We start from the raw sequence: 48448 nt of genomic DNA on the forward strand, positions 1-48448 counted from the left end.
ACCTCCGTCATTCCGCAATCTTTTGCATATATTTTCCGCTTAATTCCACTGCTGCTTCATAGCCGCCATTTTGATAGGCTTTGTTCAAGTCACTGCCGATCCCGATTGCTACCGCACCTGCATTCAGCCAGTCTTTCATGTTATCCAAATTAATTCCGCCGGTTGGCATGATTCTTACATTAGGCAATGGACCATTAACCGACTTGATGAAAGAAGGTTCAAAAAGGTTTGCCGGAAATAACTTCAAAACATCACAACCTGCTTCCATTGCCGTAGCCATTTCTTTGATTGTCATGCAACCAGGCATATAGGGAATGCCGTATCGATTACAAAGTTCGGCTACTCCATTGACAAAATACGGACTGACGATAAAATTGGCACCAGCTAAAATCGCATGTCGAGCCGTTTCAGAATCAAGTACCGATCCTGCTCCTAAGAGTGCATCCGTATTCTGCAGTTCATTGAAAGCTTCTTCAATTCCCGGTGTTGTATAAGTCAATTCTATTGCCCGAACACCGCCTTCCACAGCTGCTTTAGACAGTTGTGCCGCTTCCTTTGCATCCTGGCCCCGGATAACAGCTACAACTTTCGTTTCCTTTATTCGATGAATGATTGAATGTTTCTCCATAAATCCTGCCCCCCTTTAATTAAAAACGATGATCGCTTTTCGTACTTGTTCGGGATGATTTTCCACAAAATTAAATGCTTCCTGGATATCATCCAGCGAAAATGTATGGGTAATTAAACCTTCTTGTCTGAGTTTTCCTTCGTTTAAAAGTTTAACTACTTTTGGGAACTGATTGGTTTGCAACCTAGATCCTTTAACCGAGACTTCCTTTTTAGTGATTGGCAGTTGGGAAACTGATGCAGGCCGTTCATCAAAACCGAGTACGACAATCCGGCCCGCCGTTGATACGACATCAAAGGACAATTCAAATGTCATCGGCAAGCATACTGCATCAATGACGACGTTGGCACCTTCTCCATTCGTCCATTCTTCCACTCGTTTTTGAACATCTTCTTTTCCCGCATGGACAATGATATCAGCGCCGCTTTCTTTAGCGAATTCCAAACGTTCCTCACTTAAATCCGTGATCATCACTGATGCTCCTTGAAGCTTTGCCATCTTTAATATGCAAATCCCAATAGGCCCAGCTCCCTGGATAAGCACTGTTTCCCCTTCCTCCACTTCACCTCTCCAAACGGCCTGTGCTCCGATTGTATATGGCTCAGCCAATACTATTTCTTCCCAAGCCAACGCGGAATCCACAACATGTAATTGTTTCTCGGGAAGGACGAACCATTCTCTCATACCACCATCTTCATGTACGCCAAAAACGGACAGTTTTTCACAAACATTTTGGCGGCCTTTGCGGCAGGCGTAACACTTCCCGCAGTAACTGATGGGCTCAATAACAACATGGTCCCCAACTTTTATGCCCACGACGCCTTGTCCAATCTCCACAACTTCTCCCGCTACTTCATGCCCGACGACTCGCGGCAGCGTAGCAAGAGGATTCGTACCATGGTAAATATGCATATCCGAACCACAAATCCCGACTCTTTTTACTTTTACAAGGACATCCGTCGAGTTCGAAATCCGTGGTTTTTCCACTTCTTGTATGATAAGTTCATGAGCTTTCCGTACTTGAACCGCTTTCATTTCTCCCACCTACTTTGTAAGAAATTCATAAACACTTGATGCTATCGTAATACCATGTTTCAGGTTTTTTTCTTCATTGATCTGTTCAATCTCACCCGGTACATATACGCGATCGAACCCTGGAGCAGGTTCAACCTGTTTCAGCTCTTCAATCATTTGATCCATTTGCTCTAAAAATATATCAGTATCAGTAAAGAATGAAGGATTAATTACACAAAAATAATGCCCCAGCTTCCGTTTCTTATCAAGATCTTCATACATTTTCCCAATGTGCGGGCCAAATGCCGCACCGGCCAATAATCCAGAAAACACATCTACAATTAACGATAGACCATAGCCTTTCGGGCCTCCGAAAGTGGAAAGGGAAACGACTTTATTCGGATCCGTGACTGCAGCTCCATTTTCATCGACACCCCATCCTTCAGGGATTTCCTTTCCTTCTTCGCGTGCCTGGAGTATTTTCCCCCATGCAACATTGGATGTAGCCATATCAAGAATATAGGGTTTCTTCTTTTTGGCAGGAACTCCGTAAGCGATTGGGTTGGTACCAAGAAATGATGTTTTTCCCCCGAACGGGACCACAATTTTATCGGTATGTGACATCGCGATGCCAATCAACTTTGCATCAGCGGCTTTTTGAACAAAATAACTTAGTGCTCCGCAATGGCTGCTATTAAAAACAGTCACCATGCCCACGCCACTTTCTCTCGCCATATCGATTGCATGGTCCATGGCTACGTCGCTGATCACATGCCCAAATCCATCATCTCCATCAACTACACCGGTAACGGGCCCTGTCTTTTGGAAGGAAATCTGGGCTTCGGGATTTATACCCCCTGCCTGTAAACGGTTCACATAATGCTCTGTTCGCAAAACACCATGGGAATTGACATTTCTGAGATCAGCATGAACCAATACTTCCGCAATTTTCCCGGCAGTTTCTTCATTCAAACCCACTTTGGTCAGCTGCTTTATAACTAATCGTTTTGCTTCCTCGGCTTGTATCGTTACTGTTGCCATTTTCTCTCCCCATTTCTTTCAGCCTACTATCTTTCTATTACAATCTCATTCTGTATGAAAGGCATTACTTCATCCAAATATGGTAATCCTTCATTGTCCCCTGCAACAGTGGTGACAAGTGCTCCTACACCATTTGCGAATGCCAATCTTTCATCAATTGATAAACCATTAAGGTATCCGTAAATATAACCGGCATCATAACCATCTCCCGCACCAACTGTATCTACAGGTATTACAGGGAAAGCTTCTTTTTCATGCCATTCACTTTTGGTATATAGTTTTGACCCTTGTTTCCCGTCCTTAATGACAAGCTGATCAATAGCATTCACCTTCGCGAATTCACCCAAAGATTCTTTTGAGTCAGTACCGATGATCAACCTTATTTCATCTAAACCTGTAAGCAAAATATCAACATATGGAAAAATATCATAGTAAACTGATCTTGCTTCCTCGATGGACCATAGCTTTAAGCGGATATTCGGATCAAAAGAAACAGGTATATTTTTTTGTTTTGCAATTTCCATTACCCTCTTGGCAATGTTGACATTTTTCGGATCTATAGCCAAAAATACTCCAGTAAGGTGGACTATATCAATCCCTTCAAACATCTTCTCTGTTATATCTCCAGGCTTTAAAGTTAAAATGGGAGATTGATAGCGGTAATAAAATGTCTTTCCGGAACCATCTTCCCGAATTTCTTTAAAGTTAAGAGATGTTGGATATCCATTTACATAGGCCACATCACTCATGTCCACGCCTTCCCCACGAGCGAAATTATAAATAACTTTACCGAACTCATCCTTGCCTAAACGGCTTATCCATTTTGACCGCAAGCCTAGCCTTGCACAGCCAATCGCAAAATTCAGTTCAGCGCCTCCTACTTTTCGCTCAAAACGGTTAACGAATCTTAAAGGTCCTGTCTCTTCCGGATTTAGCGTTATCATGGCGTCGCCCAGCGTTAAAACACCATATTTTGATGACAATACAGTACCTCCTTCTTGCGAACATTCACAAATGGAAACAAAAACATTTGATCATATCACTTTCATTATGCTTATTTGCTAAATCGATTTAGTTATTTACTAAACCGGTTTGGTAAATCATAAGGAAATTGTAAATGAAAACCCTATCAAAAACAATAGAAAAGTTTGATAATTTGTAATTTTATTTTTATTCCATACTATTTCATATGATATTTCAGCTAAATTTACGATAAAAAACCATATTATGGAAAACGAACAAGAACTGTTTCATCTTTAAATGATTGACAGTTTCAGATTTTTTTCGATCAAATTTACTCTTTGCTATTAATTTGGGAGAAAGTTGTATAATATATCAATTGTTAAATAAGTTTGAAAGGTTGTTTGGAATGAGTTTTTTGAAAATATACATCTTACTTACCGGAATAATGATTACATGGGGGTTAAATGTCTCAGTTATTAAAATTTTAGTTGCGCATACGCAGCCCGTAACGATAACATCTTTGAGAATTTTTACTGCTTCTCTTATCGTCATTATTATCCTTTTCTTCTTTGGACTAATACGCCTTCCTAAAAAAAGTGAACTTTTTTACGTTTTTGGAGGAGCACTTTTGAGTGTCGTTTTTCATCATTATTTTTTAGCTGAGGGATTGACGAAGACTTCCGCCTCGAATGCTGGATTGATTTTGGGCATGGGGCCAATATTGACTGTCATTTTGACCATGATTTTCTTTCGAAAAAAACCTACGTTAATCAAGCTGCTCGGCTTTATATGCGGTTCCCTGGGTGTGAGTTTTACCGTCATGGCAGGAAGCGGAGGACTTCATTCTATTAATCTTGGGGATGTGGATATTTTGCTTTCCATTCTTTCACAGGCATTGAGTTTCATCCTCATTAATAAAGCCTCAAAAACAATGGATCCACGATTATTAACCGGCTACATGATGCTGATCGGGTCTTTTATTCTTTTTGCCATCAGCTTATGGAAGGAACCAGAGGGCTTATCTTCCCTGGCAACCGCACCGCCATCCATCTGGGGAGCTTTCTTTTTCTCCGCTATTTTTGCCACCGCCCTCGGGCACATGAGCTATAATTATGCCATTGGTAAGGTAGGCGCAGCCGAATCATCCATATTTCTTAACTTAAACACCTTATTCTCTTTGTTAGGGGCAGCATTTTTCCTTAATGAATCCCTTGTGCCTGCACATTTCATCGGACTTATCTTCATTGTTTCAGGAGTATTGCTTGGCTCTGGTGCAATTGAAATATGGATTCTCCAAAGGAAAAATAAACGTTTATCTGCCTAGCAGCCGGAGCAGAACCTAGATTTCGTGACTTTCTATGTAACATGATAACAGATCCTACGACACTGCCATTCTTATAAAAATGGCAGTGTCATGGGGTCTTATTTTTATTGTCCATCCCTTCTTTCAACTACAAATAACTACAGAATAATAATTAGGGATTCATATCTGTTACAATATACCCAGAAATTTGCTTGAACATGTCCATTGAAGTGTTCCTGTAAAGACAAGCTTATTGTCGGTTGTAGCCTTTTCTTTCTGAGGAATCAAGCTTGGTTTGATGAACTTATATAATAAAAAAGACTGACTATTCGTTTTAGACAGTCAAATATCATGCTTATAAAATAAATCAACTAGCCCAGAGCGCAAACAAGCCTTCTGTTACACCCAATTTGTATATATAATAAATTCCGAATGCAAAACTTATAGCTCCCGCCATTTTGATGAAGATTCGGTTTAAAACGATGTCCTTCCCATTCAAAGCAAACGGTATGCCTAGAATGGTAGTAAAGCACAGCATGCCAATAATTGTCCCTGCGCCAAATATAATGATATAGATAGATCCCTCGCCAATACCGGTTACGGTCGACATCGTTAAAATGACCATTGCGGCACTGCCCGCGAGACCATGGACGAAACCAATTAAAGCAGACACCAAATAAGGACGAAATCTATCTTTCTCGTTCTTAATATCAGGGCGTGCTTTAAATAAACTTCTCGCCCCTAGCATAACAAGCATAATGCCAACGCCGAATTCCAGTGTCATGCTTAACGACTCTGGAATTTCCCCCTTCATCCAAATGAATAGCACACCTAAAAGAAACAGCGTACTTGTATGGCCTATCCCCCAATACACCCCCGTTAGAGTGGAACGGGATAATTTTTTCGTGTTTCCTGCCGTCGTTGCTACGGCAATAACATGATCCGGTTCTAACGAATGCTTTATCCCCAATAGGAATCCTAATGTAAGAATCGACACCAAACTCATTTCTCTTTGACCTCCCCCAGACACTTCCAAACTTCTTCATACACCCTTTTTAGAGGTATATTGTTCTGTAAGGCAATTTTATGGCAATCTTCATATTCAGGTGCCTGCTGTATGGGTAAGCCCTCATGGAACCCTCTCTTTATCGTCACTTTTCCCCATTGTGTATGTACATGTAAAAATGATCGTTCGAGCCTGTGCACGGTAAGTGGATAGTAGCGTATCCCGAGAGTCGTCGTTTCAGCAAATAATATCTTCTTCATTTTCGAAATCACCTGCTGTGAACAAAGAAGCTGCAATAACACCCCCGGTCGATTTTTTTTCATATAGATTGGCGTATAAAATACATCATTTGCTCCTGATTCAAACAACAAATCCATTACATGCCCAAGCCATTCACCAGAAATATCATCTAGATTCACTTCCATTTTCACCATTTGTTCATCAAGATGCTCATGATCAGGCGGGCGGTTCATTGAGTCTCCCCTATGATAACTCGAAGGACGTTCGGATGATTTTCGAATGTTTTTGTTCCCGCACCATAGCCAATCGATTCGACAGTCATGGGTGGAAGCGAGCCGAAATTTCCAGCTAAAACCGCAGCGATGGCAGCACCGGTCGGCGTTGCTAATTCAGAACGAATATCGTTTGAGGCAATGGGTACCCCCTTTAATATTTCAAGGGTGGCAGGTGCAGGAACAGGATATATGCCGTGATCAATATGTATATGTCCAGATCCCGTTGGAATGGCTGATGACTGAACTGATTCAATACCTAGCTGATCGATTAAAATTGCAGCTCCGATTATATCTATTATTGAATCTACCGCCCCTACTTCATGAAAGTGTACTTTTTCCAGTGGAAGCCCGTGTATATGCCCTTCCGCTTCACCAATCTTCTTAAAAATGGCGAGTGACATGTTAGCTACCGATTCATTAAAGTTCGCCTCATTGATAGCTTCTACAATTTGTTTGTAGGTACGGCTGCCGGGATGGCTGTGAGGTACATGGCTATGGTTGTGTTCATGTCCAAGACTGTGCTCGTGTACATGACTGTGACTGTGTCCATGTCTGTGGTCTTGTCCATGACTGTGCTCGTGTTCATGACTGTGACTGTGTCCATGACTGTGTTCTAGTTCATGGCTGTGGCTATCTTCATGTGTTTGGTCTGATTTACTGGTAAGAATGACATCAAATTTAGTACTTGTAATGCCATTTTTGACGACCTTCCCCCATGACAGATTATATTCTTCATCCATGTTCAACTTTTTTAACTCTTCTTCCATTTGTACAGGGTCTGCACCTGCATCAATCAACGCACCAATAACCATATCTCCGCTTATGCCGGAAAAGCAGTCAAAATATAAAGTCCTCATCACAATTGACCTCCTTTTTATGTACAAGTTTGTATATAATCGCTGCATTGTAGGCTGCACCAAATCCATTATCGATGTTCACCACACTTACACCAGATGCGCATGAATTGAGCATTGATAAAAGGGCCGATAAACCGTTAAAATTAGCACCGTAACCAATACTTGTCGGCACAGCAATAATTGGATTCGTGACAAGGCCTCCTAACACACTTGGTAGTGCCCCTTCCATTCCCGCGACACAAACTGATACGGTAGCACCCCTTATTTCGTCTATATTATCAAGGAGCCGATGAAGCCCAGCAACGCCAACATCGTATATACGCCTGACAGGAATACCAAGAGTTTCGGCCGTCACGGCTGCTTCTTCAGCAACAGACAAATCTGATGTCCCGGCGCATACAATTGCAATATATGAATCAACGGATTTCGGCTTTTCTCTAACCCAAGCAAGTGTCCGTGCAATCTCGTTATACTCAAAATCACTACATTCTTTTTGTACAAATACCGCTTTTTCCCGAGAAATTCGAGTCACAAGCACAGAATCATTCCTTGTCCGCAACGATTGGACAATCGTTAAAATTTGTTCAGCTGTTTTCCCTTCCCCAAACACGATTTCGGGAAAGCCTTGTCTCCTTTTACGATGATGATCGATTTTTACAAACCCTAAATTTTCATAGGATGCAAGTTTTCCCTTCGCTTCCGCAACTGTCAATGAACCCTTTTGAACTTGCTCCAAAATAGCGTCAATCATAACATTTCTTCCTTTTTAAGCGCCATATTCATACTTCCGCTTGTATAGCCCGTGAGATCCATTGATACATACTTATAACCAAATTGCTTCAGCCGTTTCGTGATCGCCGCATGGTATTGAAGCACACGCGGCATATCATCGGGTTCAACTTCAATTCGGGCAGTATCCTCATGCGTCCTGACTCTTACCTGATGAATATCCAGTGATTTTATGTAAGCCTCTGATTTATCAACTTTGGTCAATTTTTCCTTCGTAATGATATCGCCATATGCTATTCGAGAGGATAGGCAAGCAAATGACGGTTTATCCCAGGTTGGCAAACCGGCTTGCTTGGACAATACTCTTATTTCTTCTTTGAATAAATCGGCTTCTAGAAGTGGTCCCCTGATTCCTTTTTCTTTAGCTGCTTTCATTCCTGGACGAAATTCGTTAGCATCATCAGCGATAACTCCATAAATAATATTATTAAATTCATATTCTTCAAGAATAGGAAGCAGGTGGTCAAATAAACTACTTTTACAAAAGTAACAGCGATTCTGATTGTTTTCTTTATATCCAGGAATGGCCAACTCCGAAGTTTGAATGACACGATGGTTGGCACCAATCCATTTTGAAAGCATAATGGCTTCTTTCAACTCACTCGATGGATAGGTTTCCGAATCCGCTGTAATGGCTAACACATTATCATAACCCAGAGTATCAATAGCGACTTTTAGCAAAAACGTGCTGTCCACCCCTCCTGAAAAAGCGACCACAACCGACTCCATTTTTTGAAGAATATCCTGCAGAGTTCTGTACTTTTCTAGTAACATATCACTTTTCCCCTTTCTGATTTATCTGAATTTACCCACTGCACACCAGCATTATCACACCCTTGATGAACTACAAAAAAATTGAAAAGGATGAAATAAAGCAGTCGTACTTTCATTCCCAGCGCTTATTGAAATGATATTCATATAAGCGCTGGACGGCTTTAGCTTTTTTGTACGATAGCCGAGAATTTTTTTGCCGTTTCTGTCAGCCTGGTGTAATCTTCACCTGTAATCAATTTCGCAGGATTGATCAATGAACCGCCTACTCCCGCCGCGATGGCCCCTGCCTTAAAAAATGACGCGAGGTTGTCAAGGTTGACACCGCCAGTTGGCATAAGGGGAATATGAGGAAGCGGTCCTTTAAGATTTTTAAAGTAGCTAACACCCAATGCATCTGCCGGGAAAACTTTGATAATGTCAGCTCCATGCTCATAAGCAGTCAATATTTCGGTTGGTGTGAGCGCACCTGGGATGCTAATAACGCCATAGCGCTTCGCCAGTTTAATCGTTTTGACATTGACAGTTGGAGAAAAGATAAATTCAGCCCCTGCCATGATGACCGCACGGGCCGTTTCAGGATCCAATACTGTACCGGCACCCGCTATGATATCATCACCGAACTCCTCTTTCACTCTTTCAATCAAATGGCACACTTTGGGAGTTTCCACTGTTATTTCTAGCGTTCGGATGCCGCCCTCTTTCAGGGCCCGGGCGATTGGTATAATTTGATTGGGGCGTGCACCGCGGATGACGCCGACCAGCTTCCCATGTTTAAGCTCTTCAAGTTTAGTCATTTTTTCCACCTTTCTACCTCTTCACATCATCAGCGCCGCCACTCATGAACAAAGCAAGGTCGGCACGGTCCGGCAAACCCTCCACATCGCCATTTACCATCGTTGCCATTGCTCCCATGGCATTTCCACGCCTTGCAGCTTCATCTAGCGGCAGTCCATCAAGCAGTCCGGAAAGTACACCGGATGCAAAAGCATCCCCAGCACCGATCGGATCAACGACCCGTTCCACATAAAATCCAGGAACGTATGTTTTCGGTACAGACGGGGCGGAAATTAAAGAGCCTTCTTTGCCCAATTTCAGCAAAACTGTTTCGACTCCGAGTTCATGAAAATGATCGGCAAATTTCTCCGGAGTATGGGAACCGAATAAAAATTCGGCTTCGGCCACCCCAGGCATGACGATGTCACTTTCCGAGGCGTACTTCGTTATGAAGTGACGTGCTTCATTTTCATCACCCCATATTTTCAAGCGAATATTCGGATCAAAGACGATTTTTGTTTCGGTTTTTTTAGCAATGCGGATCGCTTTATCCAAGAGCGACTGACACGAATTCCCTAGTGCAGGAGTAATCCCGGTAATATGGAGATAAGCGGCGTCTTGGATGGCAAGATCAGATAGTAATTCAGCCGTCATTTTACTAGCTGCCGAATCTTTCCGGTAATAATAAACTCGAGTATCATTCAGCCGTCTGAATTCTTTAAAAAAGACTCCGGTAGGCGCATCAGGGTCTCTCGTTACATAAGAGACATCAACGCCTTCTCCGCGAATGAACAATTGCATGGCATCGCCAAATTCATCCTCACCGAGACGGCTAATCCAGCGTGAGCTATGACCGAGTCGGCTTAACCCGATCGCGACATTGGATTCAGCACCGCCAAACTTCATCGAAAAAGATCTGGCGTGGCGAAGCGGTCCTTCTTCATTCGGGGTAAACACTGTCATCGTTTCTCCGATGGTTACAACATCCATGTCATCATCTTCTTTCTCTTGTCATGCTATTACGTGATTAGAAAGCGTACCGATCTTCTCAATGCTGACGTTCATCCGGTCACCGTTTTTCAACCAGATTTTCGGATTCCTTCCCATTCCAACGCCTGGTGGCGTGCCAGTTGCAATCAAATCACCTGGCATTAGTGTCATGGACTGTGATAAAAATGAAACGATTTTCGGAACCGTAAAAATTAGGTTGCTTGTATTTGAATCCTGCATAATTTCACCGTTTAATTCAAGCGAAATCGCTAGATTGTGGGGGTCACCCACTTCATCTTTTGTCACGACAACAGGACCAAATGGAGCAAATGTGTCCGCCGATTTGCCTCTTGACCACTGCCCGTCCTGAAATTGCAAATTTCGGGCGCTGATATCATTCATAATCGTGTAGCCAAAGACGTATTCATCCGCCTCTTCTTCTGACACACGTTTCGCTTCTTTTCCAATGACAAAAGCAAGCTCTGCTTCAAAGTCGACCTCGGTTGAATTAATCGGGATTTCAATCGCATCATTATGTCCGGCAATGGCATTAGCATATTTTGAAAAAATGACCGGTGATTCAGGAGGCTCCATCCCGGTTTCCTTGCAATGATCAAAATAGTTAAGTCCTACGCAAATGATTTTATCCGGCTTTGCGATTGGCGGCAGGATCTTCACTTCTGACGTTTTGAATATTGCATCCTCATTTATCCGTTGCTCGATTAAGTGTTCAGCACGTGTGCGCAACTCGCTGCCTCGTTCTATAAATTTTTTCATGCAAGCAGGAAATTCTTCTGGACCGAGAGCCGTTAAGCTAATAATTTGATCATCTTGAACTAGACCGATGTGCCGTTCGGATTGCACGGAAAAAGTCGCTATTTTCATTTTTTTCCCCTTTCTTAGGTTAATGCGTATGGTGTTTTTTCCCCTTTTAAGACCTGAACGATATTTCTTGCTGCTTTTTGACGAAGTTCAACCATCGCTTCCTCAGAATACCAGGCGCTGTGAGGAGTAATGATGACATTGTCCATTGTGAGTAGCGGGCTATCGATGCTGACCGGCTCATTTTCTGTCACATCAAGTGCAGCACCTGCAATGATCCCTTTTTCAAGTGCATTGGAAAGTGCTTTTTCATCGATTATCGGTCCGCGTGCCGTGTTAATGATGACCGCGTTACTCTTCATCTGTTTAAGGCGCTCCTCATTGATCAGGTGGTATGTATCATCAATTAAGGGCACATGGATCGACAAATAATCGGCTTCGCCTATAATTTCGTCGAGATCCATTTTTTGAACCCCGACAGCAGCCATGTCTGCAGCCGATACGAAAGGATCGTAAGCAGCGGTTTTAAAGCCGAGCGGTTTCACCTTTTCAATGAAACGGCGCGGAATCCGTCCAAAGCCAAGAACCCCAACAGTTTGCTTGTCAAAGCGATGAATCGGGACACACACTTTAAAGTCCCAGTTACCTTTTTTCACTTCCTTGTTTAACAGAGTCACTTTCCGCGCCGAAGAAAGTAAAAGTGCCAATGCATGATTCGATACTTCTTCCATGCCATAATCCGGTACATTGGCGACAGTAATCCCCTTTTCCTTAGCGGCATCGAGATCAATTGTATTGACGCCAACACCATAGCGGGAAATGATTTTCGTGTTTTCGAGCGACTCGATGACTCGTCTTGAGATAGGAGCATATTGATTTAAAATTGCATCCACTTCTTTTGCATGCTCCATTACTTCCTCTTCAGTTTTGCATTGCGCTTTGATGAAATTGATATCCAGACCGCTTTCTTGAAAAATCTCTTCTTCATATTTCAAATGTTCAAATTCGTAATCCGTTAATAATATTTTAAAGGTCATTCGGGCTCCACTCCTTTATAGTAAGACCAGACATCTATTTCGCTGCTGCCTTTTCAATTTTTGCAATACCGAGCCCTTCTGCACCAAGTTTCGATGTTTTTGCTTCAGGATAGTATCGTTCGATCATTTGAATACCAATTGCAGCACGGCGTACACGTTCTTGAGCAAGTGAGATGTTCGTATTTTCCCATTGCTTCCCTGAAGGGTATACATCAGGGTGATTACGCAGACCAAATTTAATGTATACAGGCGCCAATACACGGATAATTTCCGGTATTTCATAATAGCGAAGAAAGCCTCCAAAAGTATCAGGAACTTCAACATATAAATCAATGGGAATGTTTATTGATTGTCGGATCGCTGCAAGTTTGGACAGCGTTAATGCAGGTGGCACGTTGTAGGTATCCGCTCCGATGTCTTCCATTAATTTAACGGATACTGGATTGGCTGAACCCATTTGAACCGATACTTTAACAACAAAGTCTTCCGGAAGCTGTCCGTATTTTTTCATTTCTTTCGTTAAAAGTAGGAGTCCTTCATCCGCAACTAACGCACCGCGAAGACCAAGTGCAGCTCCTCTTTTCAAGTCTTCCATGGCATAAACAAGCTGGTCCGATCCTTCATGGCGGATTCCCTGAGATTTACCTCCTGGCGTAAGCGGTCCCGCACTGACATCCCAAGAACCCCTGGGACCGACAAACAAACTGAGCTCCATGCCGCGCTCTGCTGTCATTTCACACATTTCTTTAATTTCTTCATCCGTTTGAAGCATGATGCCGCTGCCCTGGGATATCCGGTGAATAGTCAAACCGAGTCGGTCAATTTCTTTCAATGTTTCTTTTAGGGCCGCTGGACCTTCTACACTTGGCAGTTCAATGCGGTATTGAGCACCGTCCGGAAATGTTTTCGTTGATGTTGGAAGTTCTTTAAGATCAGTTGATGGGTAGCCTAACGTTTCGAGTAAGTCGCGTGATTCTTTCATTTTTGGACGCCTTCTTTCATATCAATATTTTTTAAGAGAGCAGCTACTTTGTCACTTAAATCAGCAGGGTATACATCGCATGGGGCACGGTGACCAGCAGCAACGTCAAACCAGCGCTGATGAACAGCTTCCTTCATAGCTGTAAAAAATGTCGGACCGTAATTGTACACATCCATCAGTGTTGAAATCACTTGATGATTTTTCTGTGCTCTTTCAAAATCTCCTTTATGAAATGATTGATATAAATCAACGGAAATTTCCGGTGCAAAGACAGCGCTTCCATTTATGCTTCCATCTGCACCAATCATTTGGGCCGGAAGCAAATGCTCGTCAAAAGCGGAGAAGACTTTGAAATCACTGCGAACTTTCTTCACTTCCGCCAGCACTTGACGAAGGTGGCCGAAATCACTGACCGTCTCTTTAATACCTGCTATGTTTGATTGATCTTCGGCTAATTTTTTAATCAGCTCGATGGATAAGTTTTGACCTGTCAAGAGCGGGATATTATAAATGAAAACTTGCAGATTAGTATGGTTCGCCACGCTGGAAAAATGTCGGTATAATTGCTCGTCAGACAGCTTCCAGTAATATGGATTGACTACGAGAATGCCGTTCGCTCCATGCTCTTCTGCATATGAAGTCAGTTCTTGCACCTCTTTTAATGCGGTATGCCCGACTCCGACCATAACAGGCACTCTTCCGTTAATGTACTTTAACATTTCGCGTACATATAATTTCCTTTCTTCAGTCGTAAGTGAGGAGAACTCACCTGAACTGCCCATCAACAAAATACCGTCAATATTCCGTGAGATTAATAGGTCGATATACCTTCTGTTCAACTCCAAATCCAAGTTCCCCGTTTCATCAAATAAGGTGACTACCGGTGGAATGATGCCATGAAAGTTCATTGTTTTCCCTCCTTTTATTACCATTCAGCGATACTCCCGTCTTCATTACGCCAAATTGGGTTTTTCCAATCATGTCCGGTCTCTGCTGCCTGCATCACTTTTTCCTCATCGATTTCCACACCAAGGCCCGGTTTATCCGGAATGTTCACATAACCATCTTCATAGTCGAATAATTCTGGATTTTTCATATAATCGAGAATGTCCATGCCTTCGTTGTAATGAATACCAAGGCTTTGCTCTTGAATAATGAAATTCGGCGTCGTTGCGTCCAAATGAATGGATGAAGCGAGTGTCATCGGACCGAGCGGGCAGTGCGGCGCAATGGCTACATCATACGCTTCTGCCATGGCAGCAATTTTTTTCCCTTCTAAAATACCACCTGTATGAGATAGATCTGGCTGAATTATATCGACATAACCATCTTGAAGTAGCTGCTTAAAGCCCCACCGCGTATACATCCTTTCTCCCGTCGCAATCGGACATGTGGTATGCCAGGCAATCTCACGAAGTGCTTCATTGTTTTCCGGGAGCACCGGTTCTTCAATGAACATGGGACGGTAAGGTTCTAGTTCTTTTACAATTGCTTTTGCCATCGTTTTATGAATCCTCCCATGAAAATCCACACCGATGCCAAAGTCTTTGCCAACCGCTTCCCTGATTGAAGCAACCCGTTCGATGACCGCTTCTACTTTTGAAAAGCTATCTATATAATTCATTTCTTCTGATGCGTTCATTTTGACTGCAAGGAAGCCTTCTTTCTGTTTTCCTAGTGCGGCAGCTACTACATCCACCGGTCTATCTCCTCCGACCCATGAGTAAACTTTAATTTTTTGACGTGCTTTGCCGCCGAGCATTTGGTATACAGGAATATCGAAGTATTTTCCTTTTATATCCCATAGTGCCTGCTCAATTCCGGAAATGGCGCTCATTAAAATGGGGCCCCCTCGGTAAAATCCACCTCTATAAAGCGTTTGCCAGATATCTTCAATGTCGTTCGGATTTCTCCCGATCAAATAATCAGTCAGTTCGTTAACTGCTGCTTTAACAGTTTCAGCACGGCCTTCCACGACAGGCTCTCCCCATCCGGAAATGCCTTCATCCGTATCGATTTTTAAAAACAGCCAGCGGGGCGGAACTTTGTATAAAGAAATTTTTATGATTTTCATCAAGCACCTCGCAATGTTTTTTTGAAGAAAGAGAGTTTTTCAAAAATGGAAACCTCCCTTGAATTGTTAAGAACCTTTAATAAAAACCGTTTTTATGGCTGTATAAAATTCTTTCGCCGCTTCACCTTGCTCTCGCGAACCCGTGCTTGATGCCTTCATGCCTCCGAACGGGGCTTGCAGCTCTACGCCCGCGCTTTCTGCGTTAATGCGGACAAGACCTGCTTCAATTTCATCGATGAATTCCAAAATTGAACTAATATTTGATGTGAAGATTGATGCACTCAATCCGTACTTCGTATTATTTGCCAAGTCAATCGCTTCGACCAAATCGGTTGCTTTCATAAGCGCGATAACTGGTCCAAAAATTTCTGCCTGTGCAATCTCCATTTCGGACGTCACGTCTTCAAAAATCGCTGGTGTGATGAAAAAGCCCCTATCATAGTCTCCGCCAGTTAATATCTCCCCGCCATGTATGAGTTTTGCTCCCTCCTGCTTGCCTTTTTCAATGTACTCTGTCACCGTTTTGAACTGGCTTTCACTTGCACATGGGCCCATCCAAATACCCTCTTGAAGACCGTTGCCCACTGTAATTTTCGCTGCTGCCTTTACCAGTTTTTGTTTGAATTCATCATAGACTGACGATTCAACGACAACACGGCTTGAAGCTGTGCATTTTTGGCCGGAAGAACGAAATCCACCGCTGATGACCGCCTCGACAGCTTGGTCGATGTTTGCATCTTTCGTTACGATGACTGGATTCTTGCCACCCATTTCAAGCTGATATTTTATGCCGCGGGCGGAAGCTGATTTTGCGACGCTCTGACCGACACATTCAGAACCGGTAAATGTGATCGCATTTAAAAGCGGATGATCGATGAGTCCTTGACCGATGATCGACCCCTTACCGGTAATGAAGTTCATTACGCCCTCCGGGAAGCCTGCTTTTGTGAAGCATTCCATGACTTTCGCTGCAGTAACGGCTCCCTCCGTAGCCGGTTTCCATACGATTGAGTTGCCATATACAAGAGCAGGAGCCATTTTCCAGATGGGAATTGCTACCGGGAAGTTCCATGGCGTGATTATCCCGACAACACCTAGTGGGCTGCGTTTCGTGAACATTAGGGCATCTTTATCGGATGATGGTATTACATCGCCGTCTTTCCGCATTCCTTCCCCAGCATAGTAACGCAGGATTGCAACACCCCGTGCCGTTTCACCCCTTGCTTCAGGTAACGTTTTACCCATTTCGCGAGTCATGGTTTCGGCAATTTCATCTAGATTTTCTTCCAATATATTGGCCGTTTTGAAAAGGATTTGCCCACGTGCAGATTGCCCGAGCCTGCGCCAATCCCTTTTTGCCTTATGCGCTGCGGCTACAGCTTTATTCAAGTCTTCTTCGGTTGAGCTTTGTACGTAGCCAACCGGCTCTTTGTCTGCAGGATTAATACTTTGGATTGTATTTCCAGAAGATGCATTCACCCACTCATTATTAATGAAATTTTTATATGTTTTCGTTACAAATGTAGTTGATATCATAGTCTTTAGCTCCTTTTACGTTTTAGAATGTCGGTCCAATTCTCCAAATACCAAAGTCATGCTGCTTTAATATCTCCGCTTTTGTTAGTTTCCCGTTAGAAACATGTTGAATTTCTTCCATGATGCGCCTGCCCACTTCATCAACGGTTTCTAAACCATCAACGATCGTACCAGCATTTAAATCCATATTTTCATTCATCCTGTCAAACATTGGTGTATTAGTCGAGATTTTTATGACGGGTGAAATAGGAGAACCAGTCGGCGTGCCTCTTCCACTTGTAAAGAGAACGATTTGGGCACCGCCTGCGACCATTCCCGTCAATTGCTCAATGTCATGGCCAGGCGTATCCATCCATACAAGTCCTTTTTTTGTGGGTACCTGGGCATAATCAATGACTTCTTCCAATCTGGTTGTACCTGATTTTGTCGCTGCCCCCAGGGATTTTTCTTCTAGTGAGCTGAGACCTCCCTCAATGTTTCCCGGACTTGGATTTCCGGTGCGGATGTCTACGCCCATTTGAATCGAGCGGTCTTCCATCATTTTAATAACCGCATACGCTTTTTTTGCTACCTGGTCATTTGCCGCCCTGTTTGCGATCAAATGCTCTGCACCGATGAGTTCAGTCGTTTCCGCTAATATTGCGGTTCCCCCTTGCTGAACTACCAAATCGCTAGTACGTCCGACTGCCGGGTTCGCCGATAAGCCGGAGCATGCATCCGACCCACCGCATTCTGTGCCGACAATCAGCTCGCTAAAATCACATAATTCCCGTTGCACCATCGAGGCATCCTGGACCATTTTGACTGCGATTTTAGATACTTCGGCAATGGTTTGAAGAGTGCCTCCATGATCCTGGATCGATACAGTTTTCACTGGTTTACCGCATTTGGCAATTTCATCCCCAATACGGTGCGCCTGATGTGTTTCACAGCCAAGTCCGAGTACTATGACACCATATACATTTGGATTCATGCCCATTCCCGCATAGGTTCGGGCCGTTTGATCATAATCAGTGCCCACTTGCGCACAGCCATGCTGATGAATGAATGTGACGGTCCCACTCACCAATTCTGTGACGCGCTGAGCTGTTTGAGTTGCACATGTTATCGTTGGCAAAATCAGTACATGATTCCGTACACCGACGCGGCCATCCGGACGGCGGTAGCCCCAAAACTGCATTTTTTCATTCAGCAATTTTGTCACCCCTTCCTCTTTTGCCTTCTAAATTGTGTACATGAACATGTGCACCAGCGGGAATAGAAGCTGAGGCTGCACCTATGACTTCCCCATATTTAATTATGTCTTCTCCTTGGTTGATGGCCTTGACTGCGAACTTATGTCCAAAACGGATCGGTTCAAGAATGGGTACGACAAGTTCTTCAAGGTCTGACTTCACAACTACTGATGTGTTTGCAGGGATTTCGGATAAAGCGACAGCTACACTATCTTCCCTACTTAAGTAAAGTGTTTTATACTCGCTCATTTTGTCACCCCTTAAATGGTTTGAACTGCTTTACTTTGGATAACCGGGTTGTTTAATACCCCTATCCCTGGTATTTCGATTTCAATCCGGTCATCGCCTTTCAATGTAAATTCATTTGGCGGAACCACGCAAGTACCTGTAAGTAAAACGGATCCGTCAAATACAGTATTATCTAAGACTAAATAGTCGACGAGCTCTTCCAATTTTCGTTTCAGTTGGTTTACTTTCGCTTCACCTTCAAATACTTTTTCTTCATTTCGAAAAATCCGGCACATGATTTTAAGCTCGTATGGATCTGGAACAGCCTCTTTTAACAAGATGGCCGGTCCAATGGAACAAGAGTTTTTCCATACTTTTGCCTGTGGGAGATAAAGCGGGTTTTCACCTTCAATATCACGGCAGCTCATGTCATTACCTGCGATATATCCGAGCACCGTTCCCTTTTTATCGATGACAAGACCAAGCTCCGGCTCCGGAATTTGCCATTTTGAATCTGAACGCAAATATACCGGGTCATTCGGTCCTACAGTTCTTGCTGCAGTTGATTTAAAGAAAATCTCAGGACGCTCTGCATCATAAACTTTGTCATAGTAAGTTTGGCGGTCCAGCTTTCCTTGCGTAGCTTCGTAGTTGCGTGCTTCCTTGCTTTTTTTATACGTAACGCCAGATGCCCATACTTCCGGTGCGTCGATAGGCGTTGTTAATTGAAGACCTTCCAATGGCAGTTTTTTCCCTTCAGCGACAATTTGTTTTACAATATCAAACGGCGTTCTGTTTTCATGGCGTGCCGTTGTAATCAACGACATAAAATCAGTAAATGGAAGGTCCACCACATTGTTTTCGTTTGTCACGGCAGCAAGTTGTTTTTTGTTTTCATGTACATAGCGAATAATTCTCATTTGCTAGTTCCTCCTTAGGGCAAACCTTTTTTTATATTTTTTGATATTCATAACCGAGCTCCTGCGAAATTTTACTGCTGCATTCCTTTAAGAGACGTACATAATACTCATGTGTTTCTTCGTTTACTTTCGAAGCAGGCATCGATACACTCATTGCAGCGATTACCTTTCCTGAATAATCTCTTATCGGTACGGCAAGACAGAAAATGCCCGGTTCATTTTCTTCATTATCCATTGAATAACCATTAATGCGTGCTTTTTCGATTTCGGCTAAAAACTGTTCCTTGGATCTAATCGATTTTTCTGTCGGTCCCGTATAATCATAGCCGTCCAAGAGCAAATCCAGTTCACTATCCGTTTTGGTTGCAACAAGAGATTTGCCAACTGCACTTGTATGAATCGGAACACGACGGCCAATACGGGAATACAGGACCGTTACCCCAGTACCTTCAACTTTATCGACATAGACACCTTCCTGCCCGTCCAATATGACAAGGTGCAGCGTCAAATTCGTTGTTGCTGAAAGCCCTTCAAGATGTTTTCTTGCTACATTGCGCAAATCGAGATGGGTCACAACAACGCTTCCCCTCTCCAATAGCTTTAATCCTAGCGAGTATTTTCCATTTTCTTCGCCTTGTGAAATATAGTGATGCTCCTGTAAGGTTTTTAATAGTGAATGAACCGTACTTTTATGTAAATTCATTCTCTTACTTATCTCTGTGATAGTTAGTTCACGCTCACGCTCATCAAATAAATCCAATATTTTCAAGGCACGCTCCACCGATTGGATGATAGGCATCGTTCCTCACTCCTTTTCATTCTGTCTACCTTTATCTTATCGGATTTATGACGAGCATACCTCACTTTATTTCTACTTTTTTTTCATGGATTATAATATCTTGTTCATAATCAAGTACCGCATCCTCAATGACAGCGATTGGAACAACACCATTTGCTGCATCTGTATGCCCAAACATCCTGTTGCTTGCCGCAACCATTTTCTGTCTAACTTTCATCCGCTGCTTGCGTTCAGCTGCCAATGATTGTCTTTCTTCTTTAAAATGATCCGCAAAATCATGAATAACCTTTCCAGAATGAAGTTTAGTAGAATCTACAAAATCAATTCGTCGATCACGAAGCTGAAGGTGAATTACATCCCCTGATTTAAGTAAACCTATGCCGCCACCTTCATACGCTTCCGGTGTCATATGCCCTATGGCAGCTCCATATGTGACTCCTGAATAGCGGCCGTCGCTAATGATTGTAGCGATTTTTTTCATAACACGATTTGCATTGATGTGTTGCATTGGTGTAAACATTTCCGGCATTCCGAATGCCACTGGCCCCTGCCCTGAGATAATAACCGCAATTTTCAATGTGCCGGCTTCAACCATCCTGTCAAATAATTCCCCATAGGTAGCGGTTTTTAGAAGAGACCATTCCGACTCATTGTTGTATTTAAGAGATTCTAGCAATAGATTATGTTCGAAAAGCTTTTGCTCTTTTATTTTTGAAAGCAGATTTGAATCGAGCAGGCTTTTATTTGCATCATCTTCATTTTCGTAATAAAGGACAAATGCAAGCTTATCGTCGAATTGGTCAAGCTGTGGTGTCGGCATTCCGCTGATTTTTACAACGGCGCTTTCAAAGAAGTTTCCTTTTAATACATCAACACCGCTGAATCCACGTCGTGGATTGGATAAAATGACCTGATTTTTCTTAACATTAACTGCTTTTAGGCTATTTGTGATCGAAAGACGTTCTTTCCAAGTTTTTGCTGCGACAGTCGGCGCATCCTGATCCATTGGTACACCATTCTCAATAAGTTCATGAAAAAGTGTTTCCATTCCTCTGCTTTTCCCGCTGCAACACTGCATCGCAAGTGAATAAATGTCCCTTCCTTCTGTCAAACTGTAATCAAATAAGTCAGGAATTGGATGTGAATGATGAATGCGGTCAAGGTCCCATAAACTGAATTTGAATCCTGCATAAAGCATGCCTGCGACAATATGCATCATTAAGTTAGTAGAACCACCCGATGCGCTGTGTATACGGATTGCATTTTTTATGTTCGCAGCGACAATGTTGGCCACGCCGTAGCGCTCTTCGTTTATCATGCCGGCAAAGCTATCAAGCACCGAGTTAATCTGGCGTTGTGTTGGTGGATCGGTCAACAGCTCCACTGCTGGATGTACGAGACCCATGCCTGCCACTAAATGACGTGAACTATTCCCCGTACCATTAAAGGCACATACACCTCCCTGCCCGTCACATGTTGCGACAGCAAGTCTCATTTCAAAGTATTTATGCTGTTCCTTCGTCAATATTCCTCGTTCATAGGCCCGTTCAAACACGCCCTGGAAAGCAGTATTCGATGAACATTGCAATATATATGCCATCGTATCTCGTAAATCTACGGCTACATCGGCTACTCCTTTGCTTTCCGCATTTTTCGCCAGAGTTTCCAATTCTTCAATTACGTCAGCTGGAATCGAACCGCCTTCCAATACGTGAGCAGGTGCGAATGTTGCGAAAAAGGGTGCTTCACCACGGTTTCGGCGAACACGATCAACATGGGCGAGTGCACTTACAACACCAAGAGGCTGCTTATCACACCCTTGAATGACGAATGCACCATGATAACTGTGAGCTTCCAGTTGGTTGACAACCATTTGTGCAACCGCGTTTCGGCTCTGGAGAGAGTAACTCATTCCTTGATTGTTTTGTGCAGTGCCATCACACATTACCGGTGTCGAGAAATGAAACGGCACGCCGCCGTTTTGCCAAATGCGGATTGCTGCTCGTGCTGACGTTTGGTAATCCATTATATGGGCCGGATGATCGGACGAACCACCGATTATTGCGATACGCGGGGCATTCCTCTCGAGCCGCATAAAAATTTCTTCAAGCGTCCAATCAGGCTTCCCCCCTTCATATGTGGTGCCTAGCGTCAGCTTCGAACGGTCCAACAGACCTGCAACCGTAATAGGTTCATTTGCTTTTCCCTGTACATTATCGCGGTAAGGGTTTATTTCGTTATCAATTAGTGGATATAGCTGTGTCATTTCAGCACTCCTTTTCTGAGTTCAAATCAATTCTTTCGTTCTATGAAAATAGTAAAGAAGATTTTTAGTCCAGTGCCAAGTCTTCTGGGTCTGACAAGATCTCTATATCTTCATTCTTTAAAGCTTCTTCCATCATGCTTTCAGAAATCCAAATTTCACCGATTTCAAGCGTGTTTTTAATTCTTACGATTCTCACTTTATTCAAATCGAAGGCATTGCATGTTTTGATGGCAGCTTTTACAGCCAATTCCTGCGTATCCAAAAACATCGGGAGCTTTACTACATCTGTGACTGTGCTGGTGAGTGCATTGGCATACCCTTTTTCCCATTTTATTTCATTCATGACGGCTTTTGTCGTCATATCTGCCATGCCAATGCCATTCGCATTACCGTGAGTTTTTTCAGTAAGTCCAAGTACAACGGTCCGTTTAACGTCTGGCCCCCCGGTAGCATATGGTGTGGCGAAATTACCCGTTATGTTCGGGTCCATTCCATCCCCCGAAATGTCCTTTCCGAGTTCATTTACAATAAGTACATCCATCGAATCGAAATGTATTTTCGGCATCAATGATTTTGCTTCAAGCAACAGTCCCGGTTCCACTACCTCCAGATCCTCCGCTGGGACTGCGACGATTTTCGCCGGTTTATCATAAGCGTTTTCAATCGACGCAAGACCAAATATGATAGGAGCTTTTGACAAGGAAACCTTAGCCATTTCAGGGACATGTTCCGCCATATACTTAAAGCTGTATGCATGTGCAGCTTCGGCTCCCTTTTGCTTTCCTAAACCGATAGTTATCATTTTCATAAGTCCGCTTTCAACCGGTCCGCGAAATGCTGTATGTGGTTTTATCCGATTAATGACTATGATTTTATCGGATTCGTAAGCAAGTTTATCAATATAGACAGGGAGGCCATTTGGCAACTCATCCAGTTTAATAACTTCCATCGATGACCTGATAGGCGCTCCAACCGCTTCTTCTGAAATACCCAGCTGAAGCAACACATCGATTTGCCCTTCCGCCGTGGCACCACCATGGCTTCCCATTGCAGGTACGATGAAAGGATTACCTCCCGCCTCCTTAACGGCAGCCACCGTTTCTCTTACTAGTGTAGGAAGGTCCGCTACCCCTCTGCTTCCTACTGCAATTGCCACCCTGTCTTCTTCATTTATTCTTGATAAGACACCTGCTTCTTTTATCGCCTTCTTCACCTCACCAGCTACATCAGCGATTTGAGTTGTACGAAATTTCTGCCTCACTTGTACCATTTTCGGTAATTGGATTTCACGTAAAAGTTCAGAGATAATATCCATTTTCTTTCCTCCAAACAATTTTGGATTATTTACCGCGTACTTTTTCAACTTCGCTCATCATTTCCTCTACAAGATCTGGTCCGAATTTCTTGGCATATTCGTCCGTCACTGGTTGGATGGCCTTCTTCATTTTTTCCATTTCTTCCGGTTCTACTTCATTGATTTTCATTCCTTCTTCTTTTAGATAATTAAGTGCCTTTTCATTTTCTTTTTGGTTAACTTCCCGTTGATACTTTCCAGCCTCTTGTGCGGCCTCACTCATGATTTCTTGTTCTTGTTCTGATAGGTCATCCCAGAACTTTTTACTTACAAGGAATACAAATGGTGTATAAACATGATTTGTAAGACTTAAGTATTCTTGCACTTCATTATATTTTTGCGTTTGAATTGTTGCTAGTGGATTCTCCTGACCATCAACAGTGCCTGTTTCCAGTGCAGTAAATACTTCTGAGAAAGCCATCGGCGATGGATTCGCCCCTAACTTTGAAAATGCATCTAAATGCACTTCATTTTGCATGGTACGAAGTTTAAGCCCTTTGAAATCTTCAGCCGTTTTAACAGGGTGTTTGCTGTTGGTTAAGTTTCGGAAACCATTTTCCCAGTATCCCAAACCTACTAAATCATGTTCCGGTAATTTATCCAAAAGTTTTTTTCCTACTGCACCATCAAGTACTGTATAAGCTTCTTCTTCATTATTAAAGACAAATGGGAAGTCATAAATTCCAAATTCCTTAATCATGCCAACAAGTGGTGAGGTTGAAGGAACAGTTACTTCCTGTAAGCCGCCTTGAAGAGCTTCTGTCATTTTCTGATCATCTCCGAGAGTGGCATCAAAAAAGTTTTGGACTTTCATTTTCCCCCCGCTTTTTTCTTTAACCAGTTCTTTAAATTTCTCCATTCCTTTTCCTTGTGGATGCATTTTACTATTTCCGATCCCTGCTTTGATTGTTCTTTTCTGAATACCGTCAGCTGAAGCGCTTTCATTTTGTCCGCTTCCGCAAGCGCTTAATAGTAGTAATGATGGCAGTAAAACTCCAAGCGCCAAACGTTTGAAAAACTTATTCATTTTCATTTTCCTCCTATAAAATAAGATGAATACCAGCATACACACCCAAATACTTGTTTAATTCCGTTAGGAGGTAAACCATTCTAGAGGAACCAGCACTAAGGAAGGAAACAAAATCAACAAGATCAATACAATTACTTCCACGAGCAAGAAAGGCCAAATCCCCTTCATGATATCTTCCATACTGATCTTACTTATGCCGCACATGACATTTAACACGGTTCCGACTGGTGGTGTAAGTAAACCGATGGCGTTATTCAGGATAAACAGGACACCGAAGTAAACTGGGTCAATACCTGCAGCGACCACCAACGGCATCAATACAGGTGTTAGAATAAGGATTGTCGGCGTCATATCCATAGCAGTTCCAACTACGATGACCAATAGGTTTATCATTATTAATAGAAGGAATGGATGATCCATAAATGGCTCCAGCAATCCAATCACCTGACCAGGTAAATCCGCTACAGTTATCAGCCAGGAGGATACGAGAGCTGCAGCGACCAGAAACATGACAACGCTCGTCATTTTTCCTGCATGTACAAAGACCTCATACAAATCTTTCACTTTCATTTCACGATAGATTACAAGACCGACAAATATTGCATAAACTGCAGCCACCACTGCCGCTTCAGTCGGTGTAAATAAACCGAATTTCAATCCACCAATGATGATGACGGGCAGGAATAGAGCCCAAACGCCTTGACGAAGAGAAGTAAGAATTTCTTTTGTTGAAGCTCGAGGGTTAACGGCGACTTTATCTTTTCGTGCAACAATGGCCCAGGTAACCGTTAGTCCAACCGCTAGTAATATACCAGGAACTATTCCTGCCATAAACAGCTTTGTAATGGACACTCCACTTGCGACACCGAAAATGATAAAGCCAATACTTGGCGGAATGATCGGGGCAATGATACCACCGGATGCAATTAGCCCACTTGACCGGTTCACATCATACCCTGACTTCACCATCATTGGAATTAATATAGCCCCAAGCGCTGCTGTATCGGCAACAGCAGATCCTGATAAACTTGCAAACAACACACTCGCAATGATCGCAACATAGCCAAGCCCTCCCTTGATATGACCAACCAGGTTCATTGCCATCTCAACGATACGCCGTGATAATCCACCCCTATTCATCGCCTCTCCTGCCAGCATAAAGAACGGTATGGCCATTAGAGGGAAGTTATCAGCGCCACTGATTAAATTTTGTGCGATTATTTGACTATCAAAAATGCCAAGGAAATACATTAACACTACACTACTCACAAGTAAGGCAAAGGCAATAGGTATTCCTAGTCCCATGGCTCCCAGTAAAGATCCGACAAATACACCTATCATCCCTGTTTCTCCTCCTTGACAATTCTAATATCTGAAGCAAATTCATCAGTATGGAGAGAAATTAGCTCTTCTGACTCACTTATCATCACCAATTCTTCGTCTTTAATTTTATTGAAGAAAATCCGATACAAATTGAAGATGATCATGCTGCCCATTGACACACTCACAAGAATACCTGTCCCATACACAAATGCCAGTGGCATGCCAGTGGCCGGTGCAGTACTGTCAATGTTTATCAATGTCATTTTCCAGCTGCCATCCAAGATCAGGATAAGAACGAATAACATCATCAAATCACTAATAACTAGCACCACTTTTTTCAACTTATTCGGGAGCCTTTTGATGACCATGTCGACACCTAAGTGTTCTTTGTTTTTGAATGCTCCGATGGCGCCAAGGAACGTCAACCAAATAAAGAGATACCTTGACATTTCTTCTGACCAGGTAATACCTGAATTAAAGAAATATCGAAGAACTACATTACCAAACACGAGTACGACCATTATTGCCAAAGCAATTGCCATAATAATGTTTAACGAATTTTCCAAGATTCTTGATATTTTATTCACCTATACATCTCCCCCTTCCTATCTAGAGCGCCTGCTTCATTCTGCTTGTATTTTCCCGGCAAGCTCCTTCGCCCAGTCATTTTTCTCAAAGACTTCATCATAAACAGGTTGAGATGCTTTTAACATTTTTTGTGAAAAGTCTTCGTCAGGCTTTGTGAATTTGATTCCATTATCCATAAGATATGCTTTGTCATCTTCATAACTTTTTTCCATCAAATCAAACTCATATGCTGCCGACTCCTTTGCTGCTTTTTGAATGATTTTTTGTTGCTCTTTTGTTAGCCCTTTATAGAATTTGCTATTGATAATGTAAATATTGGGGCTGAACATATGCTTGGATTCTAGTACATCACTTTGTACTTCATTCCACCCCGAGGATCTCAGTGTGGCTATGGGATTATCCTGAGCATCTACAACTTTTTGTTCAAGTGCGGTAAAAACTTCTGAAATAGGCAATGGGCTAACGTTTGCCCCCAATGATTCACCTAATTTTATGTAATTCGGGATGTTCGGCATTCTAAGTCGAAGTCCATCAAAATCTTTCATACTCTTAATTGGACGATTACTCGAAAACATCCTAAAACCGTTAGCACTCCATGCGAGCGGTGTCACCCCATGCTTTGGATCAAGATCTTCTGTCAATTCCTCTCCAATAGGTCCATTCAATACCTTCTTCACATGATCGTAATCCCTGAATAGGAAGGGCCATTCCGGAACACCCATTTTAGGAATGTCCGACTGCATAATTAGCCCTGGAACGCCCATTTCGATCGTTCCGTTTCTAACGCCGTCATAAAATTCTTTTTCTGCACCTAATGTACTGTTCGCATAAATCCGAACCTCTAGTTCACCATTACTCTCCTTTTCAACCAATTTTTTAAACTTTTCTTTCAAAGCAATGTTTTGAGGATGATTTTCAGCAAAATAATGTGCCACTTTTATAGTTTTCTTTTCAACTCCAGATCCACTGGTTTTTTCTCCCTCACCTCCACCACATCCTGATAAAAGGAATGTCATTGCAAGAGTTAAGCTTGTGGAAAATACAAATAGCTTATTTTTTTTCAATAAAAACCCTCCCCGTTTTTTTGTAAGCGTTATCATTTAAGGCTGATCTTTAAAACTTCTACTCACCCTTGTATAAGCAAAAATCAAATCGTTTTATAATATAAAACTTGGTTTTTGTTTTATTCGGAGTGAGGAAAAAACACTTCACTTCTCATTACGTTTCACAAGTTGATTCACTTTTTAAGCCATTACCTTAATAAAATTAATGATTAATTTGTTCTATAATATAAAACTCAGTTTTCGAATTTTACATCTTACGTTGATTATAAGCTCCCATTTTTATTAATGTCAAACCATTTTTTTGAATTTTATAACAATTTAACAATTTAACAAATTCTCCATTTCTCTAATTAATATTTACAGTTGAGATTTTTAGAAACAAAACGGGAAAGATAAAAGTCGTTTTTTTCTATATTAGAATATTTATAGGATGGAAAATCAATATGAACCCCTCTTACAACAGATTGAAATCTGAAGGATAAAAACTCCACCCGAGGGTTTTAAAAAGGACTCATTAAATAAATTTAATTATTACCGATATATAAAACATGGTAAATATATAACACCGGGAAGGAATAAACAAAGATGAATAAACTCAGTACGAAAATAGGTTTTGTTCTTTTAACAGGCATGATCATTACATTAATTGGAAGTTTATTATTAATGTATAAAAGTACAAATGATACGGTTGAGAAAACAATCGCTATGAGCAGCTTAGACATAGCAAGCAACATCTCTCAAGGAATAAATCCAACATCTTATGCTGATTTTTTAAGTAATCAATCCGAAACCTCTACATATTGGGAGATACGCGAGCAGTTAGACGATTATAGACAAAAAACTGGAGCATTATATGTATATACATTGGGAATTGACGAAAATAGCGAAAAAGTCCATATTCTTATAGACGGAATGGGTAAGGAAAATAATAAAGCATCTCCCATTTTAACACCCACAACTGCAACTTCATTTCAGGATGTAGAAAGCGTCATGAAGGGAAAGGCTTCAACTACTTCCATCGTTCATGATCCTGAATATGGTGACTATTTATCCGTTTTCGTTCCAATAAAGAATGGTAACGAGGTCATTGGAATTCTAGGGGTGGATATCGATGCCAGCAAAGTCGATGCTACGGCCAGCAAGGTTCTGGGTGGCATCCTGCCCCTGATGATAATAATCTTGTAATCTTAATGGCGATCGTGGTGGGTGCACTAATATGGTTCTTGACTAAAAAGTTAAGCCCGCTTCTCAAGGTCAGCTTGGCTGCAAAGGAAATCTCAAATGGGGATTTATTAACAGCCAATAAACTGATTAGCAACACAAGGGTTAAGGGAAACGACGAAATCAAGGTTTTAGTGAAATCCTTTGAAGAAATGATCACCAATACAACTATGATCGTCAATTCCATGAAAAGCTCATCATTCCAGCTAATGGAATCATCAAGTGATATCGAGCATAAAATCAAAGAAATGGATACTTCCACACAATATATCGTTAATGGGATTCAGCAAGTTGCAGGAGCTGCGGAAGTACAATTGCACAGAAGTGAAGAATCATCGAGGGTCATCGAGGAAATGACTATTGGTATACAAAGAATTGCCGAAGCTTCTTCTGAAGTCAGCGAACAGACAAATCATGTTTCAACTAGGATGTCCAATGGAAATAAGGATATAAATGAACTCTCAAATCAAATTCTGCAAGTAAAAGATGTGATGCTGCAAACAAGTTCAAGAATAAAGAATTTGGACGATCAAGCAAATGAGATTGTGAATATTGTACATGTAATTACAGGAATTGCCGACCAAACAAACCTGCTATCACTAAATGCGGCAATTGAAGCTGCTAGAGCCGGTGAACAAGGTAAAGGTTTTGCGGTGGTATCGAACGAGGTACGGAAATTGGCAGTGGGCACGAAGGAATCTGCAATCCATATTCAAGAGTCCCTGCTTCATTTTAAATCCATCATAAATGAATCAGTGAAAATGATGGAAACTGGAACTAATGAGGTAGAAGAAGGGACAAAATTTGTGCTGAATACAAAGAAACTTTTAAACAGACTATAAAATCTTTTGAGCATGTTAGTGATCAGATTCAAGAAATATCAGCCATTACAGAGCAGCTGGCAGCAAGTTCTCAGGAAATCAATGCTTCGATAGAAGATTTTGCAGGGTTGACAAGGGAAACGGCAGCGGCTTCAAAGCAAGTGGCACAATCAACCGATCAACAAGCCAAATCCATGGAGGACATTTCCTTCTCCACCTCCTCAATGGTTAAGCTCGCTAATGACCTGGAAACATCTGTTGAACGGTTTAACGCTTAAACATCTCTAATCACCACTCTATTACTATATCAAGAAAGGGATTTTGCTATTCATGCAAAATCCCTTTCTTACTATTTTACTTAGTTGATTTTAGTTTCAAATCACCTTCATAAGGTATATGTTCCACTGTTATCGTTATATCTTTTCCCTCTTTATCTTTACCGATTCGTTTATAAGTGAATTTATTTTCATTAAGCTCTGTAATTTCAAGAACTGCGCCATATTTACTTTCCCCTAGTGAAACATGTGCTCTTATCTTATTTCCGTGAACAACATCGTAATAGCCGTAATCACCACGGCTTTCACCGGTTTTAGCATCAAAAAATTCATACTTATTTGTTTTATCATCATATTTTGCAAGACCTAAATAATTCGAGTTATAGCTTGATACATCATTTCCCTTTTCATCCAATGCCACTGTTCCTTGCCATGGGGTGCTTGATAAAATTTTATCTCCATCAACATCTGTTTCTACGTCCCCTGTGTAAGTTTCCAAATTTTTGTCTGGATCTGTAAATGAAAGTTCTGTTTCCGTATAAGGAATATGATCAACAAACACCTCTACGTCATTACCATTAGCATCTTTACCCATTCTTTTATAAGTAAACATATCCTTATTCAGTTCTGTTATTTCAACAACGGCCTGGTAACCCATCGATTCTGAAATTAGCACTCGCATCTTCCCATTGGTAATAAAGAAAGTTCCCTTATCCCCACGACTTTCTTTTGTATTTTTATCAAAAAATTCATATCTGGATGTTTCATCGTTATATTTTGCGAGACCAATAAAGTTAGCATTTTCCTTTGTTAAGTCATTATTATTCTTATCATAAACTTTTGTACCTTGCCAATTCGTGCCACTAAGAATTTTAGTCAATTCCTGGCCTGCTGTTAACTTATTTTCTTGTTTACTTTCTTTGGCAGTTTGTTCCTGCTTCTGTGCATTATGACTGTCTTGTGCGTTTGTGTTACATCCTGTTAGGGCCAATGTTAATCCAAGTAGTATAGATGATGAAATTTTTGCTTTTTTGTTCATTTTTTCGTCTCCTCATATCTTATTGTGATTTTAATTATGTAGCGGTGCAATTGACATTACAAAATGAAAGTATCGCAATCTGGTTATTTTGCTCCTGCTGTTAATAAAATTTGTTCAATCTCTTTAAATCCTTTTTCGCGGGCATGTTGTAAAGGGGTTACATTATTATTATCAGGAATGTTGACACCTGCACCATGATCTATTAACAATTGCACTGTTCGCTGCTGTTTTCCATCACCATCATTCAAAATGATAGCTTCTAGCAAAGCTGTCCAACCGAGATCATTTACATGATTCACATCCATATCAGTTTTAGTTAGGAGTTCTTTAATAACCTCTACATATCCATGTTCCGAAGCAGGGATTAAAGCCGTTCCTCCATAACGGTTTGTTATGGATGGGTCGGCACCTGCTTCAATCGTAAGTTTAACTAAATCAAGATAACCATCAGCACCGGCATACAAGAAGGGGCTATTTTTCATTTCATCCTGAATGTTGACGTCTGCACCCGCTTCAATAAGGATTTTTGCAGACTCTGCATCGTTGTTATAAGTCGCAATCATAGTGGCGGTTCGCCCTGCCGAGTCCTGTGTATTAATATCTGCACCTTCCTCAATCAAACTCCTTATTCTTTCTGTTTCTTTTCGTTCTACTGCTTGAATCAGTAATTCATTCATTCCCTTTCCTGACTCCTTTTGCTGTTTATTTGGCTCTCTTTCGCTATCTAAGGCACACCGTTGAAGGATGAATAGGCATCCGATGACAATCGTTAGCCGTCTCCACATGAAACACACCATCCTTTCATCCGCCCAAATGGATTTTCCGTCATCTTGATGCACCCAAAATGACTTGTGCTATAAATGTGTTTGAGGTTGCTTGATTATTTTTCTCCCTTTTATTTTTAGTTCTTTTCTCAATCCGTCTCCATTATATTAGGGCTTAATCTTAAACTCCCTCTAAACAATTTCTTAAAAAATGATTAACTTATTCATAAAGTTTCTTAAGGTTTTATAAAAAAATCCCGTCACCTTCGTGACGGGTCATAAAATATACTATTTAAACATTAAAGCGATACCCCGCTCCCCAAACAGTTTCCAAAAATTTAGGATGTGCAGGATTTCTTTCAATTTTTTCACGTAGTTTCCTGATATGGACAGTGACAGTCGAAACATCCGCAGCCGATTCCAATCCCCAAATATTTTCATAGAGCTGCTCTTTACTTAATACTTGATTAGGATGCATGACAAAAAACACTAAAGTATCGAATTCCTTTGTTGTAAACGGGACCACCTCCCCGTTTATGTGAACCCTGCGTGCTGACTTATCTATTGAAATTCCATGAACATAGATTGAATTAGATTTGGGGTGACTTCCTGATAAACGTTCATAACGCGCTAAGTGCGCTTTCACTCTTGCAACTAGTTCACTTGGACTAAAGGGCTTTGTAATATAATCATCCGCTCCTAGTCCAAGCCCCCGAATTTTATCAATATCTTCCTTTTTCGCAGATACAAGCAAAATTGGGATATTTTTTACAGCACGTATTTGTTTGCATATCTCAAAGCCATTTAACCCCGGAAGCATGATGTCCAAAATGATTAAATGATAATTTCCTTGAAGGGCCTGTTGGAGACCTGCATCACCAGTATGTTGAATATCGACACTAAAATCACTAATTTCCAAATAGTCCCTTTGTAGTTCTGCAATACTGACTTCGTCTTCAATAAGTAATATCTTTTTCACATTTCCTCACCTTTCTTTATGGAAAAGAAAACACTTGTACCTTTTCCTATCTCACTGGTAGCCCAGATATCTCCTCCATGCTCGTCGATAATTTTTTTTGCGATCGCAAGCCCTAAACCACTTCCACCTGTCAGGGAATTCCTAGATTGCTCAGCCCGATAAAAGCGGTTAAAAATATAAGGTAAAGCGGAAGATTCTATTCCATAACCATTATCTGTTACTTGTACAACTACATCATATAGTCCTTCATGCAGAGAAATGGAAATGTGTTTTTCATCTTTATTCATATACTTTACACAATTGCTGATCAGGTTGGCCAATACGCGTTTCAGTTTCTCTCTATCCGCTGACACGTATATCGGTTTATACAGCTGTTGAAGTTCAATTTGGATTCCTTGTTGAAGTAAATCCAGTTGAAGCTCTTCTACGTAGTCTTTCAAATATTTATCCATTCTGACTGTTTCAAAAGTGAATAGTTCCTTTTTTAAATCCAACTTTGAAAATAAAAACAATTCATCTATCAATGAATCCATATCCCTTGCTTTCAGGTATACCGTCGATAAATACTTATCCATTTTCTGCGGGGTGTTTGCTACCCCGTCTTTTATCCCCTCAACATAACCCATAATCGAAGTGATGGGTGTCTTCAAATCATGAGAAATATTGGAAAGAAGTTCTTTGCGATTTTCCTCATACTGAAGCTGGAGGTTTATGGACTCTTTTAACTTTTTTCTCATTTCCTCAAATTCCCTATTCATTTGTCCGATTTCATCATTCGAAGTCGCTTTGATTTCAAAGTTTAAATCTCCTGATTTTATCCGCTCCGCTCCCTCTTTAAGTATTGAGATAGGTTTGATGATGCTTCTTGAAACTAAATAATTTAAAAGTCCAATAATCATTACAAACAGTAATAACAATAGGGCGAATAAAATGGGAAATGACTCCCGAATCAGCTCGGCATAGGAACTTGCCTTTCTCATGACAAAAATGGTTCCTTCACTTTTATCCGAAAAATAAAAATCAAACTTCACATAAGTGAAAAAAGAGTCTTTCATTTTGATTGTGTCCCGTGTATTGATGTTCGTTTCTTCGAACATGGGAAGTGATTGAACCAAGCCTAGCTTATCAAGTGCGGGGGACGCATACTCAATGTCATTAACTTTTCTAACGACAATCTCAATATCTCCATGTTCAAGCTTCTTCAGCTGCTCTTCGTTCAGAAGCTGTTCAGGGTTATTTTTTGCCAAGAGCTTTAAATCGAGAAACACACTTTCTTCTGCTGCAGTCAAAGGTTTTTGGAGATAAGAGTTTTTATATAGATGCTCTATTGATTTTACATCACCTGTTATTGCAAAAATAAGTAAAAATCCAGCTGCTAAAAATAAAGTGATGGAAATAAGAATTACGCCAACATAGGACAACAGAAACCTCATTTTAATTGACAAATATTTTTCACCCCGTATCGATCTCTCGTTTTCTCTTTTAGAAGAGTTCACCGTTTATCTGCTGTTCCTGCATTTCCATGAATAATTTTCTTAGAACTTAAAAAAAGATATCACACAAATCTTAAAATTTTCTAAAATACTTGGAAAAAATCCTATTCTATTTTAGATCTGTATTTTTTTATTTGAAAAACTAAATGCTAAAATCCGCCTTCCTTACCGCCTACTGTCTGTCAAACCTCCCCGCCGCTAACATCTATCGGGGTATCGAATAGCCAATTATTAGGCAGGGGTGACCCATATTTCTTCAATCCATTGGGTTTTCAGTATTAAACAATTAAAAATCATGCTGTATAACCAAGTCTTTATTTAGTTTACCTGTGGTTTTTTAATTTATGAAAGTTTCAGATGATTTCCGAAATCAGCGCCTTTTCGCCGACTGTTTATCAAGCTTCCCCGCCGCAAGCATCTAGCGGGGGCCCGGCTAAGCTTGTTTTTTGTTTTAAAATTTTTTTAACACCTTTTATAATAATGATATTATTTATAAATTATCCAAGAATTATATATAGATGCACTTCAGTATTTTCATTAAAAATACGAAATTAATTAGGCGAAACCTTTATCAAGCACACGGAAAAGATCATGAGGGTTTATGAGTTTACTATTTGTCCCGAGTTTGTAAGACATAGAAAAAAGCGAACTTCCCCTTAAGGAAAGTCCGCTTTTTATAAATTTCAAGAAAAGTTCACCTGTTCTTCTTATTAATTTGGCAAGATGATCATTTGGTCATCCAATCTAATATCGTCAATCAACCAAAACCAATTATTTTTCGCATTATGCATTCTCCATTGTAATTTCATAGAAGATGCATCTTCAGGAACCTTAATCGATTTAACTTCATACTTATTCAAAACATGTCCATTTTTATTATCCGAAGCTGCTTTATTGTCATAAACGAGAACTTGTTGCTTTTCCCCATTATCAAAGACAGCAGTTACTTCAGCTGTTTGTGTTCCTTCTTGTTTATAGTGAGAAGCAAATCCTACGTATAGATCTTTTGCACCCTCAACTTTTACAGAAGGGGAAGTTAATGTACTATCAAAAAAGCCTTTTGATGCTGGTGAACCGTTATCATCCCATTCATCAGGATCCGCTACTAATATAACACCTTGTCCAAGTTCAAATTTGCTACGATCTTGGTCTTCCGCTTTTGTCCAAAATTCCTTTGTTGTGAAGCTCCACCCTTGCCACTCCTCTGTACCAGCTGGCATATTCGAGCTATTTGTAACCGACCAGCCGTTAGGAGCTGTATGGCTCCAACCTAGAATGGGACTTGGAATGTTTTCATTCACTGCTGGCTTTAATGCAGAGTCCAATTGGTCAAAACTTTCTCCAAGCATCATGTTGACGAATATATTTATATTCTTGGATCCAATTATTTGGCCTCCCTCGTAAGCAGTAATCGTGAATTGTGAAGAACCGGAACTTTCTTTACTAGGTATAGCTTTTATTGGCAAATTCTTTTCTTCAGATCCTGAAAGCTCATATTCAAGTTCATTGTGCTCCACACTCCACCCTTCAGGTGCATCAACTTTAATTTTTCCTTTTACACCATCATTTCCAAAGTTTTCCATCTTCACTTGGAGTGTAGTCGATTCACCTGTCGTTACCAATGATGGAGAAGCTTGTACAGAGACCATTTCCAGCGCTTTTGTCTGACCATCAGCCAGTAACACCTTTTTACTGCTATTGTTAAATGAATCCAGTGCTTGTACCTTAATTTCATAATCTGTTCCTGGCTTAAGTCCGGTTACAGGGAACTCTAAATTCTTTGGCACAGGATCAAGATAGAATTCAGAAAATGCGGTGAAATCTGCGTCTAGCTCCCCTGATTCCTTGTTTTTGGCCGTTATGTGATATGAATGTACGAGCACATTATCTTTCGCCTGGGGAAATGTCACATTTAAACTTCTTAGTGTCGATTTTTCTTTTACAATCGAAGCCTTGTCTTTACCTGCAAAAGACGGTGACAACTGATCTCGGTCGTCTGTATATTTAAATTTATTATTTTTAGAAGGATTTTTTATTACCCATGGTTTTCCTGTCCAATCGTCTTTATGAAAGTCACGTTTTTTAATGATAACTTCATTATTATATACTTCTACAATCATTCCTTGACTAATATCCCGATATCCTTCTGGATGAAACCCTTGAAGTTTACCCGGTTCTAATTCCAAATAACTCACAGAAGACGTGCCAACAGACGTAAAGTCTTTTTGATGAATCGTTCTCGGGTCCTCAAGTGGATAATGAGAATGGCCTGAAAATGTAATAACTTGTGGATGTTTCTTTAACGTATCATATAAAAGTTCTTTGTTTTCCTGAGTCCCCCACAAGTCACTTCCATATACAGTGTCTTTAATGTGTTGATGAAGAAAAACAAAGATTGGTTGGTCCGGATTCTCTTTTTCTGCTGCAGCTAACTTTTCACCTAGCCAGTTAATTTGATTAACAGAATATAAACCATGCGTATTACCATTTTCGGGACTTAACGCAATAAAATCATATCCATTTACTTTTTTATGATAGTAAAGGGAATCCATTCCTGATTTCTCGAGAAAACGATCTTGTGCTTTTTCAACGGAAAGTCCATTCCAATAATCATGGTTTCCCATTGTAAACATGGATTGGACATCAGCTTGTTTCTTCTCATTATAAATGGAGAAGAACTTATCATATTCAGTAGCGTATCCATAGTCCGTTAAATCCCCAACGACCACAAAAGCATCCTGTTTAGGCGCAGCTTTGTTTAATTGATCCATGGCTGTTCTAAACTTGTTCATATCAGCAGTTGATCCATCATCAATATGTACATCACTGATTACAGGAAAAACGAGCTCCGGTTTACGCTTATTTTCTGAATTTGAAGATTCCGAGAATGCTTGTACACTTGATAAAGAAGTTGTTACTCCTACCGTTACAACTGTCAACATTGCAGCAAATTTATTTTTCGCTTTCAAAATCAATTCCTCCTATTTATCGTTTAGCCCCATACATTATGTAATCATTTTGAAAATAGACAAATATCCTCCTCAATTTATAATTTTTAGGTAATTACCAATTAAAATACTACCTTTGCATTATTAATAAAATATAAGAACAATGTAATTTATATATTAATAAATCGAAAAAAGGCCTATGGCCAGCATTCGTTCCATTAATGGGAATGGAGTACTATTCCTTCACTACATAACTATTCAACAGGCTGTGTGAATAAAAGTCCAATCACCTATGAAACAGAATATATTTATAAAAACGGTGTGAAAATTGGTTATGTGCAGCTAAAAGGAAGTGCGTATTGTCATACGGCTTGGGGATACTTAAAGTTTTATTCGGCTGCTCCGTATGATTATTATGCAAATGTTTGGGTGGATAGTTTTAATGGCACAACAAAGAGAGCATTTACACGTTGTGCCAGTTCCGGTGGTAACGGTTGGATCATGAAAGGTCAGACGTCCTGATATACTGCACAATTATGGAATTTAAATCCGTATAATGCTTTGGCCAAAGCAGGTATTTATTCTTCAAGTGGTGCTCTCATTATTTCTGCGAACACTGGTTGTTATTAATAGGTTATAAAAGGGGCCCTACAGCGGAAAAAGCTACTATACAGTCGATTCCCCATTGCTTCAGTTTATTGACAAAAGGCATTCGGAAAGAATTCCGAATGCCTTTTATGAATTTAATCGCATACCATGCTTTTTTGAATCAGCGAAAATACGATTGCAGGTAACTACTTAGTTTGAACCAAGACAATTTCGTCAATAATAGGAATCTCTCTTTTTAATAAAGATAAGAGAGTGTCTTCGATTATATTGTCGATTTCACAAACCGTTATGGCAGCACCAATGATTTTGGAACGTTCATTGGCCATACGTGCTATATTGATCCCTTTTTGATAAAGAATATCCGATAATTCTGCAATAACCCCTTTTTGATCGGAATGGCGGATCACAAGTGTTGGCCGTTCTCCTGAAAATTCAAATGGATATTCATCGAATTCCTGAACCTCCACTTTTCCACCGCCTAAAGAGCTGGCCAAAACCTTTACAGTACGTGCGCCCCCTGTCAATTCTACGAGAACGGTATTCGGATGATAGCTTCCGAGCACCCTTTTCGTGAATTCATATTGTAAGCCATTTTCCTCAGCAATTTTTTTTGCATTTGGAATGCCATCATCCATGGTAGATAGCCCAAGAACACCGGCCAATAAAGCTAGGTCGGTACCATGGCCTTGATAGGTTTCGGCAAAAGAGCCCATCAGCGAGAACTTTACATATATTGGTTTTTCATTTAAAAGCTGGCGGGCAATATTCCCGATTCGAACAGCTCCGGCTGTATGGGAACTCGAAGGGCCAAACATTACGGGCCCGATGATTTCATACGCACTTTGGTATTTTGCCGGCCCACTGCCCATCAAGCTTTAGTAAATCATTATCATACGTTACTTTTATGTAATAAGATGGTAAGTAAGGTTTTTAGAGTAAGAAATAGCAGCTCCCGCTTATTGAAGTAAGGCAGTTAGAACAATAAAGGATGCGCCAAAACAGTCACATAAAAGCATGTGATATAAATTTTCATAACCAGTGTTTTGGATATTGTCTTGCTTGAAATAAATTATTATAAATCATCGATAAAAATACTAATAATAAAGTGCCTATTACAATTGAAGTCAGGAATCCCCAACCAGCTTGAGAATTGATCGAAACAAGGGCACTAGCTGCTGCGGGCGGGTGAACAGTTTTTGTAAAAGTCATTATAATTAATACAATGGCCAATACGAGACCGATAATGAATAAGCTTTTACCAAAGATGCTCCAAATGATAAGAGCTATTGTTGTAGAGATAATATGTCCTCCAATAACATTACGGGGTTGTGACAAGAGACTTTTATGCGCACCAAAAACAATGACACAGCTCGCCCCAAGAGGAGCTAATGCCATCGGATACCCTAAATAGACAGCTATAAAACTAATAATGATTATAGCAATGAGCCCACCCATAGCTGAAACAAAGGAATCGACATAATCAATTCTATCCTTTTCCCTAGCTTCACCCTTCATTTTCTTTAAATACGCTGTTAGAGCTATGTTTTGTTGATTGCTCCAACTTTTTTCAACACTTTTTTCGAATTCCATAATTTCTATTTTCCTCACGTTTTCTAAGTAATCGACAAGTCGACAGGTTTTTATATATTGTTATCTTACAGGAAAACAATGAATTTTTAAATATATATCTGAATATTCATTTATTGATTCCCGTAAAACAGTTATCATCCCCCACTTTTTAGTCTGTGAATCAATATTCATTGGCATACCATTAAGGATTTACAGTAAAAGAGAGTATAGATTAGTATCAAATGAAACATCATTTTGGTACATATAATTTCTTAATATCCCTTCCTTTTTGAAACCTAAATTGATCAACAATTTGTTGGATGCTTTATTTTCAATAAAAACGATTGCTCCAATACGCGTTAATTCAAGCTCTTTAAAACCATAAGAAATCACTTTACTGACAGCTTCTGTTGCATAACCGTTACCCCAATATTTTGGGAAAAGTGCATAGCTCAGTTCTGCTCTTTTATGTTCATGAGACCATTCTTGAAATCCAATCGTTCCAATAATGCCCTCCTTTCCTTTCCATTCAATTCCCCATTTAATTCCATGTTTTTCTTCGTAACTCTTTGAAAAATTCCTAATGATTTGCTTCACCTGATCTGTATTTGTTAATGGAGTTTGCCCATAATATCTTAATACATCTGGATTGGAAAAACATTTTAATAGATCTGCTGCATCACCTTCAACCAATTCTCTCAAGACCAACCGCTTTGTTTCTAAAATCGGAAACATTTTTCCACTCCCTTTGCTATAATTAGATCTATATCGTACCAGCGACGCACCTCAATAACACCCGTACCCAATACTTCCTAAACCGGCTGCCTTATAATTAAGAACACACCCTTATCTTTTTAAGGGCTTCGTTGTTTCACCCACCAGGATTCCCCATTATGTTCCATAGTTATTACGACATTTCCTTTCTTGTGTCCTTTCTCTACATACCTATGGGCTTGAACTAATTCTTCAAACGCATAACATCTGTCAATGATCACTTTTAACTTCCCTGCTTCAACAAGCTCCTTGAGGAAGTTTAGAGCTTCGGGAGTTTCTGGTGAATTTTGACTCAATATCAGCTTCTTGCCGGTTGTCAATTTAGTCCATAGCATTCGAACACCTGGTACCGGTACTGTGACATTTAGATAGGTTCCGTCCTTCTTCAACGATTTCATACAAGCTGAAAACGGACTCTTGTTTACCGCTTCAAAGATAACATCATAGGTCCCACCATCTCTGGAAAAATCCTCTGAAGTGTAATCGATGACCTTATCGGCTCCAAGAGATTTTACCAATTCTACATTCGCGGTACTGCAAACCCCTGTAACTTTTGCTCCGAAATACTTGGCAATTTGTACTGCATAACTTCCTACACTCCCTGAAGCACCATAGACAAGAACCTTTTGACCACTCTGAACGTTAGCTTTTCTAAGATAAAACAATGCTGTACGTGCCCCGATTGGAATGGCTGCGGCTTCCTCAAAAGATATATTATTAGGTTTTATGGAAACGGGCCCGTCTTCACGCAAGCACTTATACTCGGCATAAGCACCATAGCCCACTTGGGAAGCTGCAAAAATCTGGTCACCTGCTTTAAACAGCTTGACATCTTTGCCCACCGACTCAACTTCTCCAGATAACTCCAAGCCCAATATGGTTTTCTTGGGACGTCTTAATCCCATAATAATCCGAGCTGGCAGCCAAACAGAGAGGGGAACTGTAAAGCTCCGTGACCGAATATCCCCCATTGTTACCGTTGCCGCTTTTACTTTTATCAGTATTTCATTCTCCTTAGGATCCGGTTTTTCTACCTCTTTCAAATGAAGAACGTCAGGGGGACCGTACTTGGTGTACACGATTGCTTTCATTAATCCTCCTCCAATTCGTTATATTCACTTAAAATTTACTAACCTTCAATAACTGTACTTGAACTATCCTGCTCCATTCGTTGAATAAAGAATACCGAATTGTCGAAATGGAAAATTGATTATTCCGGATACATACTCTCCAAAAGCTATCAACTTTTGAATAATCTCTTTAAACGCGTTCACATTAGCTTACTCGCCTTCATTTATCTTCATGCCTCTAATAAGAACTCAGCCACCTTAGGACGAGTAAACTCAAATGACGATAATTACCTTCCTGAGCATTTCCTGGCCTAATCCCATACATATTAATCTATCTTCATCTTTGTATGGGGAGTTCTAACATTTTTTGCAGGAGAAACCGTGTTCTAAGAATATGGTTTTATTCCTATTTTAAGCGGGTCAAACTGGCTAAAGATTTCTTCGGCATCGTATGACATAATAACCGGATCACCCGTAAACTATTTTTAATGAAGGTTTACTCCAATTTATATTTCCATATCAATTCCTATTATTATAAGAAAAAATCCATTCGTTTCTGAATGGATTTTAATCAATCGCTTGCTCCCTGATGCTTAAAATTAAAATGTAATGCCCCCTCGTACTTGCTATCAATCTACAACAGTTTTGGATTGATTTTGATCTAAAACCTAGCCACTCTGTCTATAAGCACTCCACTTTTATGATGTTCAGCATATAATATTAGTCTGATTATCAAATTACATAAAGTTCTCCCCCCTAAACGATTATGCTTTCATGTTTTAGATTCAATAAAAGCAGCAGCTCCCGCCACAGCTAAGACCAATAAGATTGGAAAAGCAGCAGGAAAATAATAATAAGTAAGTACAGAAATAAGGGAACACCAAAACCCTACACACCAATAACAACTTAAAAGCGAACCTATGAAATAACGGAGTCCTGATCCTTTTATTTCAATGATTTCCTCCAGTTGTCCAGAGGCATTTTCTTTGATGGTGGCAGTCAAGAAAGGTTTTCTGATGAATGAAGTGATTTCGTCAAATACAATTAAATGAGTTAACCGGAAGGTAGCCAATATTAAAATGATAAAATCAAGCCATTTAATAGCCAACACCTATTCGCCTCCTAATCTTCCCTTTTAATATTTTATGATTTGAATTTAGATTATATAAATATACATTTATAAATCCCGTAATTTTATTAGCCCATTTTCCAAGAAAAATGTACCCATAAAAAGATATCCCCATAGTATGTTAATGTGTTCAAAACCTGATACTGAAGGGAAAGATGTTTGATGAAAAAAAGAAACGTCAAATCTATTCAGGGCCGACAAGTGGTACCGAACCCCATCGGACCTGAATGTATTCGAGTTACAAAAGTATATGACTGGGTTGTTCTAACAAATCGTGATCGCAATAAAGTTCAAATACCTGAGGCATGTTTTGCAGCAATTGAAGATGCACGTCATGATGGTAATACGATAACAGCTACTTGTTCGGAAGTAGCTGGTACACGAAGCTGTGATTTTATCGGAGCAACTCCAGCTAACATTCCTACTGTTCCAGGTGCCCAAATTGTTTCCCTTGCCTTCCATGTCCATATCCGCGTTCAATTCTTTTGCAATGGAGAACCACTACCAGGTTGTAATTTCGTAGTACCTGTTAGTTTCATGGATGAAGTAATCCTATGTTTCCCAGAGGGAACAGAAATCAACTGTAATATTTTCGATGTTCAATGTACAGTTGTTTTAAATCAAATGCTTGGTGACATGGTTGTACTTGATGTGACCATGTGTAAAGATGTTCAAGTCGAGGCTGAGGTTAAGCTAGAGGTCGAGGCTAAGTTCTGTGGACCACGTCCTGTCATTCCAATTGAAGAAGAAGGCTTCGTGTGCCCAACACCACGATTCCCTCAACAATGCCCGACCTTCTTCCCGACATTGAACTGCGACTGCCAAGGTGCAGCAGAATTTGATGGTGAAGCAACCATCCTTGTATTTGAGGACGGTCTAGGTGGTTCAACATCAGGGAACCTAGATTTGACTGCCCTGGTTTGTGACCAATGTACCCTTTCTGGCAGCAGGATTCAAGTTACCTTCATCGATACATTAGGACCTACTCCTACACCAACTGGAACCCCAGGAGAAGCTGATATTGACCAAAGCTTCACGTTTACAGCCAATGACTTTAACCAGCCTACATGTGCTACAGATGCTGCTGGAGTAGTTACTGGGCTTACTGTAACTGGTACTGGTGTTATAACCCCAGCCGGAGGTGTACCAGAAAACGCGACATTCACACTGACTCTAACTGATGCTGATCCTACGGGAGATGCTGCTACACTTGTAATAACTGGCGCAACTACAAGCGTCACTATTGCTCTGACAGAATTAGCTAACCCTGGATTAGAGGTTGAAGCAGGAGATTGCGATCGTTTTCCAGTATAAAAATAAAAACCCGAGGGATGATACTCTCTCGGTTTTTTTTTGTAAAGAAACTTGGAAAATCTGATATCATTATTTACTTCAACACTTAGTAAATACATCCCGCATTTTAGGCCACCCATTTATTAATTATTAGGTTACATATAGATTCATGTTTTCATATTTATAGAGCATACCTATAAAAGGAGAGAAAAAAATGGCATCTGATAAGCTAAGACGTAAAGTAAGAAGAAAATTAGGAATGCCTAACCTGCAGCCCGCTCAACAACATCAACAATTCACTCCCTCAGCCCTCCAGGTTCGGCCAGTACGGGCAAAAGGTTGTTGTGGAAAAAACAAATGATCCAGGTGTAATATCCGGTACTTTTTACATGACCAATCATGTTAGGCAAAAATTGATTTCTCATTGTAAACGAGAACTTCCTTATGAAGCCTGTGGACTGCTTTCAGGGGGAAATGGGATTGCAGAAACAATTTGGCCAATGGAAAATGTAAATAGGAGCTCCTTTTCCTTCTCGATGGATTTAGATCAAATTCGTCATGTATTTGAACTTATCGATAGGAGGAACGAAGATTTTATCGGTATCTACCATTCCCACCCAACAGATAGTGCTTATCCGTCAGAAGGAGATATTACTTTAAATAACTACCCAGAGGTAGGTCACCTTATTATTTCGTTTGCAAACTCGACGCCTGATTTAAAATGTTTCCAACTAACAGGAAAAAAAGTCTTTCCGATACAATTAAAATTCGTAAACTGAATTTAGTGAATAAGATACTCGCACCTCTTCCTTTATGAATTCAAGGTTGAATTTGCGAGTATTATTTTTTCTTTATTTCCCTACAATGTTAAATTAATTTTTGTTTTCCAATTTAGGAAAACTGATCATTCCACTTTTTTACTAAGTCGGAAAGTTTATATTCTTCTCCATCCAGAATCATATCAAGGGCATGCCCGAAATCAATGGCAACCTTCTGGGTCAATTTTGCAATTCTTGGAGCTAAAATGGTTGCCGGGATCCCAGCGGAAATTAATGCTATTTCCCACTCCTGATTTGACTGAAGCTCATTTTGTACTCTAATTAACTCGTCATACCCATCTAAACCTATACTGCCAGTAATTTGTATGCCTTGTTCTCTAAAAACGATTTCTGCTTCTTTTGAACGGCGTCCAACAAGAAATACCTTCTTATTACTCAGCCATGGCCATAATGTCCCCTCGTCCAAGAGGCTCTGCATGATCCAAGCACAACAAGCTTTCGTAGGCATGAACTTCAGTTGTTCAAGTACAGTTCTAGTTTGTTTTGCCCAAGGATCCAGTCGCCAAGGAGCTATCAAACCAGCAATATCAGTATCCCGCAATGACCGGACCAATTCCCTCCTGATTACCTCAGGTGCATGTGATACGCCCGCATAAGATTCATACCGTTTAAATTCCTGTACAAGTAATCCATTAGCTGGATAGCTTAAATAGCTTATTTCACCGATTCCAAAACGAGCAAGAGAAAAGCCTCTATTCTGTTTTATCGCTTGGTCCAATAATTTTATCACTTTCCTATTATCTAATAAGTATTTCTCAAAGTGATAATTTCCTTCAATCACCCCACTCTCACCCCCTGTTTCCTATGCCATTAAATCTATCACCTTATCGTTTCTTCGTTAATAATAAGGAAATTTGATTGCTTGAACTGATTTCCAGATCTTGTTCTTTAAAAAATACAAAAGCCTCTACACGAATGTTGCTGTTTTCTTCAGGTTGAAGGACGCTTATTTGTAAGTTAGTTAAAGATTCTGTTTGCCTAGGGTTTATATGTTTAGATTGAATTGGACATATCCAGGTTTCACCCTTCTCCATTTCTTCAAACCATTCCTCATTCATATATTGCCACCCTTTTGTTTCTTCATTTTTCATGACCCCCAAAGTTTCGGCAACATTGGGCGGCAATATTTGTCCAGATATTTTTATACTTTCTGAAGGGCTGGAACGCAGACAGATAACTGGATTCCGCAAAACCTCCGTACCTATATTTTTAATATGAAGATTTCCAATAAGCTTGATTTTGTTACGTTCTTCAAGTTCTTCAATAAAAATATGATAATCCAAAAACACTTCTGCTTCTTTTCTTTTAGTAATAGTTGGTTTCTTTAATAAAAACTTTTTCTTTTCTGGTAAACTTTTTTCTTTTTGCATGGCAGGCTCTAAATTTATCCCAATATTTTCAGGATGGATAAACATGTTTGAGAAAATTTCAATTGGAACTAATGACAAAACAGATAAAGGTGAACTTTCGTGAAATCTAGCCAATATTCCTATAGTTATGGACATCGCATATTTCTCACCAAGTTTTCCCCAAAAATCTTCATCCGTAAAAACAGGATACATAATCTGAATATTAATAAAAGGGTTATTTGCGTTTCTGACTACCTCATTAGATTTAAATTTTGTTCCAGTCCTTTTACATTCATAATGAAAGATATTCAATAACTTTTTATTAGCAGATTTTGAATTGTGAACTAATTCAAGAATGGGCTCTTTTATTCCTGGAATTTCAAAGAGTGAAAAGTATACATGAAAATCAGCCCTTTCTGATTCATTCTTATCATCCATGAGAATCACCTTTGCCCCGCATGCAGATAGGAATGTTTGAATATACTCCAACACCTTCCTTTCTAGAAGGTGCTTTCTAAAGGTGTTATATTTAACATCATAGTCGGAAGAAATGACAATCCTTTTACCATGCAATGCAGAACATAATTGTACTTTCTGATTTTCAGTATCTGGCTGCACCTCAAAACCCAATTCCCTAAAAAGATAAGTAAATGCCGGGAGAGACTCATAGGGGATGGTTCCTGCCCCCATATCTCCCACTTCTACTTTAATATCCATTTATGTATCCCCCTTTTTGTTAACCCTGGTAACAGATTTACTATTTAAAAGGATTAATTAATACCGTGCGGCTCTTTTCCCACAATCCTATATCACCCAATAATTATAATATGTAAGAGGAATGAAGAAATGATAAAGAAAAACACTCAGCAGACTCTAATTGCTTGTGTAAGTTTGTGTTTACAATATAAAAGGAAATGTAGTGCCTCCATCCATGTAAATGAATTTTATGAGGGAATCAAAAAGGTGATAAATATAATCACCTTTTTGAAATACGGTACATATAACTATTATGGAATCATTTATAAAGGGATCAGCATTTGATTAAAACCAGTCACATGAATATTGAAAAATTGAAATCAAAGATTTTTCGGTCAAGATGATCAATTTATGAGGAGGAATTTTCTTTTGTCTACCATACCCCTACAATGATTTGGATGTCGCGGTGTTCCTAAATCATGAAGCAACACCAACACTATGACGAACGGTACTCCACACCCATAAAAATCTTGATAAACATCTCCGCATAGGAACTTCTTGGTCATTTACAGTCGCTCAATCTCAACCTGTCTAATTGATTCCTTATTAGTAATGGCTGGAGATTGTGCCTGTTCACACGTGATCAAAAATAAGGAGTGGTTATTTTGTATACAGATGATGAAAAAGCCAATGAAATTCAAAAAAGCAAATTGAATAAAATAACTCCAGTTCAACTTCAGCAAATGATCATTCATCTTAGATCTGAACTTTCCCTATACAAATCAAAAGTTAATGAATACGAAGTCGATTATAGTAAAAAGAAAATAAGAAAACTAATAAAACACAATGAAGAAATGGTAAATGAACAAAGAACATATCAAGAACTAATCAATCGGAAGGAACATGAAAGAAAGAGTGCAGAAACCAAGGTTCAGAAATTGGAAGAAGAAATTAAGAAATATAAGGCTGAACTAAAGTACTTTAAAGAATCCAAAACAAACGACGAAAAGAAAAATAACGACATAAAAACTCTTGGAGATAAGAATAAATTATTACAAAGTGAAATTGCTTCTCTTCAAAAGAAAGTTAAAGATTATGAGTCTGCTCAAAAACAATATGTTAAAAATGAGGAATATAAAAGCCACGATGGTTTTCAAAAAATGGCGGATGGGCTTACAGAGGTGAAATCCCTTCTTGCTCCAGTCAATAAAAAAATAACTAACTTAGATGTACAAAGCATAAATTTAGAGATTGAGAAATTAGTTGAGAAAGTTATGTTTTATTTTCACGAGCAAAATATTTTCAAAAATGAAATTCAAGAGTTAAGAGGAACCATTCAATCTCTCAACGAAAAAGAAATGAATTATAAAAATGAAATGAATCAGCTTACTAAAACCATTGATCTCTTATACGATCAAGAAAAGCAATATAAAGTGGAGATGAATCATTTAGAAAAAACACTTTCAGATAAGGAAGAGCAGCATAAAAAAGATATAAAAAAATATAAGAAAGAAATTGATCATTACATTTCAAAGATTAGCCAACTATCCGAACAGGAAAGTCAATTTAAGGTGGACATTGCTAATTTAGAACAGATGATTTCCGATCTAAAGGAAAAAGAGTCCTACCATCAACAAGAAATCCATCAGTTAAATCAAACGATTAGCG

The 48448-nt window shown here is 40.1% G+C and carries 46 protein-coding genes; 7 read left to right on the top strand and 39 right to left on the bottom strand.

The window, feature by feature from the left end; translation table 11 throughout:
• Positions 1 to 7: 7 nt before the first annotated feature.
• From NYE65_RS26840 to NYE65_RS26855, 4 genes are read right to left on the bottom strand one after another with little or no spacing between them, the layout of a single operon-like run.
• The gene (locus tag NYE65_RS26840; RefSeq protein WP_340862292.1) at positions 8 to 628 is read right to left on the bottom strand and encodes a bifunctional 2-keto-4-hydroxyglutarate aldolase/2-keto-3-deoxy-6-phosphogluconate aldolase; all 621 of its coding nucleotides are present in this window, start codon (positions 626 to 628) and stop codon (positions 8 to 10) included.
• 15 nt (positions 629 to 643) lie between these two features.
• Positions 644 to 1663 carry a zinc-binding alcohol dehydrogenase family protein gene (locus NYE65_RS26845; protein WP_063590998.1) on the bottom strand — a complete coding sequence of 340 codons (1020 nt, stop codon included), beginning with the start codon at positions 1661 to 1663 and terminating at the stop codon, positions 644 to 646.
• A gap of 9 nt (positions 1664 to 1672) precedes the next feature.
• A complete protein-coding gene (gene allD / locus NYE65_RS26850) occupies positions 1673 to 2683 on the bottom strand; it encodes an ureidoglycolate dehydrogenase (protein WP_340862293.1) in 1011 nt (336 codons plus the stop codon).
• Between the two features lie 26 nt (positions 2684 to 2709).
• Complete coding sequence (locus NYE65_RS26855) at positions 2710 to 3666, bottom strand: sugar kinase (RefSeq protein ID WP_328178131.1); 957 nt, start codon at positions 3664 to 3666, stop codon at positions 2710 to 2712.
• Between the two features lie 386 nt (positions 3667 to 4052).
• Here NYE65_RS26855 and NYE65_RS26860 point away from each other — a divergent pair, with 386 nt between their 5' ends.
• A complete protein-coding gene (locus tag NYE65_RS26860) occupies positions 4053 to 4970 on the top strand; it encodes a DMT family transporter (RefSeq protein WP_340862294.1) in 918 nt (305 codons plus the stop codon).
• A gap of 346 nt (positions 4971 to 5316) precedes the next feature.
• Here NYE65_RS26860 and NYE65_RS26865 read toward each other — a convergent pair whose 3' ends face one another.
• The 23 genes from NYE65_RS26865 to NYE65_RS26975 form a co-directional block, all read right to left on the bottom strand.
• Positions 5317 to 5955 (bottom strand): urease accessory protein UreH, encoded by a 639-nt coding sequence (locus NYE65_RS26865; protein WP_340862295.1) that lies wholly within the window; start codon positions 5953 to 5955, stop codon positions 5317 to 5319.
• A complete protein-coding gene (larC, locus tag NYE65_RS26870; protein ID WP_328178134.1) occupies positions 5952 to 6428 on the bottom strand; it encodes a nickel insertion protein in 477 nt (158 codons plus the stop codon). Before larC ends, NYE65_RS26865 begins: the two co-directional genes overlap by 4 nt.
• Positions 6425 to 7327, bottom strand: a complete 903-nt coding sequence (locus NYE65_RS26875) for a LarC family nickel insertion protein (protein WP_340862296.1) — start codon at positions 7325 to 7327, stop codon at positions 6425 to 6427. Before NYE65_RS26875 ends, larC begins: the two co-directional genes overlap by 4 nt.
• The gene (larB, locus tag NYE65_RS26880; RefSeq protein WP_340862297.1) at positions 7308 to 8078 is read right to left on the bottom strand and encodes a nickel pincer cofactor biosynthesis protein LarB; all 771 of its coding nucleotides are present in this window, start codon (positions 8076 to 8078) and stop codon (positions 7308 to 7310) included. The genes NYE65_RS26875 and larB overlap by 20 nt, the downstream gene beginning before the upstream one ends.
• The gene (gene larE, locus NYE65_RS26885) at positions 8075 to 8890 is read right to left on the bottom strand and encodes an ATP-dependent sacrificial sulfur transferase LarE (protein WP_340862298.1); all 816 of its coding nucleotides are present in this window, start codon (positions 8888 to 8890) and stop codon (positions 8075 to 8077) included. Before larE ends, larB begins: the two co-directional genes overlap by 4 nt.
• A gap of 161 nt (positions 8891 to 9051) precedes the next feature.
• Positions 9052 to 9684: a bifunctional 4-hydroxy-2-oxoglutarate aldolase/2-dehydro-3-deoxy-phosphogluconate aldolase gene (locus NYE65_RS26890; RefSeq protein WP_095679552.1), complete on the bottom strand. Its 633-nt coding sequence runs from the start codon at positions 9682 to 9684 to the stop codon at positions 9052 to 9054.
• Between the two features lie 13 nt (positions 9685 to 9697).
• Positions 9698 to 10654, bottom strand: coding sequence for a sugar kinase (locus NYE65_RS26895; protein WP_340862299.1), 957 nt, complete (start codon positions 10652 to 10654; stop codon positions 9698 to 9700).
• 21 nt (positions 10655 to 10675) lie between these two features.
• Positions 10676 to 11539: a fumarylacetoacetate hydrolase family protein gene (locus NYE65_RS26900; RefSeq protein ID WP_340862300.1), complete on the bottom strand. Its 864-nt coding sequence runs from the start codon at positions 11537 to 11539 to the stop codon at positions 10676 to 10678.
• Positions 11540 to 11553: 14 nt separating this feature from the next.
• Entirely contained in the window at positions 11554 to 12513 is a 960-nt protein-coding gene (locus tag NYE65_RS26905; RefSeq protein WP_340862301.1) for a C-terminal binding protein, read from the bottom strand.
• Positions 12514 to 12547: 34 nt separating this feature from the next.
• Positions 12548 to 13495 (bottom strand): U32 family peptidase, encoded by a 948-nt coding sequence (locus NYE65_RS26910; protein ID WP_328178141.1) that lies wholly within the window; start codon positions 13493 to 13495, stop codon positions 12548 to 12550.
• Positions 13492 to 14403, bottom strand: coding sequence for a dihydrodipicolinate synthase family protein (locus tag NYE65_RS26915; protein ID WP_328178142.1), 912 nt, complete (start codon positions 14401 to 14403; stop codon positions 13492 to 13494). The genes NYE65_RS26910 and NYE65_RS26915 overlap by 4 nt, the downstream gene beginning before the upstream one ends.
• 17 nt (positions 14404 to 14420) lie before the next feature.
• On the bottom strand, positions 14421 to 15569 hold the full coding sequence (gene dgoD, locus NYE65_RS26920; protein ID WP_340862302.1) for a galactonate dehydratase: 1149 nt from the start codon (positions 15567 to 15569) through the stop codon (positions 14421 to 14423).
• A gap of 66 nt (positions 15570 to 15635) precedes the next feature.
• Complete coding sequence (gucD, locus tag NYE65_RS26925) at positions 15636 to 17105, bottom strand: alpha-ketoglutaric semialdehyde dehydrogenase GucD (protein WP_340862303.1); 1470 nt, start codon at positions 17103 to 17105, stop codon at positions 15636 to 15638.
• Between the two features lie 22 nt (positions 17106 to 17127).
• Positions 17128 to 18285 (bottom strand): UxaA family hydrolase, encoded by a 1158-nt coding sequence (locus NYE65_RS26930; protein WP_063592552.1) that lies wholly within the window; start codon positions 18283 to 18285, stop codon positions 17128 to 17130.
• Between the two features lie 4 nt (positions 18286 to 18289).
• On the bottom strand, positions 18290 to 18589 hold the full coding sequence (locus NYE65_RS26935) for a UxaA family hydrolase (RefSeq protein WP_098936600.1): 300 nt from the start codon (positions 18587 to 18589) through the stop codon (positions 18290 to 18292).
• A gap of 11 nt (positions 18590 to 18600) precedes the next feature.
• On the bottom strand, positions 18601 to 19488 hold the full coding sequence (locus NYE65_RS26940) for a fumarylacetoacetate hydrolase family protein (protein WP_340862304.1): 888 nt from the start codon (positions 19486 to 19488) through the stop codon (positions 18601 to 18603).
• A gap of 31 nt (positions 19489 to 19519) precedes the next feature.
• Positions 19520 to 20287, bottom strand: coding sequence for an IclR family transcriptional regulator (locus NYE65_RS26945; RefSeq protein WP_063593711.1), 768 nt, complete (start codon positions 20285 to 20287; stop codon positions 19520 to 19522).
• A 61-nt stretch (positions 20288 to 20348) separates the two neighbouring features.
• Positions 20349 to 22553, bottom strand: coding sequence for a dihydroxy-acid dehydratase domain-containing protein (locus tag NYE65_RS26950; protein WP_340862305.1), 2205 nt, complete (start codon positions 22551 to 22553; stop codon positions 20349 to 20351).
• 64 nt (positions 22554 to 22617) lie between these two features.
• Complete coding sequence (locus NYE65_RS26955; protein ID WP_187049475.1) at positions 22618 to 23868, bottom strand: lactate racemase domain-containing protein; 1251 nt, start codon at positions 23866 to 23868, stop codon at positions 22618 to 22620.
• Between the two features lie 25 nt (positions 23869 to 23893).
• On the bottom strand, positions 23894 to 24940 hold the full coding sequence (locus tag NYE65_RS26960; protein WP_445670464.1) for a TRAP transporter substrate-binding protein: 1047 nt from the start codon (positions 24938 to 24940) through the stop codon (positions 23894 to 23896).
• A 60-nt stretch (positions 24941 to 25000) separates the two neighbouring features.
• Entirely contained in the window at positions 25001 to 26278 is a 1278-nt protein-coding gene (locus NYE65_RS26965; RefSeq protein ID WP_063576079.1) for a TRAP transporter large permease, read from the bottom strand.
• Positions 26275 to 26847 (bottom strand): TRAP transporter small permease, encoded by a 573-nt coding sequence (locus NYE65_RS26970; RefSeq protein ID WP_264638668.1) that lies wholly within the window; start codon positions 26845 to 26847, stop codon positions 26275 to 26277. Before NYE65_RS26970 ends, NYE65_RS26965 begins: the two co-directional genes overlap by 4 nt.
• 36 nt (positions 26848 to 26883) lie before the next feature.
• Positions 26884 to 27912, bottom strand: coding sequence for a TRAP transporter substrate-binding protein (locus tag NYE65_RS26975; protein ID WP_222619841.1), 1029 nt, complete (start codon positions 27910 to 27912; stop codon positions 26884 to 26886).
• Between the two features lie 585 nt (positions 27913 to 28497).
• On the opposite strand from NYE65_RS26975, the gene NYE65_RS26980 reads away from it, so the two are divergent.
• The 3 genes from NYE65_RS26980 (at position 28498) to NYE65_RS26990 (ending at position 30232) form a co-directional block, all read left to right on the top strand.
• Positions 28498 to 29097, top strand: a complete 600-nt coding sequence (locus NYE65_RS26980) for a hypothetical protein (RefSeq protein WP_340862307.1) — start codon at positions 28498 to 28500, stop codon at positions 29095 to 29097.
• A gap of 38 nt (positions 29098 to 29135) precedes the next feature.
• The gene (locus NYE65_RS26985) at positions 29136 to 29975 is read left to right on the top strand and encodes a methyl-accepting chemotaxis protein (RefSeq protein WP_340862308.1); all 840 of its coding nucleotides are present in this window, start codon (positions 29136 to 29138) and stop codon (positions 29973 to 29975) included.
• 107 nt (positions 29976 to 30082) lie between these two features.
• Positions 30083 to 30232 (top strand): hypothetical protein, encoded by a 150-nt coding sequence (locus tag NYE65_RS26990; protein ID WP_340862309.1) that lies wholly within the window; start codon positions 30083 to 30085, stop codon positions 30230 to 30232.
• A gap of 76 nt (positions 30233 to 30308) precedes the next feature.
• On the opposite strand, the gene NYE65_RS26995 is transcribed toward NYE65_RS26990, so the two are convergent.
• From NYE65_RS26995 to NYE65_RS27040, 10 genes are all read right to left on the bottom strand, one after another.
• Positions 30309 to 31268 carry a DUF4822 domain-containing protein gene (locus tag NYE65_RS26995; RefSeq protein ID WP_340862310.1) on the bottom strand — a complete coding sequence of 320 codons (960 nt, stop codon included), beginning with the start codon at positions 31266 to 31268 and terminating at the stop codon, positions 30309 to 30311.
• Between the two features lie 83 nt (positions 31269 to 31351).
• A complete protein-coding gene (locus NYE65_RS27000; RefSeq protein WP_340862311.1) occupies positions 31352 to 32053 on the bottom strand; it encodes an ankyrin repeat domain-containing protein in 702 nt (233 codons plus the stop codon).
• Positions 32054 to 32324: 271 nt separating this feature from the next.
• Positions 32325 to 33011 carry a response regulator transcription factor gene (locus tag NYE65_RS27005; RefSeq protein WP_034307161.1) on the bottom strand — a complete coding sequence of 229 codons (687 nt, stop codon included), beginning with the start codon at positions 33009 to 33011 and terminating at the stop codon, positions 32325 to 32327.
• Entirely contained in the window at positions 33008 to 34456 is a 1449-nt protein-coding gene (locus tag NYE65_RS27010) for a sensor histidine kinase (RefSeq protein WP_328178152.1), read from the bottom strand. Before NYE65_RS27010 ends, NYE65_RS27005 begins: the two co-directional genes overlap by 4 nt.
• A gap of 758 nt (positions 34457 to 35214) precedes the next feature.
• Complete coding sequence (locus tag NYE65_RS27015; RefSeq protein WP_340862312.1) at positions 35215 to 37473, bottom strand: metallophosphoesterase; 2259 nt, start codon at positions 37471 to 37473, stop codon at positions 35215 to 35217.
• 773 nt (positions 37474 to 38246) lie between these two features.
• On the bottom strand, positions 38247 to 38930 hold the full coding sequence (sdaAB, locus tag NYE65_RS27020; RefSeq protein WP_340862320.1) for an L-serine ammonia-lyase, iron-sulfur-dependent subunit beta: 684 nt from the start codon (positions 38928 to 38930) through the stop codon (positions 38247 to 38249).
• Between the two features lie 160 nt (positions 38931 to 39090).
• On the bottom strand, positions 39091 to 39651 hold the full coding sequence (locus tag NYE65_RS27025; protein WP_340862313.1) for an HPP family protein: 561 nt from the start codon (positions 39649 to 39651) through the stop codon (positions 39091 to 39093).
• Between the two features lie 189 nt (positions 39652 to 39840).
• Positions 39841 to 40365 (bottom strand): GNAT family N-acetyltransferase, encoded by a 525-nt coding sequence (locus tag NYE65_RS27030; protein ID WP_239858253.1) that lies wholly within the window; start codon positions 40363 to 40365, stop codon positions 39841 to 39843.
• Between the two features lie 119 nt (positions 40366 to 40484).
• Positions 40485 to 41495 carry an NAD(P)-dependent alcohol dehydrogenase gene (locus NYE65_RS27035; protein WP_340862314.1) on the bottom strand — a complete coding sequence of 337 codons (1011 nt, stop codon included), beginning with the start codon at positions 41493 to 41495 and terminating at the stop codon, positions 40485 to 40487.
• A gap of 751 nt (positions 41496 to 42246) precedes the next feature.
• Entirely contained in the window at positions 42247 to 42585 is a 339-nt protein-coding gene (locus tag NYE65_RS27040) for a DUF1360 domain-containing protein (RefSeq protein ID WP_328178156.1), read from the bottom strand.
• Between the two features lie 219 nt (positions 42586 to 42804).
• On the opposite strand from NYE65_RS27040, the gene NYE65_RS27045 reads away from it, so the two are divergent.
• The gene (locus tag NYE65_RS27045) at positions 42805 to 43917 is read left to right on the top strand and encodes a hypothetical protein (protein WP_328178157.1); all 1113 of its coding nucleotides are present in this window, start codon (positions 42805 to 42807) and stop codon (positions 43915 to 43917) included.
• 323 nt (positions 43918 to 44240) lie between these two features.
• The gene (locus tag NYE65_RS27050; protein ID WP_340862315.1) at positions 44241 to 44675 is read left to right on the top strand and encodes a M67 family metallopeptidase; all 435 of its coding nucleotides are present in this window, start codon (positions 44241 to 44243) and stop codon (positions 44673 to 44675) included.
• A gap of 112 nt (positions 44676 to 44787) precedes the next feature.
• On the opposite strand, the gene NYE65_RS27055 is transcribed toward NYE65_RS27050, so the two are convergent.
• Positions 44788 to 45516, bottom strand: a complete 729-nt coding sequence (locus NYE65_RS27055) for a GT-D fold domain-containing protein (protein ID WP_340862316.1) — start codon at positions 45514 to 45516, stop codon at positions 44788 to 44790.
• A 43-nt stretch (positions 45517 to 45559) separates the two neighbouring features.
• Positions 45560 to 46801: a hypothetical protein gene (locus tag NYE65_RS27060; RefSeq protein ID WP_340862317.1), complete on the bottom strand. Its 1242-nt coding sequence runs from the start codon at positions 46799 to 46801 to the stop codon at positions 45560 to 45562.
• A gap of 644 nt (positions 46802 to 47445) precedes the next feature.
• Between NYE65_RS27060 and NYE65_RS27065 the strand changes: the two genes are divergently transcribed.
• A partial coding sequence (locus NYE65_RS27065) for a hypothetical protein (protein WP_340862318.1) occupies positions 47446 to 48448 on the top strand: 1003 nt, incomplete at its 3' end.

Origin of the sequence: Peribacillus sp. FSL R5-0717, assembly GCF_038002945.1 — a bacterium.
GTDB classification, from domain to species: Bacteria; Bacillota; Bacilli; order Bacillales; family DSM-1321; genus Peribacillus; species Peribacillus frigoritolerans.

Excerpts from the sequence above, each read along its gene's own strand:
- NYE65_RS26895 (WP_340862299.1), bottom strand. The coding sequence starts at position 10,654 with ATGGATGTTGTAACCATCGGAGAAACGATGACAGTGTTTACCCCGAAT.
- NYE65_RS26840 (WP_340862292.1), bottom strand. The coding sequence starts at position 628 with ATGGAGAAACATTCAATCATTCATCGAATAAAGGAAACGAAAGTTGTA.
- NYE65_RS27000 (WP_340862311.1), bottom strand. The coding sequence starts at position 32,053 with ATGTGGAGACGGCTAACGATTGTCATCGGATGCCTATTCATCCTTCAA.
- NYE65_RS26865 (WP_340862295.1), bottom strand. The coding sequence starts at position 5,955 with ATGAGTTTGGTGTCGATTCTTACATTAGGATTCCTATTGGGGATAAAG.
- NYE65_RS26905 (WP_340862301.1), bottom strand. The coding sequence starts at position 12,513 with ATGACCTTTAAAATATTATTAACGGATTACGAATTTGAACATTTGAAA.
- NYE65_RS26965 (WP_063576079.1), bottom strand. The coding sequence starts at position 26,278 with ATGATAGGTGTATTTGTCGGATCTTTACTGGGAGCCATGGGACTAGGA.
- NYE65_RS26900 (WP_340862300.1), bottom strand. The coding sequence starts at position 11,539 with ATGAAAATAGCGACTTTTTCCGTGCAATCCGAACGGCACATCGGTCTA.
- NYE65_RS26995 (WP_340862310.1), bottom strand. The coding sequence starts at position 31,268 with ATGAACAAAAAAGCAAAAATTTCATCATCTATACTACTTGGATTAACA.
- NYE65_RS27035 (WP_340862314.1), bottom strand. The coding sequence starts at position 41,495 with ATGAAAGCAATCGTGTACACCAAGTACGGTCCCCCTGACGTTCTTCAT.
- larB (WP_340862297.1), bottom strand. The coding sequence starts at position 8,078 with ATGATTGACGCTATTTTGGAGCAAGTTCAAAAGGGTTCATTGACAGTT.
- NYE65_RS26955 (WP_187049475.1), bottom strand. The coding sequence starts at position 23,868 with ATGGATATTATCTCTGAACTTTTACGTGAAATCCAATTACCGAAAATG.
- NYE65_RS26930 (WP_063592552.1), bottom strand. The coding sequence starts at position 18,285 with ATGCAGTTTTGGGGCTACCGCCGTCCGGATGGCCGCGTCGGTGTACGG.
- NYE65_RS26980 (WP_340862307.1), top strand. The coding sequence starts at position 28,498 with ATGAATAAACTCAGTACGAAAATAGGTTTTGTTCTTTTAACAGGCATG.
- NYE65_RS27030 (WP_239858253.1), bottom strand. The coding sequence starts at position 40,365 with ATGTTTCCGATTTTAGAAACAAAGCGGTTGGTCTTGAGAGAATTGGTT.
- NYE65_RS26915 (WP_328178142.1), bottom strand. The coding sequence starts at position 14,403 with ATGAACTTTCATGGCATCATTCCACCGGTAGTCACCTTATTTGATGAA.
- sdaAB (WP_340862320.1), bottom strand. The coding sequence starts at position 38,930 with ATGGGCAGTGGGCCGGCAAAATACCAAAGTGCGTATGAAATCATCGGG.
- NYE65_RS26910 (WP_328178141.1), bottom strand. The coding sequence starts at position 13,495 with ATGAAAGAATCACGCGACTTACTCGAAACGTTAGGCTACCCATCAACT.
- allD (WP_340862293.1), bottom strand. The coding sequence starts at position 2,683 with ATGGCAACAGTAACGATACAAGCCGAGGAAGCAAAACGATTAGTTATA.
- NYE65_RS26935 (WP_098936600.1), bottom strand. The coding sequence starts at position 18,589 with ATGAGCGAGTATAAAACACTTTACTTAAGTAGGGAAGATAGTGTAGCT.
- gucD (WP_340862303.1), bottom strand. The coding sequence starts at position 17,105 with ATGATATCAACTACATTTGTAACGAAAACATATAAAAATTTCATTAAT.
- NYE65_RS27060 (WP_340862317.1), bottom strand. The coding sequence starts at position 46,801 with ATGGATATTAAAGTAGAAGTGGGAGATATGGGGGCAGGAACCATCCCC.
- NYE65_RS26950 (WP_340862305.1), bottom strand. The coding sequence starts at position 22,553 with ATGACACAGCTATATCCACTAATTGATAACGAAATAAACCCTTACCGC.
- NYE65_RS26940 (WP_340862304.1), bottom strand. The coding sequence starts at position 19,488 with ATGAGAATTATTCGCTATGTACATGAAAACAAAAAACAACTTGCTGCC.
- dgoD (WP_340862302.1), bottom strand. The coding sequence starts at position 15,569 with ATGAAAATCATAAAAATTTCTTTATACAAAGTTCCGCCCCGCTGGCTG.
- larC (WP_328178134.1), bottom strand. The coding sequence starts at position 6,428 with ATGAACCGCCCGCCTGATCATGAGCATCTTGATGAACAAATGGTGAAA.
- larE (WP_340862298.1), bottom strand. The coding sequence starts at position 8,890 with ATGTTACTAGAAAAGTACAGAACTCTGCAGGATATTCTTCAAAAAATG.
- NYE65_RS26875 (WP_340862296.1), bottom strand. The coding sequence starts at position 7,327 with ATGAGGACTTTATATTTTGACTGCTTTTCCGGCATAAGCGGAGATATG.
- NYE65_RS26890 (WP_095679552.1), bottom strand. The coding sequence starts at position 9,684 with ATGACTAAACTTGAAGAGCTTAAACATGGGAAGCTGGTCGGCGTCATC.
- NYE65_RS26860 (WP_340862294.1), top strand. The coding sequence starts at position 4,053 with ATGAGTTTTTTGAAAATATACATCTTACTTACCGGAATAATGATTACA.
- NYE65_RS26960 (WP_445670464.1), bottom strand. The coding sequence starts at position 24,940 with ATGAAAATGAATAAGTTTTTCAAACGTTTGGCGCTTGGAGTTTTACTG.
- NYE65_RS27025 (WP_340862313.1), bottom strand. The coding sequence starts at position 39,651 with ATGGAATTCGAAAAAAGTGTTGAAAAAAGTTGGAGCAATCAACAAAAC.
- NYE65_RS26845 (WP_063590998.1), bottom strand. The coding sequence starts at position 1,663 with ATGAAAGCGGTTCAAGTACGGAAAGCTCATGAACTTATCATACAAGAA.
- NYE65_RS26945 (WP_063593711.1), bottom strand. The coding sequence starts at position 20,287 with ATGCCTATCATCCAATCGGTGGAGCGTGCCTTGAAAATATTGGATTTA.